The organism is Wenzhouxiangella sp. AB-CW3 (assembly GCF_014725735.1).
In the GTDB taxonomy this organism is placed as follows: Bacteria; Pseudomonadota; Gammaproteobacteria; order Xanthomonadales; family Wenzhouxiangellaceae; genus Wenzhouxiangella.
This window is the reverse complement of sequence record NZ_CP061368.1, coordinates 777,079-834,749: the sequence shown is the minus strand read 5'-3', so window position 1 is coordinate 834,749 and position 57,671 is coordinate 777,079. Positions and strand designations below refer to the sequence as shown.

Below are 57,671 nucleotides of genomic sequence, written 5' to 3'. Positions count from 1 at the left end.
ATACCAATGTCAGCCCGATTCCCGTGGAAATCGATTTTGGTGAAACGGTTCTGGGCTTTACCGAATCAATGGCGGAGGGTGCGATAAGCGCTGACAACGGTACCGGGTTTTCCATTGAAGAGTTCGAAGCCGACAGCGAAGATGAAGTGTTCTCTTTCAATCTGGTTCCTGATGCGGACGACACCTTCACCATTGAACTGGCAGCCGACCTGGTCGCCGATCTCGCGGGAAACGACAACGAAGCATCGAACGCGCTCGAGGTCACGCTCAATACCAGTCAGCCCCAGATTGCTTTCCTCGCCGTGGGAGAAGGCGGCAGTATCAATGATGATCCACTCGAAAGCCCCATCAATGACGATTTCTTCAAGCTGTTCATCGATTTTGGTGAGCAACTGGCAGACTTCAGTCAATCAAATATCACTGCCGACAATGCACTCGTTGATAATCTCCAGACCGTGGACTTTTCCGGAGGAGTGTATTCCATAAGAATCGAACCGGTGGGTGACGGCGAAGTCACGATCACCATTCCCGAGGGCGAGGTACAGGATCTGGCCGGCAATGATAATGAGGAAGGTCAGTTCCAGATCACTGTCGACCGCACCACACCGACGGTCGTGTCCATCGAGAGAGCCAGTGGCGTGAATGACCCGACCAATCAGTCGCCTTTCGATGTCTTGATTACCTTCAGTGAAGAGATCGCGGACTTCGACGAGAGCCTGCTGGCCGTGACCAATGGTGTGGCCACAGAATATTCGACTACGGACAATATCGCCTTTACGGTTTCCATGCTGCCCGATGAAGTCACCACGGCATCGATCACCCTGGAAATTGGCGTGCCGGCTGGCGTGTTCACCGACCTGGCCGGTAATGAGAACGAGGCCGATACCGAAAACTTCACCATCGAGTTCGGTGATACGCGTCCGACCGCGCAGTTGACGAGCAGTGAGAGCGATCCCACCAATGCCGGCGATTTCGAGATCACCCTGGCGGTGACGGATATTTTTGGCCAGTTGGTCAGTAGTATAGGTGTTTCAGACTTTACGATCACGGGAGCGAATATCGTCGACATCGATGATGTTTCAAACCCTGATTTCGCGCTTACTATCGAACCGCAGGAAGAGGGAGAAATATCGATACAGCTTAACGAGAATGTGCTCTCTGACGTGGCCGGTAACCTGAATGAAGCCTCCAATGAGTTCACGATCACCTACGACATCAGCCCGCCGACTGTGGCCATCACAAGCGATGAAGGTAGTGCGACCAATGCGGATGACTTTGAGGTGACCTTTACGTTTGATGAGCCAGTATTCGGCTTCGAGCTGAGCGATATAGTCGTCGGTAATGCCCAACTTTCCAGCTTTTCCGGAAATGACGGGGATACCGAATACAGCGTCACGGTCAGCCCGGAAGAGGAAGGGCCGGTGACCATCGATGTGCCCGAGGGCGTCGCCCAGGACGAGGCAGGCAACGATAACGCTGCCGCCGATCAGTTCAGCATCGACTACGATGTGACTGCCCCCACGGTGACACTTTCTGCAGATGTCGAGACGACCAATCTTGAGTCCATCCCCATCGAGATCCAGTTCTCCGAACCGGTGACCGGGTTTGGTGCGGGCGATATCGATGTGGAGAATGGATCGGTGGATGAGGGCTCGTTCGTCGATGCCGGCGACGGCGCATTTACGGTCGATATCGTTCCTGATGATACCGACGCGGATACGAGCTACGAGATCGTCGTCAGCATTCCGGCCGAAGTGGCCGAGGATCTGGCGGGCAATCCGAGCGAGGCGAGCGAGGAAGGTCTCACCATTACCTTCAACAGCGAGACTCTGACTATCAGTTTCCACGCTGTCGAGGATGGCGGAGCATTCGATGACGATCCGATCGAAGGTCCGCTCAGCGATGAGTTCTTTACCTTGTTCATCTCGTTCAGCCAGCCGGTTGTCGGATTTTCCGACAGCATGCTCGAGGCGAGCAACGCGACGTTGAGCGATTTTGCCGAGGTGGATGCGGACGAAGGCCTGTACTCGGTGCGGGTGGCTGCCACTGGCGACGGCGAGATCAGTGTGTTCATTGCCGAGGGTGCGGTACAGGATGAAGCGGGCAACGAGAACCAGGAAGGCGAATTCACCATCGCCGTGGATTTCGGACCGGAGCCGCTACCGGTGCCGGTTGCCGGACCGCTGGGGCTGGTGTTGCTGGCGATGCTGTTGCTGGTGGTCGGTATGGGCTACCGCAGAAGCCGGGTGGTTCGCCCATAGTAGGGCGACGCCGGCGACGCAGCGCCGGCCTACCCCATTCTCGTCGCCCCGGAAATCCCGAAGGGACTATCCGGGGCCTCGCACGGCGCGGATAGCGCGGCCGTGCTATTGGATAGGTGCGGGGTCCCGGATATTGCCGTTGGCGATTCCGGGACGACGGTGGAGTGGGCTGATGCTAGTGCGCCGGGGGTGCAACCCCGGCCTACTGACTCGTCGCCCCGGAAATCCCGAAGGGATTATCCGGGGCCTCGCACGGCGGGGATAGCGCGGCCGTGCTATTGGATAGGTGCGGGGTCCCGGATATTTGCCTTCGGCAATTCCGGGACGACGGTGTGGGGGGGTGGAGTGACGCTAGTGCGCCGGGGGTGCAACCCCGGCCTACTGACTCGTCGCCCCGGAAATCCCGAAGGGATTATCCGGGGCCTCGCACGGCGGGGATAGCGCGGCCGTGCTATTGGATAGGTGCGGGGTCCCGGATATTTGCCTTCGGCAATTCCGGGACGACGGTGTGGGGGGGTGGAGTGACGCTAGTGCGCCGGGGGTGCAACCCCGGCCTACTGACTCGTCGCCCCGGAAATCCCGAAGGGATTATCCGGGGCCTCGCACGGCGCGGATAGCGCGGCCGTGCTATTGGATAGGTGCGGGGTCCCGGATATTGCCGCTGGCGATTCCGGGACGACGGTGGAGTGGGCTGATGCTAGTGCGCCGGGGATGCAACCCCGGCCTACTGACTCGTCGCCCCGGAAATCCCGAAGGGATTATCCGGGGCCTCGCACGGCGCAGATAGCATGGCCGTGCTTTTGGATAGGTGCGGGGTCCCGGATATTGCCTTCGGCAATTCCGGGACGACGGTGTGGGGGGGGGTGGAGTGACGCTAGTGCGCCCGGGGGTGCAACCCCGGCCTACTGACTCGTCGCCCCGGAAATCCCGAAGGGATTATCCGGGGCCTCGCAACTTGTCGTTGGCAGTCCCGTTCGATTTACAACCGGGTGACGTTTTCGTCCGAGAAGCGGTTGATCATCTTTACGTACGGGTCCACTCCAGCATGACTTGGGTGCTCATCGACCGTGATGCGGATGATGTTTTCACCATCGGTCAGTCGGTGACGCTGGAAGTACAGCACGTCGCTGTCGCTTTCGATGTCGTCGGGGTGAGCGGTGAACAAGCCGATATCAAACCATTCGTCCAGTGGTTGTTCAGTTTCTTCACCCTGCCCGTCGGCTTCGAGTTTGCGGGCCTGGATGGTCAGTGTCACGTCGAACCGGCCATCCTCGCGTTCCTCGACCTCGCCTGATTCGGTTCTGAGCTCGAACAGCACGATGCGCTCGAACAGGTCCGTGATCAGCTGCTGGGCGTCTTCGTCTGCTTCGGCCCGCAGGGCTGCGATCAGGTCGCGGGTGGTCGGGTAGAGGTCACTACGGAAAGCGTAGTCGTCAATCAGCTGCCGCAAAGCCCGATTGACCGCTTCTTCGCCCATGCGGTCGCGCAAGGCATACATGACCAGGGAGCCCTTCTGATAGTGAATGTAGGGCTGGCTTTCACTGCGCTTGAGTGGCTGCTCTTCCAGTGCTTCTCCGGCACGACCGCGAAGGTAGTTGTCCAGTTCATACTTCAGGAACCGCCGTAGATGGGCGGGGCCATAGTTTTCCTCCAGCACCATCAGGGCCGAGTACTGGGACAGCGATTCCGAAAGCACTTCGGCGCCCTGAACATTGGCCCCGACCACCTGGTGTGCCCACCACTGGTGTGCAACTTCATGCGCGGTGACGTAGTAGACGTAGTCGATGTCATCCGGGTCGCGCAGGTCGGCAATGAAGCCGATATCCTCGGAGTATGGAATGGTGTTGGGAAAGGCCTGTGCAAACCGGCTGTAGCCCGGGAATTCGATGATACGCACCTGGCGATGCTGGTATGGGCTGAACTCACGACTGAAATAGTCCAGGGAGTCGCGGACCGACTCAATCATGCGTTCGACATTGAAGGCATGGTCCGGATGGTGGTAGATCTTGATCGCCACACCGTCATGCTCGTCTTCGGTCAAGGCCAGATCGGCCGACATGATATTGAAGAAACTGAGTATGGGCGCATCCATCTTGTAGTGGAAGTATCGACGGCCATTCTCCGTCCATTCGCGCTCGATGTACCCGGGAGCCAGTGCAACCTGGTCGGGATGTGTCGAGATGATGGCCTCGAAGTCGATGAAGTCGGTATGCGGCGTGAGGTAATTGCCTGCATGGTGACGATCGTCGTCCAGGTCATTCATGCGCCGTGGCGGCGGCAGGTCGCGCTTGCGTCTTTCGTGACGGTCGCTGATTTCCATGCTGGACTGGTAGCCAGGCATGGGCAGCAATTCAAAATTGTTGATAAATGTGCCGTTGCGCACCACTCTGAGATCACGGCCACGATCAGCAAAACCCTGGTTGATTCGATCGACATTGAACTCAAGCCGCCGTTGCTCCCCTGGCGCCATGGGTGAATCGAACTCGACCCAGACCGCGCCATGGGTTTCGTCACGATCTGATTCTCGACCCTGCTCCACTTCCAGACTGACCGCGCTGGCCCGCGAAACATGCGGTGGAAGCATCAGCAGAAAACGATCGATGGGTTCATCACCCCGGTTCTTGAGCTGGTAATGACCACTGGCGCTCAAGCGACGGGTTTCCGGCTCGATATCCACCTCCAGGAACACCGAGGCGATTGCCGGCACCGGCAATTCTTCATGCGGACGATAGGTCTGCTCGTAGTCAGCCTGAAGGTCAAGCTGCGCCCTGCTGGTGACTGATTCATTGAGCATGGCAGTGTTATAGGCTATCCAAGCCCCGCTGGCGGCAAACACCAGCAGCCCAGTGCCCGCCAGGCCCTTGCTGTATGGACCAAGACGGCTGGGCAGGTGACGCAGCCGATAGCGGAGGGCGCTTTCCGGGCCTCGTTGCCACAAACCATGACTGAGCACGGCAAGCACCAGGGTCAATGCGGCCCAGTAGAGCATGTACCAGAACTGTGTCTGCGCAAAAGGCCCGTACTGATTGATGTCCGAATAGGTGGCCATCGGCGAACTGCCGAAGTTGAATGCGCTGTGTTCCAGCCCGATGCCATGGAAGATCAGGGTGGTGATGATGAAGAGCACAAACAGGCCGATGCCGACGAACTTGTTGGGGCTGACAACCTGCAGCAGAACCGCGAGCACGGCGATCAACATGAACGGAAGGGCCGTATACGCGCTGATACGCACCAAATACTGGGCCATTTCGAATTCAAAAAAGCCCTGGCTGGCCTGGTATAGCGAGGCAAGAACCACACCCAGAGCCAGCAGGGCAAAGATAACCAGATACAAGCCCATGAGCTTGGAAACAAAGAGCACCCAGTCGGGTGTAGGCAGACTGTCGACAATGTCACCCATACCCGACTGCCGTTCGCGCCAGACCACCTCGGCCGTGTAGTAGGCAATGATGATCAGCATGATCAGGTCGAACGACCAGCCGATATAGTCAACCATGTAGCGCGTGATCGGCCATGGGTTGGTGCCATACCAGCTATTGGGGTCGTACATGAGCAGGTTGCTGAACTGGAATACGGTCAGCAACAGCAGGATGATAAATGGCCAGGATCTGACGATCTGGCTCATCTCGAAGCGACTTCTGAGCCACAACTGCCAGAGACTGGTAGACATGCCCGGGTTCGGATTGGGCCGTATTCGGGCATTGAGTGGATCTATGGTCGGCGCTGTCTCGCGGCGCGCGGGCTTGCCGCGACTCTTCCGCGGGCGGCGCAGGTCGATCAGCCAGTGGGTCAGGCCAATCAATACCGCGGTCACACCCAGCCACAGCAGGCGATTGTGCAGCAGCACGCCTTCCATGGCCGGCATCATGGTATTGAGCTCTATGGTGGTCCAGTAGCGGGTGACCGATGCAAATGCACCAATCCCGAACGGATCCAGCAAGGCGGCCACATCGCGATACTGGGGGTCGGACAGCAAGCCCTGTGAGCTCAGGTACAAAATGAAGAAGCCGACCACTCCCAGGTACATGGCCATCATCGATCGGGTGGCAATGGCCAGCGCATAGAACAGAGCGGCACAAAACAGCAGGGACGGCATAACCAGGTAGACGTATGGCCACAGGTAGTAGCTCAGTACGGTTGGCCCGAAGCGCTCGCTGTCGACCCAGGGCATAAGGCTGCCGAACCAGATAGCCAGGGGTACGGTGGCGAACACGAGCATGACCACGGCCCACGACCCGGCAAAGCGACCCCACAGATAGGCTGCCGGCTTGAGCGGTGTGCTGAAAACAATGCCTTCCATCTGGCTCGACCAGTCGCGCGTGGCCGTGTTGCCGATGAAGTTGGCAACCAGGAACATCGCAAAAAGACTCAGAATGAGCTGGGTCATAGCGATATTCCAGGGGCCGTTGATCAATACATTCGGGCCGGGGCCTCCGATCTGCACCTGATCGACCACGGTGGCCAGAAAGGTCAGCAGGAAGAACACCAGCAATGTGACGAAGAACGATGGCTGACGGCGCAGATAGCGCCATTCGGTGCGGGCCAGTTTGATGAACATGTCAGCTCCTTCAGGCTGCCAGCTTGACGCGGAACAGGGTTGAGAAGTAGACATCTTCGAGATCCGGTGGCACGGCTTCGAACTCGGGCCCAGGCGCATGCTCGGACAGCACGTGGATCACCGTTTTTCCCGCCTGCAATCGCGTGGATATGACGGGCATGTCCTCACTGGCCGATTCGACATCGGCACGATCGACACGACGGCACCAGATCCTTCCTTCCAGGGAATGAATCAGCTCGGAGGGCGCGCCGGTCAGTTGAATCCGACCATCGGCGATGACCGCCATCTGCGGGCACAGATCAGCAACGTCATCGACAATATGGGTCGAGAGCAGTATGACCTTGTCGGAGCCGATTTCGGCGAGCAGGTTGTGAAAGCGGTTGCGCTCTTCCGGATCCAGGCCGGCCGTGGGCTCATCCACGATCAGCAGGCTGGGGTCGCCAATCAGTGCCTGGGCAATGCCGAAGCGCTGACGCATGCCACCGGAGAAGCTGGCTACATGCTTCTTGCGATGTTCGTGGAGATTGGTCTGAACCAGCAGGGTTTCGACCACCTGGCGTCGCTGACTTCGGTCGTCCATGCCCTTGAGCAATGCAAGATGGTCCAGCAGGTCTTCTGCACTGATACGTGGATAGACATTGAAATCCTGGGGCAGATAGCCCAGTTGTGATCGGATCCGATCCGGCTCCTTGCTGACATCAATGCCATCAAAATGAATAGAGCCGCGATCTGCCGGCTGCAGTGTTGCGATGGTCCGCATCAGCGTGGACTTGCCGGCACCATTGGGACCCAGAAGCCCGAACATGCCTGGCGGAATGGTCAGGCTTACATCATCCAGTGCCTGTACGCCGTTGTCGTAGGTCTTGCTCAAATTGTCGATGACCAGCACGGTCTTCCCTCGGTAGTGAATGGAACTGGTCGGTAAGTTATCCGCTTTCCGGGCCTGCCACATGCGCCAGAAGTCACGATCATTGCAGTCGTCTTCTGAGTGCGCGCAGCGACAAGGGCATGAAGACCAGGGTCAAACCAATCGCCCAGGCCAGGATGATCAGGGCCGACTGTACCCAGGGCCCACCCAGCAGCAGGCCACGACAGGCATCGGTCAGTATCGATACCGGATTGGCCATGACAATGCCCTGTAACCAGGGCGGCAGGGTCTCTACGGGCACAAATACGTTGCTGACGAAGGTAATCGGAAACAAGGCGGTAAAACCGAACAGATGCACATGCTCCGGATCACGGGCGATGACCCCGACCAGCACAGACACCCAGGAGAAGGCCAGCGCGAAGATCAATACCAGCACGACCATGACTGCCAGCCCCCAGGCCGGATTCTCCATGCGAAAACCCATCAGCCAGCCCAGACCCAACAGCAGCGCAATTGACCAACCCTGCTTGACCAGGTCGGCAGTGATGCGGCCGGCCAGCGGTGCCCAGCGAGCTACCGGCAGTGCACGCAGGCGATCGAAGTAGCCACCGGTCAGATCGGTATTGAGGCCGTGCCCGACATACACGGTCACGAACATCATGTTCATGACAATGATGCCGGGTAGCATCCAGGTCAGTGCCTCGTCGATGGACCCGGAAATGGCGCCACCGAAAATATAGACAAACAGCAAAAGAAACAGCACGGGCTGGAAACTGTAGTCGCCCAACTCCCAGGGATTGCGGCGCAGTTGAACGATGGCGCGCCAGGCCAGACTGAAGGTCTGTTCCAGCCCGCGCACCAGCCCGGGTCCGCCGGATGGCATCATGGTGATTTCTCCTGCTGTTGATCGTCTCCAGAGTCGGCCTGCTCGCCAGTGAGCGCCAGAAAGACCTCGTCGAGGCTGGCTGATCGCAATTGCAGTTCGGCAGGCTCGATGCCCCGGGCTTCCAGGTTGCGAACGAGCTCGGGCAACAGGCTACGGTCGGTCGCCGGGACGCTCAGCCGCCCACCCTGCCGCTTGGGTTCGACCCCGGTCAGTTCCGTGAGAATGCCAGCCACGGCATCCAGGTCGGCCCTTTGCGCCGGCCGGATGTCCAGTGTGCGAGCACCAATCTCCTGCTTGAGTTCATCGGGACTGCCGCGCGCAATGACCCGACCATGGTCGATCACCAGGATCTCGTCGGCCAAGGCATCGGCTTCTTCAAGATACTGGGTAGTGAGCAACACGGTGGTGCCATCGCCCACCCTCTGACCGATCAACTCCCAGAGCTGTCGACGCGCCCTGGGATCAAGACCCGTGGTCGGTTCATCCAGAAACAGGATGCGCGGATTGCCGACCAAGCTGGCAGCCAGATCGAGCCGACGACGCATGCCCCCGGAATATCCCCCTACCGGCCGGGCGGCCGCTTCGGTCAGTTCGAACTGGTCGAGTAGCTTGTTGGATACCTGCCGTGCATCGGCGCGTGTCTGCCCCAGAAGACGGGCAATCAGAAACAGGTTCTCGAAACCCGTCAATCGATGATCGACCGAAGCAAACTGCCCGGTCAGCCCGATGCGCCCCCGCACTTCATGCGCCTGACTGAAGATATCGCAGCCACCCACGGTGGCCTGCCCGGCATCAGGACGGGTCAGAGTGGCCAACATGCGCACCGTGGTGGTTTTGCCGGCCCCGTTCGGCCCCAACAGGCCCAGGACCTGACCGGGCGCCACGGCAAGGTCGACACCATCAACAGCCAGCGTTTCACCGAAACGCTTGACCAGACCGCTGGCTTCAATGGCATAGTCCATCAGTTTAGGAACCTAGTGTGGAATCAACTACGGTAGAGCGTACTCTAACCGAGCAGGCTTTCAGGAGTGACAGAAGTCATCACCCTGAGCCTGCCCGGCATACCCTGACTTCTGGCAGATGAGATACCGCCAGCGTCGATGGTATGGTGGCTGCGAGTTCGAAGGAGTGGCGTCATGAAAGCAAAGATCACTTTGGGAATAGTCCTGCTTTGCATGGGCTCTGCTGCATTTCCCGCATACGCCGATCAGCATCCCGCCGTTGGACACTGGCTGGGCATGACCGAGGGTGACATCGCGTCGATGCGCTACGATGTAGAGATATCGGCTGACGGCGATTCCCTGCAAGCGGTCTTTGTGCTGATCGATGAAGGCGGAGTCCGGGTTCCGGCCGAATCGGCCCAATACAAGGACGGAACCATCAGGGTCACGGCGATGCAGGATGCTGTTGTACTCAAGGGGGAAGTCGGCGACAACGAAATCCATGGCAGCCTGCGTTTGCCAGCCGGCCAGACAGCAACAACGCGTCTGGCCCGTGATGGCAGCGCCCAGGCCGAAAGCATGATCGGCAAACTGGACGAGCGGATTGCAAAGCTACGCGGTGAGCGTCTTGAGCTGGTGCGTACCGGACCCGCGAAGGAATCGGTCAACCGCGATGCACTTGATCAACTGCTGGCAGCCGCCGATGCAAGCTTCACCACCGCCCTGGCACTGATGCATGATGGCGAGCTGGTCGGTGAATGGTATCGCGGCGAGGAACCGGTGCCCGTGCAAACCATGTCGGTCACCAAGGCGGTCATGCACCTGGTGATCGGTCGTCTGATGCATTTGGGACTGCTGGATTCGGTGGATGTGCCCGTGCATGAGTTCTACCCGCAGTGGCAGGACGACGAGCAGCGCTCGACCATCACCCTGCGCCACCTGCTGGCCCACACCTCCGGACTGCATCGGGGCCAGCCGGCAATACCCATCTACCAGAGCGATGATTTCGTGCAGTTCGCGCTTGATGCGCCACTGGAAACCGAGCCTGGCACCCGGGTGATCTACAGCAACAATGCCACCAATCTGCTCGGCGGCATTGTCGGCCAACTCGTTGACGCCTCCCTGGAGGAGTTTCTGGCCGATGATCTGTTCGGGAAACTCGGCATCGAAGACTTCAGTTGGGACACCGACCCGGCCGGCAACCCTCAGGGTATGGCCGGATTGCATCTGCGCGCCGGCGACCTGGCCCGTCTTGGCCAGCTTGCGTTGGACCGGGGACAGTGGCAGGGCGAAGTACTGATCGATGCCGATTTCCTGGATCGAAGCTTTCAGCCGGCCAGCGAACTGTCGCAGCATATGGGGCTGATCTGGTTTCTGGAGCACGAGGACGAGGAAGTTGTCGGCATCTCCCACGCCGGGCACCGCGGCCAATGGCTGGGAGTTCGCCTCGATGAACGCATCGTTGGTGCCCGCCTGATTGCCGACTCTGAGGCCTACAACCCCGAGACCGACCCCTTTCCCGAGTTTATCGAACTGCTGGGGAATCTGGCCGAGGAGAGATAGTCAACTGGGTGGTCGTGACCTGTCGCTCACGGCGCCGGGAAGTTATCGCGAAGCTGCCGGGCAGCATGATACTCGGGAACGAGATGCAGGGCCCGATCCAGATCATCGCGAACCGCCTCCGGCCGGCCCCTCTCAAGATGGACGCGGGCACGAAAGTAAAGGGCTATCGGCAAACCCCAACGGTCGACAGGTGCTCCCGCATCCGCCTCGTACAGCTCGATGGCACGATCCAGACGTTGAAGCGCGGGCTCGGTGCCACCGCCGAACATGCTCGGCTTGAACAACGTGCCCATTGCATCCAGTAGCCAGTTGGCGGGATTGTCGGGATCGATTTCCATTGCGCGCTCCATGCTTCTGTTCGCGCGCGGCCCCATGCGCATGCCCATGATCATTCCGGTGCCGGCGAGTTGACCCTTTATGGCTGCCTGAATGGCCAGCCCCCTGGCATCGTCAGGATGCCGGTCCAGCCAGTCCGTGATTTGCTCCAGGCCACGATCCAGGGCCTCACGGGCGTCGTCGTCACGACCCTGCTCCATATACAGGGAGGCCAGACGATAATCGGCCAGAGCCTGCTGGTCGGCCTTCACATCGGGCAGCCGGGTACGAATTTCTCGGGCATCGCTGAGCCGGTTCTCCAGGCAGGCGAGATGGAACTGATCCATGATGTCACTGTAGTTTCCCGCCGCCGCCAACAGCAAGACCGTCACGACGACACGTATGGTCTGACGCGAAGATTCGGAGAGCATTTCGAATGCCATGGTTTACCTATCGAGCTACAAGTTTCAATGACACACGATACTCCGGTGAACTTTCCAGGTTCAGTATCGACAGTCATTGATTGGATATGACACTTGTCATACCAACTGCCTGATCCTTGTGACTGTCGGCGTTAACCGAAATGGCTCAGAATGGTTACACAATAGCTGGAAGTTAGCCCCGATATTTCGGATACTACTCCAGCAAATGCAACAGTTTGATACGGATAATGACCGGCAGGAAGTGGCCCTCTCGCTTGATGACTTCGACGGGGTCGACGTCGATGCTGTCACCGGCATAGCCTTCGCCTTCGTTACCGGCCCGCAAGCCGGTTCCTTTGCCTTTGATCTGGCTGATGTGCGACTGGAATAGTCAATGACCCGACGCCTGAAAGCGATACTGCTGCGAATCGATCGGCTGCTGCTGCCCGATGATGACGAAGTCGGGCGTCTTCCCTATGCCTGGCTGATCTATCTCGGGTTCCTGTTCTTCCCGCTCACACTGGGTGAGGTCGAACCGGGTTTCTGGTGGGCCACCCTGATCAGCATGGCCTTGTTCATACCCCTGTATTTCTGGTCCTTCCGGCTGACCGGGTGGAAGCTGTTATGCGGGGTGGTTCCGATGGTCGGGCTGTGCGCGGTGGTCACGCCGTTCAACCCGTCGGCGTTCACCTATGCGATTTATGCAGCCGCCTATTCTCCCGGATATGGCTCACCAAGGGCCGGCCTGATCAGTGTAGTGGGCGTTGTGGCGGCGGTGCTTGTGGTGTTCTGGGTTCACTCCCTGCCCCTGCCCTTCTTTCTCATGGGCCTGCTGATTCCGCTGATGGTGGGAGTGAGCAATATCTATTTCAATGAACTCAATCGCAAGAATGCCGAGATCAAGCTCAGCCAGCAGGAGGTCCGGCGGCTGGCCGGCAAGGCCGAACGCGAGCGCATTGCCCGCGATCTGCATGATTTGCTGGGTCACACGCTTTCGGTGATGGTGCGCAAGACCGAACTGGCCAGGCGCCTGGTGTCCACCGACCCGGAACGCGCCGGCACCGAAATGGCCGAAGTGGAGTCGGTCGGACGACAGGCGCTTTCCCAGGTGCGCGAGGCGGTTTCGGGCTGGCGCGCGCCGGAATTGGCTGCCGAACTTGCAGCCACACGCCTGACGCTGGAATCCGCCGACATTTCCGCCCAGATCGACGAGCCACCGGAAATACCCGGTCACGCCGGCCGGGTTCTGGCCATGGTGTTGCGCGAGGCCGTCACCAACATCATTCGCCATTCCGGCGCCGAGCACGGGCGGGTCGAGTTCGAGCAAGAGCAGGCGGGCTGGACCATGCGCGTGTGCGACGACGGCCGTGGCTGCACGCCCGAGGAGGGCAACGGCATACAGGGCATGCGCGAGCGCCTGGCCGACATCGGCGGGCGCCTGGAGCTGAACAGCGACCCAGGTTGCACCCTGGTCGCCTGGGTGCCCGATGAATGCGAGGAACAGGCAGCATGATTCGTGTGCTGGTGGCCGAAGACCAGGCCATGGTGCTGGGTGCCCTGGCCGCACTACTCGACATGGAGCCCGATCTTCAGGTCACCGGGCGTGCCGCCAACGGCCTGGAAGCACGCCGACTGATCGAGTCCGACCCGCCCGATGTCGTCCTTACCGACATCGAAATGCCCGAAATGAGTGGACTGGACCTCGCCGAGTGGGTCCGCGGCCGTCAGCCGGACGTGCACGTGATTATCGTGACCACCTTTGCCCGGCCGGGCTACCTCAGGCGGGCACTGGAAGCGGGAGTGCGGGGATACCTGCTCAAGGATACGCCCGCCGAGGATCTGGCGCGCGCCATTCGCAATGTCTACCGCGGCGGTCGCGAAATTGCCCCGGAACTGGCCGCCGAAGCATGGGCCGCCGAAAGCCCCCTGACCAGCCGCGAACGCGACACCCTGCGCCTGGCCGCCGAGGGCCTGAGCAGTTCAGCCATTGCCGGAAAACTGCATCTATCCGAGGGGACCGTGCGCAACTATCTTTCAGAAGCCATCGGCAAGCTGCAGGCAAGCAATCGCGTAGAGGCCGCCAGGATTGCCCGGCAGAACGGCTGGCTGTAGGGGGGAAGTTGGCTGTGCTGTGACAGGGAGTGAGTCCCGCCCGCGCAGGCTCAAGCGGGCGGGACTTTTTCCGTTGGCTATCAGGCCTTGACGCGGGCGCGCAACATCACGACACCCAGCATGAAGGTCAATGCAATCAGCAACCACAAGAACCCGTTTCGGCCCAGCACAGGCACCGCCACAGGCTCGATCTCCTGCATTGGGGCAAAGGTGAATTCAACGCTGCAAGGCTCGGTCACCTCGGCGGTGGTGTAGGTATTTCCAACCAGGCTTCCCGTTCCACAGGTCGAGCTGATATCGGAAACCTCGGATCCGGATGCCGGGAAAACACCAAACGTCGTGGTTTCATTCTCAGCCACGGCACGCGTCTGCGGCGTGACCGTGCCCGAGGCATCGTCCACTGTCACCACCGATGTAGTAACCTCGAAGCCTTCATCCATACTTCCAACCGTGAAGCTCAGGGGATTGGCATCGACTCGACCGGCTTCATTGATGGCTACAGCGCGAACCCAATACTGCACGCCGTCATCAAGATCCTCAAGAGTCGCGCCAAACGGCACGTCGGTCTGCGGCCCGGTCACCGTGAACGGCTGTGCCGGCACCAGGGTGGCGTTATCGAACGAATCGTTATCGGCAAATTCGAAGTACAGGGTCAATTCTTCATCTGGATCCTGTAACCCGCTGTCGCTGAGGTTACCGCTGACCACCACGTTGTTGGAGCCGGCGAGCTGGAAAGCGGTTGTCTGCACGTCCGTCAGGTCAGCCGCGACCGAATCGGTCTCGTAACGAAAGCCGACCAGTATTCGGATGTTATCGGTAAAGCCGACGGTCTGGCCAACCCGACCTTCGGGCTCTCCGGTGCCCCCGATGTTGTACTGAGCATCTTCTTGCGGGAACCACTCAGCAAGGATGGGGCTACCAATCAAGAGGTTCTGGAAATCCAGCGAATCGGTATTGAAATGGCAGCCGGAGCCACCTGCAATACGACCCTGGGCAATCACGTAGTAGCTGTCATCACTCAGCGTGGCCGATGAGTCGAACTCTCTGAATTCCGGTGTGTTGCCGACCCCATCCTCGAAGCGAACCTCGCGCACGACGTCACCAATCTCGAACTCGGGCACATCACTTGTACCGCCGCCCGTCAGGGTAGCCTCGAAAATAGCACCACCGAATTCCGAGCAATTTGGACCAAACCCACCCCACATTCCAGTAACGACCACATCACGTGAAGGCCGGAACAGGTAACCTCGGTAGACAAAATTCCCATTGCCGGTGCCGGTCGCATAATTCTGGACCCTGAAGTCGCCTTCACCGGGCCCCGGCGCTGGTGCACCTTGCGCCACGGCACCGCTGGCAAGCAACAGCGAACAAAGTAATACGACCAATGCCACCGGGGTAGCCAGCCTTTTGGTTCCAAATCCTGACCGAGTCTTACAGCACATTCTTGCTTTCACGGAACTAACCTCCCAAATTTCGCTTGACCGCAGATGATTCAAGGCAGTAGCCGATACGGAATCTTCACCACTGCACAGGTTCTTGCAATGACAGGCGACCTAATCCTTCGGATTTTTGCCGGTCGCCCTCAAAGGAAGAAAAACGCTATGCTGATCACAGTTTAGCACTCACTATCCATACTGTACAGCAACCGCTGACACGGACGCTTGGCTCCTGAATACGCTCGTTACCGGCGCATCGAGACGTATGGAAGTGACGGAAAAAAAACAGGCACTTGGAGTCACCTCCTGACGAATGTCACATGCACGCCCTGGACAGGCCGGCTATCATTCGCGACTGATCCCTTAATCTGACCGACCATGATCCGTTTTCACGACGTCTGCAAACAATTTGCCACGGTTCAGGCCGTCGACGCCCTGTCGTTTGCCATTGAGCCGGGCGAAATATTCGCCCTGCTCGGCCCCAACGGGGCCGGCAAGACCACCAGCGTGCGCATGATCATGCAACTGATGGTGCCTGACAGCGGCCGCATCGAGTATCACCCGGAGCTGCGGGAGAACGACCAGGTCGAGCGCAGCCAGCTCGGCTACCTGCCCGAGGAACGCGGCCTGTACCAGGATGCCACGGTGCTCAAGTCCCTGTTGTACCTGGCCGCATTGCGGGGCTGCCCGGCGGATCAGGCCAGGGCGCGTGCCCTGGAATGGCTGGAGCGCACCGATCTGGCCGACCGCGCCGAGGAGAAGGTCTCGGCGCTTTCCAAGGGCAATCAACAGAAGGTACAGTTCATTGCCGCCGTTCTGCACCGGCCGCGATTTGCCGTACTGGACGAGCCTTTCAGCGGACTGGATCCGATCAACCAGGAGCGCATGTGCGCCTGGATTCGCGAGCTGCGCGACCAGGGCACCACCCTGCTGCTCAGTGCGCATCAACTGCAACTGATCGAGCGCATTGCCGACCGGATCCTGCTGATCGACCATGGGCGTGAACGAGTCAGTGGCACGCTCTCCGAGATTCGGGCCGCCACGGTTTCGAGCCGCAAGCTGGTGGTCGAATACGGCGCCGAAGTGGACCCCGAAACACTGGAAGACACTCCCGGCATCAGTGCCTGCCACCGCAATGAATCAGGCCAGTGGGAAGTATTTCTGGACCCGGACGCCCAGCTCAACGATGCCCTGCAGGGGCTTTGCCAGGCCGGCGAAGTCACCCACCTGGCCACGGCCACACCCAGCCTGCACGAGATTTTCGTGGAGAGCTTCGACCGGCAGGAGAACAGAGGATGAATCGCACCGTAAATCTGACCTGGTTGGTCACGCACTGGGAGTTCAATCGCTTCTTCAAGCTTTCCGATCTGATCAAGGGCACTCTGTTCTTTCTGATCATGGGCGTGATCGGCGGTCTGGTCGGGCTGGTCATGGGACGCGATGCCGTATCCGTGCCCGACATTGCCGTGCAAGACTACGGCGAGTTCGCACCGGCTGCCCTGGTCAGCGAGCGGCTAAGCTTCATCGACGCCTCGGATCAGGACATTGACACGCTCCAGCAGCAACTGGAGGCTGGCGATATTGACGGGGTACTTATCGTTGATTCAGCCGACCAGGGGCAGTTGATGACCACCGGCGAGCGTCCATGGCAAGTGGTGCTCAACGAGTTCCTGGCCCAGGTACGCACCGACTTCCTTCTCGAACAGTTGGATATCTCGGATGAAACCTACGCCCTGCTCAACCGCGGCTTCGAAGTGGAATCCCGCTACCTGGTCGAAAGCAGGGCAAGCCGGGTGGACAAGGTGGTGGCCGGTATTGCCGTATTGCTGGTGGTCATGGCGGTGTTCATGGGCTTTGCCTACCAGTTCACGGCGATTACTGCCGAGAAGCAGCAGCGCATTACCGAACAGGTAATCTCGGCCATATCGCCGCAAACCTGGATGGACGGCAAGATACTGGGTATCAGCGGCATTGGCCTGGCGTACGTCGTCTATTACGGACTGCTGGGCCTGGTCGTCACCGCGGTACTGACCTGGCTGGGCATGCCGCTGGGCGAAGTGCTGGCCCTGATCGACCTGCCCATGCTGGCCGTATTCATTGTCATGGCCTTGCTCGGCATACTGATGTGGAATGCCTTCCTGGCCGCCATCGCCGCGGTCATCGACGACCCCAATACGTCACAGAAGTCCGGCTGGATGATGCTGCCCATGGTGCCGGTGGGCTTTGCCTTTTTTGCGCTGGTCAACCCGGACAACCTGCTGATGAAGATCCTGGGGATTTTCCCGCTGACTTCGTCCGCGGTGCTGCCGGCGCGCATGGTGTTGACCGAAGTGGCCTGGTGGGAGATTCTGCTTGCGGTGGTGACACTGGCCGGGGCCGCCTGGCTGCTGCGAATTGCCGCCGGCCGCATATTCGCCGCTGGCATGATGATGTATGGAAAGGAACCGGGGCTTCGTGAGATGCTGTACTGGGTCCGGCGCGGCAGGCCATGAACCCGCGCCCTGCATCTTGCCCCTCAGTGCATACCCGGCCATCTGGGGACATGCTGGAACGCGCATCCGGCATCCAGCATCCGGCCCGCCTGCAAATGAAAGTGACTTCAACAGACCTGAGGAACAATCGCTCATGAACACCCGATTCACAACAAGAAACCTGACCGCCTGGCTGCTTTATGGCCTCTTTTCCACGGCCGTTGCGGTACCCGCCCTCGCACAGGATGCCTCACTGCTTTGGAAAATAGAAGGCGAGAACCTGGCCGGGACATCCTGGCTGTACGGCACCCATCACCTGATGTGCGGGGAAGACTTCCTGGTGCCCGACGAGGCCGTGGAAAGCCTGCAGGCCAGCGACGCCCTGGCACTGGAAATCGACATGTCCGACAGTGCCGTGCAACAGCAGATGATGCAACTGGCCCAGCTGCCGGAAGGCAAGAACATCGCCGACTATATCGATAGCGAGGAAGCCAGGGAAACCGTGGACGATTTCCTGAGCAGCCATTTTGGGGCCGGACTGGATCATTTCGGCAACATGCAACCCATCCTGCTGGCCACCATGGCCATTACCGCCATTGCCGAGTGCGAACAGGCCCTGCAATCCCATGACCTTCACCTGATGCAGAAGGCCATGGCGCAGGGGATCAACATCAAGGCCCTGGAAACCGTCGAGTTTCAGTTCGGCCTGTTCGATGACATCCCCCTTGATCAGCAAGTCGAGGAGCTGGTTTCGGTCATTCTCGACCCGGAAGCCGGCCGCGAAGAGTTCCGTCACATGAGCCGGCTTTACGTGGATCAGGATATCGAAGGGATCTACCAGTTGATCAACGACGATGAGTTCTGGCAGGAGTACGGCGATGTACTGCTGGACAAAAGAAACCAGGCCTGGATTCCCGTCATGGAAGAAAAGTCGGGCGCTGGCAGCGTGTTCTATGCCGTGGGTGCAGGACACCTGTCCGGAGAGAAAGGCGTGATCAATCTGCTGCGCGAAGCCGGCTACACGGTGACTCCGGTCACCACGACCGGGCAGTAGTACGCCTGCATGATTCCAGCCATGCGGGCCGGTCCAGTCAGGCCGGCCCGCACTGGCTTCAGGGATTGATCAGTACTTCCAGAACCTGTTCCAGCTTGCTATTGAAGGCATCCGGCCGGCCCATGTGCAGAAAGTGATCGACCTCTTCCATCACCTTGATCTCGAAACTGTGCATGTATTGCCGGTTGGTCTCAACGTCGGTCGGCCAGAAATCCGCATTGATCGCCCACACGGGCAACTCCAGTTGCTCGAAAAGCGCCTTGACCTCACCTTGCAGGTAGGCTTCCATCATGTTTTCCATGGCGCTGATTGCTACTGACGGCGGCGCCGCGGACATATCGGCCACCACCCAGTCCCGCAAGCGGGTGTCGGTACCCGGGCCGAACATGCCAGCCACAAACTCCCGCGCGCCCGACACGAAATCGGCGTGCAGCGGCGCCAGCATCTGCTCGATTTCCTCCCGGCTGCCGAATCCGGCCACGCTCTGGAAGGTATCAACACCGACAATGCCCAGAACGCTTTCAGGCATCAGGCGGGCAGCATTTGCGCTGACCGGGCCACCCATGGAGTGACCGATCAGAATCACTTCATCGGCACCTATGGCTTCGACCACGGAGTAAACATCCTGGCCGAATGCCTCCATGGTGTAGTCCTCACGAGCCGTTCCTGAATGTCCATGACCGGCCAGATCGACCAGTACCAGGCGATGGTTGGCGGCGAAATGCTCAACCTGTTCGCGCCAGTATCGTCCATCGCAACTCCAGCCATGCACGAAGACCAACGTTGGCTCTCCCTCACCGATGACTTCGAAAGAAATGGGCACGCCATCGGCCGACTCGGTGATCTTTGGCCACGAGGCCATACTCTGGCCAGCCAGGGCCGTCAACACAAAAGCCAGCAATACGGTGATCAGGCCTGAAATCAGGGTTTTCATCAGCTACTCCCGTTAGTCGCCAAGTCTATCCACTTTACACGAATTCCACGGCTGCCAGTATAGGCGCCGCTTTTGACCCATCGTGGGCTAGTGTAGTATTCGGAGCATCAGGCATCCACCGTATATCGGGAGAGAGAAATGAAAGCCATCCGAGTTCCAGCCTTTTTGCTGGCCCTGCTGCTGTCGACCTGGTGTGCCGCCGAGGATGGGCCGGACGAGTTTGTCATGGTGCCGGCCGAGTTTGTCGGTAAAACACCGCCAGTCGACGATTTCCTCGATACCGCCGTGCTCGAAGACTATATTCGCGGCGTGATCGCATCCATCGAGCGCGACAAGGCATTGCCGGCCCTGACCATGTCGGTCGTTCACAACGACCAGCCGGTGCTGCAAAAGGGATACGGACTGGCCGATATCGACTCGGGCCGTCCGGTGGTACCCGACGAAACGCTGTTTCGAATCGGCTCGGTGTCGAAGACTTTCACCTGGACAGCGGTCATGATGCTGTTCGAGCGCGGCCTGCTCGACCTGGATACCGACGTCAACCAGTACCTGGTCGATATCGAGGTCGACGAGGCCTTCGATGCTCCGGTCACGCTGCGCGACCTGATGCATCACCGCGCCGGGTTCGAAGACAGCATGCAGTTGTTTGCCGTAAGCGACGATGACCCCCGCAGTCTGGCCGAACTGCTTGAGACCCACCACCCCAAGCGGGTCTTCGCCCCCGGTACGCGCACCATCTATTCCAACTGGGGGTCGGCACTGGCCGCCCAGATCGTGGAGGATGTCAGCGGCATGCCCTACGGGGAGTTTTTGCGCGCCGAGATACTCGACCCCCTGGGCATGCACGATACGCACTGGCAGCCACCCGAGAAAATGGACGCCGCCACCCGGGATCGACTGGCCATCGCCTATCGTCACAGGCAGGGGGCATTCGACCTGCAGCATTACATGCAGATCGGCGCCTACTGGCCGGCCGGCGGCATGGTATCCACCGCCACCGACATGGCGCGCTGGATGCGCCTTCATCTCAATGCCGGGGAGCTCGACGGCACCCGTCTGCTCGACAGCGATACCCACCAGCGCATGTGGACACGTGGTTTTGACGACCGCCCCCAGGCGGCCGATCTGGCGCACGGCTTTCAGGACCGCCCTTACCGCTCGGTGCGCGCCCTGGGCCATGGCGGAGGCACGGCCGGATATCTGACCCAGATGGTGCTGGTGCCCGAACTGGGACTGGGCATCTTCTACTCCTACAACAGTGCGCACACCCCCGCGCCGTTCATGCACCTTGCCGACCTGATCATCGACCGGGTCATCGATCATCATTGGCGGCCGGTCAAGGCCAGCGCCGACGAAGAGGAAGCCGGAGAACTGGCCGAACTGGCGGGCACCTACCTGAACAACCGACGTGTATTCTCCAGCTTTGCCGCGGTCTTCGGGCTGATGAACAGCATGCAGGTCACACCGCTCACGGCCGACACCATCCGGATTGATGCGGCCGGCGAATCCAGTGTCCTGAGGCGTGTGACCGATGACGTCTTCGAGTCGGCTCGCGGGCAGCGCGTGGCTTTCGTGCGCGATGAACGGGGCCGGGTTGCGGCCCTGGCCGATGACATGGGTGTGCACACGGCCGAGCGCGTCGGCTGGCTGGGCAACCCGAACACGTTTTTTCTGGCGCTGGGCCTGGCCGGCATTCTCACCCTGACATCAGCGTTGGGCGCTTGGCGAAACTTCGGTCGAGGTGTGAACAGCGGCTTTGCCGCACGGATCGCCGGTGCCGGCGTGCTGGTGGGCGTGGTGACGGTGACGGTGTTTATTGGCTCTGTCGTGGCCCTGATCATCACCCTGGGTGACTTCGATATCGGCCGCATGCCCGATTTCTATCCGTCGCCGGCGATGTTTGTCACTCACTACGCCGGCTGGGCAGTGGCGGGGGCTGCTCTGTTGATGATGCTGGCCCAATGGCCGGCCTGGTCGGGTTCAAACTGGGGCTTGCTGCGGCGATTGCATTTCGGGCTGTTTATGCTGGCCACGGCGTTTCTGGCCTTCATGCTGTGGCAATGGAGAATCATTGGCGGGCCGGTGATCTGAGCACCTTGGGGTTGCCGGTGACGCAGCACCGGCCTACCTCAGGTGATCGTCGGTGACGCAGCACCGGCCTACGCCTGGGGGTTGGCAATTCGTCTGGGTGTTGGCGCCGATGACTTGGCACCGACCATCACCCGGGCGGATCAGTCTGTGCCACACTTGTCGCTGGCTTGCCGATGCATCGCTTGGGCCGGTTTTTTGAGTCGGCGGCACATGATCCACAGCATGGCGAGCATCAGCAGCAGCAGTCCGACCGGGCTCATGACCGGCACCGGAAGCGCGGAAACGTATCGTGCTGTCAGGGAAATCACCATTGGGCTGTTCTCGGCACTACTGATGATCTCGATCTGACTTTCGTAGTTTCCGGTCTGTTCCGGATCGAAACGAACATCCAGGGTGCAGGACTCACCCGTCTCCAGTGAGGGCAGATCAAGGCAGGTACCGCCACTGAGGCTGAAAGGAGGCTCAGGCTCAACGATCTCTTCGATGACCAATACCTGCTCGCCATCATTGGTGAACTCCAGTGTGGTCTCGCCCCCGGTGCCATCGGCTGCCAGATCCAGGTTCACATCCTGCGTGTCGGTCACCAGCTCCGGCGGCGACAGGGCGTCCACGACCAGCGTCCAGGCCTGCTCGTTGTAGCCACCACGATCGTCTTCGGCACGCAAGACAACCTCATGTTCGCCCGCATCGTCCTCGCCGGGTGTGCCCGTGAGTTCGCCGGTGCCGTCGCCGTGATCATCCAGTGTCAGCCAGTCAGGCAGCGTGGGTGCCGTCAGGGTGATGGGGTCATCCTCCGGATCGCTGGCGACAATCGCGTAGCTGTAGGCATCACCCTCGCGCGCACTGGTCTCCGGGCTGCTGTCAAACTGCGGCGGCTGGTTGGCGCTGACCTCGATTTCGAAGGTCTGCTCGGTCTCGCCGCCCCGGTCGTCCTCGGCGACCAGCACCACCGGATGAGTTCCGACATCGTCACTGCCGGGGGTGCCGGTCAGTTCACCGCTGCCGCCACCCTGGTCAACAAAGCTTAACCAGTCCGGCAGCGTGGTGGCCGAAAGATCGACAGGGTCGCCATCCGGATCGGACACCACCACTGCGTAGAGATAGTCGTCGCCCTCACGCACCTCGGTCTCCGGGCTGGAGTCGAAGACGGGAGGCTGATTGGCTGCCACCTCGATAGTGAAACTCTGCTGGTCCACACCGCCGCGGCCATCACTGGCTTCAATCACCACTGGATGATTTCCGCCATCCTCGCTACCGGGCGTGCCGGACAGAATCGCGGTATCGTCGCCCTGGTCCACCAGGGTCAGCCATCCGGGCAGCGTGGGTGCCGAGAAACTGACGGCATCACCATCCGGGTCGGTGGCGACCACGGTATAGCTGTACTCCACGGCTTCATCGGCCGTGGTTGGCGGCGTGCTGGTGATACTGGGCGGCTGATTGGCTGCAACCGTTACGGTGAAGTCCTGGGTATCCACGCCACCGCGACCATCGGACACTTCCAGGGTGACATCATTGCTGCCAACATCATCCGGACCGGGCACGCCCGACAGGGTCGCCAGCCAACTCTCGCTGCCTGGCTCCAATGACAACCAGTCCGGGCCGGTGGTCATGGAGAAACTCAGTTCGTCATCGTCTGGATCGCTCGCTTCCACCTCATAGACATATTCAATGCCCTCGTCGGCATCAGTCACGGGCGCACTCAAAAACGCCGGCGGGTAATTGGTTTCAATCTCAAGGGTAAAGCTCTGCAGTGTTGTCGCACCGCGCTCGTCCTCGGCCGTGAGCACGATATTGTAGTTCCCGGCATGCCCCATCTCGGGCGAAGCACTGAGAACGCCCCTGGCTTCACCTGCGTCATTGACGGTCTGGTTGAATTCCATCCAGGGCAGCCCCTTCGGATCCTTGCTGAGTGAGATTTCCTCGTCATCGGCATCCGTAACCACCACCTCGTACTCATAGCTCAGGCCTTCGCCACCCTCTTCAACAGGCGAGGACTCGAATACGGGCGGATTATTGGGCAGAACTTCCAGGTTGAAACTCTGGAGCACATCCTGGCCACGACCATCGTTGGCAATGACGTTGATGTTGTAACTGCCATCATCGGCCGCTCCGGGCGTGCCGCTGAGCACGGCTTCTGCATAGCCCGGGTTGTCAACCGTCTGATTGATCGACAACCAGGCCGGCTCGTTGTCCACACTCAAGCTGATTGAGTCATCATCGGCATCGGTCACGGTGATGGTATAGCTGTACTCATGAAGCACACCCACTTCAGTGACTGGAGTGCTGGTGAACACCGGCAGATTGTTCTCTTCCACGGTCACCGTAAAGCTTTGGTCGGTGATACCACCTTGACCATCATCGGCACGAATCACCACCGAGTGGTTGCCAACATCGCCGGTACCGGGTGTACCTGTCAGGTCTGCGGTGTTGTCGCCGTTGTCAGTGATACCCATCCAGCCTGGCAGAGTAGGGGCGGTGATAGCAGCCACATGCTGGTCTTCATCGGTGACCACAATATTGTAGCTGTAGGCCAGGCCTTCCCCTACTGCAGTGACTGGCGTGGTGTCGAAGACTGGCGGTCGATTCACCAGCAAAGAGTCTGTGTCAGCACTGCCCTCAAAGTCCGAGGTCTCCGAGAAACTGGCTTCGATATTCTGATTGCCACCCGCTTCCGGGGTCAGTTCACAACTGCCCTCCCCAACGCTGTTCAACACGGCGACACAGTCATCGCCGGCACCGGTGACGGTAACCGACTCACCCGCCGGCAGAGGCCCACCCGGGGGAACGGTTTCCACGGCCACTTCCACATCCACCGATTCGCCCAGTTGTATGGTTCCCACGGACGATCCGGCCTGGCTGAAACCTTCTATACCCAGATCAGTCACCACTTTGGCCACGGGAACCGTGGTGGTCGCCGTTGCATCAGAAAAGTTGTCTCCCGAGACGGTGACATTGCGCACAACTTCGTGGGTGTCGGCAGGCAGATCATTCGATACCGTGGCACGAAACTGCACGGTGACGGATTTGCCGGCCTCCAGCTCTCCCACGTCCACCTCAACGGATTCAGGACTGGCCACGGCTGATGGGACCCAAAGCAGGCATAGCAGGGCAAAGGCAAGCGCAATAATACCCACACCAGAACGGCGGATTCGGGTTTCAATGCAGTGGCTATAACACTTCATCATTTCATGATCCTTTCGAGGCCAACGACTGACGCCGCCTCTATTCCATGTCTTCTGGCGTCAGGCAGGTGCCAGCCGAAAAACTGCCTGACGCGGCTGGAAAGGTGGTGCCGAAATCGTCGGAAGTCAAAACCCTCACGACTGAAGGCGGATTCAGCTCGCGGAGCTGGATATGGTTTCTCACCGTGTCATCATCGTCCCCGCCCAAGTCCTGAATTTGCATAGGGGCAAAATCAAAGGAAGCCAACATCAACAGGTATTCCGAAGCGTCATCCGGGTCCATATTGGTCTCGGAAACTTGCACGTCATTGGTACCGAAGTTAAAGCAACCGTCCAGGAAGTCGACTTGATCAGGCTGGCTGCTGTCAGCAACCATGTAGAAAGTCATTCCATCAATGAAGGGAAGGTCGGCGCCATCACCCCGCGCACGAACCATATTGCCCGCCAAACTCACATGTAGCTGTCCACCTCGGGCCGTCATATAGATTCCGCCAGGAATGTGAGTCGTTGCGTTGCCTCCCATATCGGTATCGATCTGATTATCATCAACTCGCATCACCAGGGTACTCAGTGGGGCGGCCTCCAGATAGATGACTTTAGCCACCCAAGGATCATCAGAACCAACTGATTGGTTGCCTTTCACCTCGCCCCAGACGGTGGCACCATCCCTGACATACACCTGGATCAGTTCACGAAAACTGTTGGGACCACCGGGTTCGCTGGTATCGACCTGAGGGTTATTGGTGATATCTACTCGACCGGCCAGGCCTGACCCGCCAATATCCACATCGATCAGGGGCTCATTGGACTCCAGGACAGCACCGTTGTCTTCAAAACGGTTGTTGTGAATGCGAATATCGATGACATTTTCAGCCATCACGGCGCGCGCTAGATTGGTTCTGATGGTCATACCGCTGACTTCACTGTCAGATGCCATGATCACGGCAGCATCACTGCCGCCACTACCGGTAATCACCGGCCGATCCCCGGCCGGAATAATCTGACTGCCACCAATCTCCAGCCCTTCGCCCTGACCGATCAACTTTTGCCCGGACTGCAAGGTAACGGTTTCGTTATAGGGGTCGGCGGCGCAGACGAAGATAATGCCATCGGCATCGGCCACGGCCGAGCTGATGGTGCCATAGGGAGCTGAATCGCACTGGGAAATACCGGTATCGCTACGATTGCTGACAAACCAGACCGGCTCCACGACCTCCAGAGTGACACTGGCGGTATCGGTCAGGCCGTCGCTGGTTATGACGGTGTAGACGAAACTGTCCGTACCCTGGAAATCCGTTGGCGGGGTGTAGTCGAAGCCACCGTCCGATTGCAGATCAACCGTTCCTCCCTCCGCAGTGGTGGTATCAGAATTGGCTACATCCACCGACAGCGTCGGTGGGCTGCCCCCAACCGGGTACAGTGCCCGGTCATTGCTCAGCAAACCCTGTGCCTCCGGAACGGTGAAGGTGTTGTTGGCCGGGATCTCGTCGTAGTTGTCATCCACGGCCAGCGGCGATACCTGAATGGAGGTCGGGTCCACGTTCAACCCAGCAGGCAATTGATTGTCGACATCGACGGCCAGGGCATTGCCGCTGCCCTGGTTGGTGACGGTCAGCTCGAACTCCACGGTATCGCCACGGCGGACCTGGCCATCGCCGGCCTGGTCGATAACCAGTTCGAAGTCCTCGTCCACCACGATATCGGGCTGGGCATGGACGCCCGTGGTCAGGGCGGTGCCGGCCAGAAAGGCGGCGACGGCCATCAGGCCCGCGCGCTTCTTGCGCCAATGAAGCATAGATCCGGTCATGGTCAGGTCCATTCCGCTCCTTCGGTCGGGTTTCATTCGGTCTGTCCCCTTTGGTGCCCAGGATGATTTGTGGGCGTGATCGTGGGTCCCTCGAAAGCCATGATGGTGGGAATCTTGATTTTGGTCAAGGTTCGGGCTGACGGAGGCTCGCCATTCGGTACCGTATGGTAAGCGTCTGAATGAATTGCAGATTCACTCTGGGCTGGAATACCGGTGACGCAGCACCGGCCTACTTTGAGTAATCGCCGGTGACGCGGCACCGGCCTACCTCGGGTGATCGCCGGTGACGCAGCACCGGCCTACTGTCGGGCGGGGTCAATCACACGCAATGGCCCGGATACTCGCAATACCGGACCCGACCTGTTAGTCGGCCAGGCTCAGGCGGGTGACTTTCTGGAAACCTCTGGGCAGTTTGCGGCCGCGCTGGGCGCGTTCGCCCCAGTAGTTTTCAGTGTCGTTCCAGCTCAGGCGGAGGTAACGCTGGCCAGCCCAGACCAGGCAGTCTTCGCCGTGGGCAATCACGATGGCACCGGCCATCTGCTCTCCGGCCTTGCGTGCCTTGGGCGGTATATTGATGAGCTTGTTGCCCTTGCCGCGGTTGAGCTCCGGCAGGTCGCACACGTAGTAAGCCAGCAGGTAGCCTTCGGTGGTGGCGCAGACGATCACGCCGTCTTCGGCGTCGTTGATCGGCGCAATCGGCAAAACGCCGGCGCCATCGGGCACGGTCAGCACCTGCTTGCCCGCCTTTTGCCGAGTGTGCAGATTATCCAGCCGGGTCACGAAACCATAGCCTGCCGAGGAGGCCAGCAGCACGCGTTCGTCCTCCGCGCCGATGGCTACACTGCGAAAGCCCGCTCCGGCCGGTGGCGCGAAGCGACCGGTGAGCGGTTCGCCCAGGCTGCGCGCGCTGGGCAGTTCATGGGCTACCAGCGAATAACTGCGACCCGTGGAATCCAGGAAGCAGGCCGTCTGGTTGCTGCGGCCACGGGCGGCCGCCAGAAAGTCATCGCCGGCCCGGTAGTTGAGTTCTTCGGGCTTGATGTCGTGGCCCTTGGCCGCACGCACCCAGCCGTTGTCGCTCAAGACCACGGTAACCGGTTCCGACGGCACCAGGTCGGTCTCTTTCAGCGCCCGGGCAGAGCCGCGCTCGACAATGGGCGAGCGGCGATCATCGCCATAGGTTTCGGCATCGGCCAGCAGCTCGTCGCGAATCAGGCGGGTGAGTTTCTTGGGTGAGGCCAGGATGGCTTCGATGCCGCGGCGCTCTTCTTCGAGTTCGTCTTTCTCGCCACGAATCTTCATCTCCTCGAGCCTGGCCAGGTGCCTGAGCTTGAGTTCGAGTATGGCCTCGGCCTGTGTGCCGGTCAGACCGAAGCGCTCCATCAGCACCGGCTTAGGCTCGTCCTCGGTGCGGATGATGTGGATGACCTCGTCGATATTGAGATAGGCAATCAGCAAGCCGTCGAGCACATGCAGCCGGTCGACGACCTGGTCGAGCCGATGCTCGAGGCGCCGGGTGACGGTATGTCGGCGAAAATCCAGCCACTCCAGCAGCAGCGCCTTGAGGTTGCGCACTCCCGGGCGCCCGTCGTTGCCGATGACGTTGAGATTGAAGCGCGCGTTCTTTTCCAGGTCGGTGGTGGCGAACAGATGATCCATGAGCTGTTCGAGATCGACGCGGTTGCTTCTGGGCACAATGACCAGTCGGGTCGGATGCTCATGATCGGATTCGTCGCGCAAATCGGCCACCAGCGGCAGCTTCTTGGCCTGCATCTGACCGGCAATCTGCTCCAGTACCTTTGCCGGCGAGACCTGGTGCGGCAGCGCGGTAATGATGATCTCGCCATTCTCGCGCTCCCATCGCGCCCGCTGGCGCACCGAGCCGTTGCCGGTTTCGTAGACCTGTTGCAACTCCTCGCCGGAGCTGACGATCTCGGCACCCCCCGGAAAGTCGGGTGCCCGAACGTGTTCGCACAGGTCGGCCACGGTGGTTTTTTTCGGCGCTTCGAGCAGGCGAATACAGGCTGAGACCACTTCGCGAAGATTGTGCGGCGGAATGTCGGTGGCCATGCCCACGGCAATGCCCTGCCCGCCGTTCAGAAGCAGGTTGGGCAGACGGGCCGGCAGCAGCTTCGGCTCCTTGAGCGTGCCGTCGAAATTGGGCGCCCAGTCGACCGTGCCCTGCCCCAGCTCGGCCAGCAAGGTCTTGGCATAAGGGGCCAGGCGCGACTCGGTGTAACGCATGGCGGCAAAGGACTTGGGATCGTCGGGCGAGCCGAAGTTGCCCTGACCATCGACCAGCGGATAGCGGTAGGAAAACGGCTGGGCCATCAGCACCATGGCCTCGTAACAGGCCGAATCACCGTGCGGATGGAACTTGCCGATCACATCGCCGACCGTGCGCGCCGATTTCTTGTGTTTGGAGGCGGCCGAGAGGCCCAGCTCACTCATGGCATAGACGATGCGACGCTGCACGGGCTTGAGACCGTCGCCCACGTGCGGCAGGGCGCGGTCGAGCACCACGTACATGGCATAGTCGAGATAGGCGCGCTCGGCGTAGGTGCGCAGGGGTTGTTGTTCGAAATCGCCGGAAATTGTCTTGCTGTCGCTCATGGCCGGAGATTGTCGCCGAAGATGCCCGGCCATGCCAGCATGAATGGCCCCGAAACCGTTCTGGAATGACCCGCTCCGGACCGGAGCGGGCCAGCGCTGATCAGACCCTGTAGCCCCGACGGCGGCTCAGAAAACCCCAGGCCAGGAGCATCATCAAGCCGGCTGCCATCAGCAAGGCCAGCGGCCGATTGACCGGCACGGGTTGTGGTTCGAGCTCGAACAAAGCGGTCACCTCGGTATTGTTGCTGATGGTCAGGGTGAGCGGGTTGCTCATTCCTGCGGCATCGCCACCCCAGCCGGCAAAGCGCCAGCCTTCCTCCGGCACTGCCGTGATTTCGACCTCGTCACCGAAACGATAGTCAGGCTGCTCGGTCCCAATCTCGACACTGCCACCAGCGCTGACGACCAGTGCTGTCAGAGTCAACGGGCAATCCCGCGGCTCGGGCTGCAATTCGGCCTCCATGAACGACAAGGCTTCGGCCTCGGCACTGCCGGGATAGATGGCCGCAGCCGCAGCATATGAACCGGCTGTCAGCTGGACAAAATCGCCAATCTGCGCGATGAAGTAATACTGCTCGCTTGCCGTCTCTTGTTGTCCCGTGAGTATCTCAATGTTGGGGAACTCGGTTTCAATCTGCAGGCTCGTTTCTTCCTGGCCGGACAACAGTGCTGCCGGCGGTGCTCCAGCGCCGACCTGCACCGTTCCGGCATCGGCATCGGCTTCTGCCTCGGCGGTGCCTTCCAGGCCACCGGCGCCCGCGGCGGCCAAGGCGGGCTCACCTTCGACTGACGTTTCCGCCATGGCCTGGTAGTCGACGGCCACGCACACCGGATCGCCAATCTGCTCATCGGTGTCCGGTTCCACCTCGATTTCGAAGGTCCAGGTGGCTTGAGCGATGGCCACCCCTGGTTGATCCTCGCCTGGCGATGTCGGTTCGGCTATCGCACTGGCCACTGTGAGCGCAACCTGCTCGTCATCCGGCAGCGCCCGTGCACCGGCCAGATGATCGACCAGGACGCCGTTTTCGTAGACCCGGTACTCGCCGTCAATCAAACGCAGCTCGGCGGCCGATGCCGTGGCAGCGAGCAACAGGCCGGCGAGACCGGCTGCCAGTGACCGCATTCCTGATAACTGGTGGATCATGGACAATCCTCCCTTTGGTTCGAAACGTTTCAATGACCCTATCACCCCGGCTTCGAAAAAAGAAGCAGCTCGAAAAAAGGCCCGGGAGCGCTGGTGCGATCCCGGGCCATGGAGAGCCGGACGAGTCCCCTTCTTCCGGCATATCAGAAGTTGAATGTTCCAGTCAGCGTAAAGGTCCTTGGCGGGCCATAGAAGGCATTCATCACGCCTTCCAGCCCCAGGGTCGGCTCGGTGCCATCGGGAGTGGCAAACACATAGCCCGAGACCTTGTACTCTTCGTTGGTCAGGTTGCGACCGTGCAGCCCCAGCTCGAATCGGCCGTCGGCACGCATCCAGATCATGCTCAGGTCATAGAGCGAATAGGCCGGCTGATCGAGAAACTGTGAGGGTGTTTCAAACTGGTGGGTCTCGCTGCGATACGACCACGCACCTCGAATGCTGAAGTCTCCCTCTGTACCGAACCATGCCATGGGCACGTCGTAACGCAGGCTCAGGTGTGCCGTGTTCTCCGGCGTATTCTGGAACACGCGCTGGTCGGCCACGTCTTCCAGCGCGGTGTCGCCGGTGGCCGGATCGGTCACCGAGGTGATGAACTCATCGTACCCGGCATCGATGTAACCCAGTGCCAGGGCCGTTGACAGACGATCACCTCCGGTAATCCAGTCATCGGCAAGAATGGCCGACAACTCCAGCTCCGCGCCCTTGACCGTGGCGGCGCCGGCATTGGTCGTGACGCCGGCAAAGGTGTCGGAGACGCCATCTCCGGTGGTGTCCACGCCGATGGAGCCAGGCACCTGGATATTGGTGTAGTCGCTGTGGAACAGCGCCAGGCTGCTGGTCACGCGACCATTGGCCCAGTTGGACTTGGCACCGATTTCCCAGGTGTCGACCTCCTCGGGCTCGAAGCGCATGAACAGGAAGATGTCTTCGTCAGTGACCTCGCCATCGCCGGTCAGGTCAGGTGCGGCGGTGGTCAGGCCGCGCGGGTCGAAGCTGCCCCCCTTGAAGCCCTGGCTGAAGGAAACATAGAGGTTGTGATCCTGCGTCGGCTTCCACGCCAGACTGGCCCGGGGAGTGAACTCGGTGAAGGTTTCCGAGCCCTGGAAGTCGGATGTGGTTTCCAGAACGACCGGATCACCACCGAACCACTCCGAGGGCCCAAGCAAGTTCTGGCGCAACACGCGAGAGCTGCGCTTGTCGCTGGTGTAGCGGCCACCCAGGGTCAGCTCCAGATCGGTTTCCATCCCCAGGTAATCACCAATGTCGAAACTGGCATCGGCAAATACCGCCCAGCTTTCGGTATCGACATCGCCCTTGGTGAAGGCATTCAGCCCCGGCGCACCAATCAGTTCACCGGTTTCGAACAGGCGTACGTCAAAGGGTCCGAAGGCATTCGCATCCAGGTAATAGAAACCACCCACACCACTGACCCGGTCACCGGAAAAGTGCAGCTGAAACTCCTGCGAGAACTGTTCGTTGTCGTAGATGGTGGCGACATCCAGATCGGCCGCCGGCAGCGCCTCGAAATCGATCATCTGGGTATTTTCGTTTTCGCGCCAGGCCGTGATGCTCTTGAACTGCCATTCCGGATTGATATCGTATTCGACGGTCAGGCTCGCACCCCAGGCTTCCGTGAAGTTCGGACCTTCAAGACCACTGCGCGAATCGTAGACGTTGTCGAGCACCGGCGCTCCGGAGAACAGGCCGGGGATCAGCCGATGACCACCAACCGGGTTCGAGTTGTCCTCGAAGTAGTCGCCGGCCAGGCGCACGAACAGCGAATCGCTCGGGCTCCATTCCCAGCGGGCCCGGGCCGCGATCACATCCTTGTCGTAGTTGTCTTCGTCCAGGTACAGGTTGGTCCCGAAACCGCTGCGATTGAAACTGGCAACAGCCCCGCCAACAGCAGAACTGTCGCTGACCGGTGTTTCACCACTGAGCACCAGGTCGCGTTGCGAGAAGCTGCCCAGGCTGGCCCGCACACTGGCCCGCGGCGTGTGGTCAAGACGCCGGGTGACGTACTTGACCGCGCCGCCAATCGTATTGCGACCGTAGAGCGTACCCTGCGGCCCGCGCAGCACCTCGATGCGTTCGATATCGTAGATGTCGAGTACCGCACCCTGCGGCCGGTTGAGATAGACATCATCGATATAGACCCCGACCCCGGCCTCGAAACCGGCGACCGGATCCTGCTGACCGATCCCGCGAATGAAAGCGGTCAGCGTATTGCTGGTACCCCGCGAGACCTCGAGCGTGGTGTTGGGTACCGACTGCTTGAGGTAGGTGATGTCCTGGGCACCCGCATCCGACAATTCCTGGGCCGTCACCGCAGTCAGCGAGCCGGGCACGTCAATGATCTGTTCTTCGCGACGACGAGCCGTCACCTGAATGGTATCGATGGTGCGAGCTTGCTCCGCCGCTTCGGACTCGGCGCGTTCCTCCCCGTCCGGTTCCTGGGCTTGCGCTCCGTGCAAGGCCAGCATGATGGCCAGGCTGAGTGTGGACAGTGCTTTGATCTTCATGGCGAATCCCTTGGGTCCCGTGTTGTTTTTTCGGTGATGACCGACCGGCTGCCGCGGCAGCGGGTGGTCTGACAGCATGAAGGTTATGACGGCCCGCCCATCGCTGTAACTTGTACCTTGGTACAGTTCCCGCGGCACCCTGGCGTTGCCAACATGGATGCGAACCTGAAACCGGAACACCAAGATCATGCTCAGCCTGATCGGCCTGCTCGGTGGCCTTGCGCTGCTTATCGTACTCGTCATGCGTGGCATGAGCCTTTTCGTGGCCACGCCGCTGTGTGCATTGATCGTGGCACTGACCAGCGGCATTGCCCTGCTGCCGCCGCTGGCCGCCGAGGGCCAGGCCGACCTGGTCACGCAGTACATGAACGGCTTTACCGGCTTTATCGCCTCCTGGTTTTTCGTCTTCCTGCTCGGTTCGCTGTTCGGCAAGTTCATGGAGTCCTCCGGCGGCGCCGACAGCGTGGCACGCTGGATCATCACCCGCCTGGGGACGAAACAGGCAGCCCTGGCCGTGGTGCTGGCCTGCGCGGTCCTGACCTACGGGGGTGTCAGCCTGTTCGTGGTCGCCTTTTCGGTCTACCCCATGGCGTTGGCACTGTTTCGCGATGCCGACCTGCCGCGCCGCTTCATCCCGGCCACCCTGGCCTTCGGTTCGGTGACTTTCACCATGACCTCGGCCGGCTCACCCGAGATCCAGAACTGGATTCCGGTCGAGCACCTGGGCACCAGCCCCCTGGCGGCCTGGGAAGCAAGTGCGGTTGTCGCCGTGTTCATGGCGGTGATCGGCTACATCTGGCTGCGCTGGATGCTCAAGCGCGCGGTCGAGCGCGGCGAATGCTTCGAAGACCGCGAAGGCGACCCCAAGAGCGGCCGCGAGAACCTGCCCCATCCGGCGCTGGCTGCGGTGCCCCTGATGCTGGTGCTGGGAATTTCTTTCACCACCCATGACGCCCTCGGCACCTCGGCGCTGATCGTGGCATTGCTGGCCGGCGCCATTGGCGCGGCCATGATCAACCTGCGCCACCTGCACAAGCCCGGAGAAGCAATGACCGAAGGCGGCGTAGGCGCGCTGATCGCCATCGGCAACACCTCCGCTGTGGTCGGATTCGGCACCGTCGCCCAGGTCTCGCCGGCTTTCGATGCAGCCGTCACCTGGGTCACCGGCATGCCGGGCAACGGCCTGGTGAGTGCGGCGATCGCAGTTTCGGCCATTGCCGCCATGACCGGCTCGGCCTCCGGCGGCCAGGCCATCGCCCTGCCCATTCTCGGCCCCCACTACATGGACCAGGGCGTCGACCCCGACCAACTCCATCGCGTGGTCGCCATCTCATCCGGCGCCCTGGACTCCCTGCCCCACAACGGCTACGTGGTCACCACCATCCGCGCCATCTGCAACGAAACCCACGCCGCCGCCTACCCCGCCATGGGCGCCCTGACAGTCGTCGTGCCCCTGGCCGGACTGATCCTGTGTCTCGGGCTGTTTGCGGTTGGGATGTGAGGGCGGCATCAGTGGGGATTGGTGAGAGCTTTTCGCACTCGGTGGCTTGGAGAAGGGGGTGTAGATGGGTGTTAGGTGTTAGGTGTTAGAAACAGTACGCTACCACCCACCCTGACCAACGCCGCCCCTTCACACTTCACACCTAACACATAACACCCAACACTTAACACCCGACACCCCCTCACCTGCAACCATCGCCCCCCAGGCGCCATCATACCTGCCGGGTCAACAAAGTCGGCAAACGCTAATCAAACCAACTGTCATGGCGTGGCGACAAGTGCAGTATTGCGGCTCGCCGGTCGTATAAACCCGACTCTGGGGGATTGCGAAAACTACCGGACAGCAACACCCAGATGTCATCACTACCTTTGGCGACACTGACCGCTGCCATTCTGCTCCAGTTCGTGTCACCCAAATCATTGGCTGCCAGCAGATCGGGCACCACCACAAGCCCGGTGGCTTCCGTCCATATGAAGGCGCGCGTACCGCTCGGCTCATCCCAAGGATTCTCTACGACATAGCTGCCCACAATTACGCTACCATCACTGCTGACATCCCACGCCGTTGCCGGCGCCATCCCCACTAGATGGGCATCGGTCGGCATGCCAAGGTAAACGGCTCCATGTGCTTCAGTCCAGTACCAGGGCTCTCGGTAATTCGGATGGTCAGGGTCGAGATCCACCTGATCGCCGCCAACGATCAGGCTGCAATCCGCGTTGCAGGCCTGGGCAAAGCGCAATCGCGCACCTTCACTGTCATACAGGAGCTCCGGCTCGGCATCCCCAACCCAGCGGATCGCGATATCCTGGCGCCATCCGTTCTCATCCAGCAACTGATTGCCGATAACAATGCGGGCATCGCTGGAACACGCCAGAGGCGTTGCTGTGCCCCCACCCACCCCTTCGTGAGTCGGCAACTCCTGCTGACCATACTCCTCCATCCATCTCCACGGCACAATGGGCTCGCCAAAATCCATCTCGACTCGACCCGTACCCACCAGACATCGGCCATCAGTCGAACCTCCACGCACCAATGCGCGAGAGAAGTTCTGACCCGGCAAGGGCATTACCCCCGATTCCTGAAGCCAAAGCTTGGGTTCGGTACGCCTTGAGCCTTCATCTGTCCATCCGTGATCGTAGTTGAATGCTGCCGTCATACCATCGACCGAAAAGAACAGCAAGGCAGAAAAGCCATTGTCTTCCATTGACTGCCACTCGGACTCACCGGCGGGAAAGAGCCGATAGCTGTTTTGGCTTTTCAATGTATGTCGAGTGACACCTGCCACTGTGCCGCCTTTAGCAATATGCTTGACTTCAGTCGTAGAGGAGTAATCCTCTCCTTCATTGCGAACAGGTATCTCCACATAGGCCAGATCGTAGAGCCTCTCAATCTCAGGCACCTCAGCCGGACAAGCCGCGGGACGCATCAGTCGGGACAGCGGAACGAGCTCCAATTCGCCATTGCCAAACCCTGACCGGTCGGATGAATAGCGGGCCCGGCCGCCACTGCAGCTCAGCTCCAGTTCCAGGTCGCCCCAATGCAATCGCTGCACCTGGTCCGGATCGAAGTCTTCACCGAATCTGCCGCCTCGAGTAGACTCCAGATCAGGAAACACAAGGTGATCGCCTTCGAGTTCGCCCACGCCCAGCATCCACTGTTGCTCGCCATCACCATCATAGGTAAACCAAACCACCACCGCCGTGTCGTCGGGCATCCACTGCAGCGCAACCCCCTGACCGGAACTGTCGGGCTCAAACCACGAGCCACTCTGTCCCGCGTAAGGCTGCAACGGCTCCCCCGGCCGGCCATGTAGCGGAGCACTGCAGTCGGCACCCATAATGCGGGTCAGGCGCTGGATAGGAAAGACCAGCTCCTGTCCCAGCCCCTCGAACTGGAACAGCCCCTTATCGCAACCGGAGAAGCGCATTTTCCCGTCCCCGACCACCTCGATCTGCACAGACGAGGCATCGAAGTCTGGACCGAATGCCGGCCCGCGGGTGAGATACATATCGGGAAAGGCGATATACCAACCCGAATCATCTTCACCGATCTGTCCATCTCCGATCAGCCAGCGCTGGTCGCCATCCTCATCGTAGGTAAACCAGTAGACCAAAGCCCGCTGCTCATCGAAGATCTCCAGCACCCAGCCCTCACCGCTGCGCTCGGGCACAAACCAGTGTCCGCTGTGGCCGGGATGCAGCACACCGGCAGCCGCCAGCGTGCTGGTCAAAATCGTGAGCAGGCCAATAAGGGCTGATTGCAGCGATCTGTAAAAAAGCAAACTCGGATGAAGCATGGTGATTCCCTACGGGATAGGGCCGGCCGGGCATGCGAAAACAACACTCTCATGCGCAGTTCCATAGTCATTGGAGACTTGCAGATCCACGGTCACCCAGCCATGCGGGTTACAGGTACCAAAGAACAACGTCCCAGAACTGGGATTACCTGAACCACCGGTCCACTGCATGCTCGTCTGGCCCTGGGAATTGAAATAATCAATCTCGCAGGAAAAGAACCCGCCGCCGCTGTTGGCGGCATCAGGGCAGTTGAACCCGTAAATGGTCGGCGGATTGGCGCCATGGGGTGTCCGCATCACTTTACCGAAATCGGCTAGCGGGCCGGTTACCGGATCAAAAGTAGCGCCGGCGAAAAGGCTGGCGTCATGAGGGCACGGCCCATGGACACTAGGATCCAGCGCTGAGATCGTGATCCCCTGTGCCATGTTCTCGACTGGTGTGATAAACGGACCACCGGAATCACCGGGGTAGACGCAAGCGCTTGTGCGCGTGAGGCCATCAACTGTGAATGTCTGTCCCGTTACATTGTGCTGCAACTCCTCAATTACATTAGTGTGTGTAATTCCACCACAGTGCGGACCTCCCGACGCTTGGCCGTAACGACAAACAGTCGTGTTGAGGGGCGCCTCCTGTAGTCCCGCCCACTTCGACGAAACAATCAACACTCCCTGGTTGTAACCATTGATCAGTGGTTCCGGATTCCAGTACTGACCTGTATTCACAGAGGCTCTATCATTGTTTCCTTGCCCGCCGACCTCAGACTCATCGAATACGCCTTGAAATAGACCATTGAGGCCAACCACACCATGACCTATATCGCCGCAATGACCCGCAGTGAGGTATCCACCCTCAACGGAAAACCCGATTGAACATCCGAACTCGAACCCCACTTGCTGAGAAAAATTCTCATTGACATACTTGTCGCCGCCACGCACAGGCCAGGAAACCGGAATGGAGCCGCCGCGGCCATGTTTGAATCGAATTGCCGCAGACTCACGCCGAACCATTGGCAAATCCTGCACAACTTGCTCACGATCCGGTTCGACCGATACCACAACCTGATTGCTTGGATAATCAATGTGCAGGCTGTGAACCACATCGGACCATAAACCCTGCCTCTGAATATCCTCACTGAGCTGATCAAGCACATCGAGCAATTGTACTTGGCTGCGCTCGCGACGCACCGATTTGACACCCAAGCGAGTGAGCAAGTCGTCGCTTGAGGAGCTGGTGGCAGCAACCACCAATGTCAGGCGATCAACATCGAACCAGGCACCTGCATACGCGTCCCCGAGCAGATCACGCGCGACACCGTAAGCTCGGGCCGCTTCTGCTTCGGCAGCCAATCGCTCGATAACCACTTCTTCACTGTCGGTCTGATAAAGGCGCAGCAACTCAGCCATCAGACCACGATCGACATCTGCCGTACTCTCAGTCGCTCCAACGACCGGAGCGCAAACCATGAACAGGATAAGAACTAAAGGGAAACAAAGACCAGAGACCAGAGACCAGAGACCAGAGACCAGAGACCAGCATGATTGGAAACCGCCATCGCCATTACTCCTCTAAATTTTGAATGTGCTAAACCCTACCCCTGCTTGTTAAACTACCGGACCTGATAAAGTGAAGTCAAGCTCACTCCTCGTTCAGGTTCAACCACGCCAGCCCGGATTATTCATGACCCAGCCGTAGCGCCGCACTGCAGGCTGGTGCGGTTTGCCCGAAGGGCCGGGACTTCGCACCCCCCAGGATACGCACGGCTGCCGTGCCGGGCATCACCACCCCCCGTGCCCCGCGACACACCGACCTCCGACGCACCCCCTTAACACCTCACACTTAACACCTAACACTTAACACCCGACACCCCCCTCACCTGTAACCATCGCCCCCCATGCGCTATCATGCCGGCTCGGTCGTCCGATGGCGGCCTGGTCCAATAACAACCCGGGGTGAGTTAAGTGAGCGAGCACAGCACGGCCGGCAAGCCGGCGATGGAAAATCGCAACTGGTTTACGCGTTTTCTCGACACGGTGGAGTGGCTGGGGAACTTGTTGCCGCACCCGGTGACGCTGTTTGCCCTGCTGGCCACCGGGATGGTGTTCCTGTCCGGTCTGTTCGGCTGGCTGGGGGTGTCGGTGACCGATCCGCGGCCCGACGTGCCCGACGGGACCACGATCGAGGCGGTCAGCCTGCTCAATGCGGAAGGTCTGCGCATGATCTTCGGCAACCTGGTCTCCAACTTTGTCGGTTTCGCCCCCCTGGGCGTCGTGTTGGTGGCCATGCTCGGTGTGGGCGTGGCCGAGAAATCCGGGCTGCTTTCGGCCATGGTGCGCGGCATTGTGCTCAATGCGCCCAAGCACCTGGTGACCGTGGCGGTGGTCTTTGCCGGCGTGATTTCCAACACCGCCTCGGAGATGGGCTACGTGGTGCTGGTGCCGCTGGCCGGCGCCATTTTCCTGGCCCTGGGACGGCATCCGCTGGCCGGCATGGCGGCCGCCTTTGCCGGGGTCTCGGGCGGCTACTCGGCCAACCTGCTGCTGGGCACCATCGATCCATTGCTGGCCGGTATCACCGAGGAGGCGGCACGGCTGATCGATCCAGACTACGAGGTCTACGCCACCGCCAACTGGTACTTCATGATCATCTCGACGTTCATGATCACCGCGGTCGGCTCCCTGGTCACCATCTTTATTGTCGAGCCCAAGCTGGGCGAGTATGACGATTCGCGCGCCGATCCCACGGTGCTCGACGACTCCCAGATGACCCCGCTGACCGGTGATGAAAAGAAGGGCCTGGGCATGGCCGGCCTGGCCGTCCTGGGTGTCCTCGCGCTCATCGCCATCCTGGTGGTGCCCGAAACCGGGGTGCTGCGCGATCCCGATGCAGTCGGTGAAGGGTTCCTGGCCTCGTCCGGACCGTTCTTCCGCTCCATCGTCGCCTGGATCTTCATCTTCTTCCTGGTCACCGGGTTTGCCTACGGCAAGGTGGTTGGCACCATGAAGAACGACCGCGACGTGATCGACGGCATGGCCTCGGCCATAGCTACTCTTGGTCTGTACGTGGTGCTGGTGTTCTTCGCCGCCCAGTTCGTGGCCTTTTTCGGCTGGACCAACATGGGCCTGATCACCGCAATTGCCGGCGCCGACTTCCTCCAGGCCATCGGCCTGACCGGCCCGCTGGTGTTCCTGTTCTTCATCATCATGTGCGGCATCGTCAACCTGTCGCTGGGTTCGGCCTCGGCGCAGTGGGCGGTGACCGCTCCGATTTTCGTGCCCATGCTGATGATGATCGGCTACTCGCCGGAGGTCATTCAGGGCGCCTACCGGATCGGTGACTCGACCACCAACATCATTACCCCGATGATGAGCTACTTCGGGCTGATCCTGGCCTGGGCCACACGCTACGACAAGAAATTCGGCATCGGCACGCTGATTGCCACCATGCTGCCCTACTCGATCTTCTACTTCCTGTGCTGGGTCGTGCTGTTCTTCGTGTGGGTGTTCGCGCTGGGTCTGCCGGTCGGACCGGGTTCGCCGACCTACTACGGCGGCTGATGAGCGCGCCGCACCCGACCGAACTGCGCCTGGAGAAAAGCCGGCGCATGCTGGTGGTGGAGTTCGACGACGGGCAGTGCTTCGAGCTGCCCTGTGAATACCTGCGCACGCACTCGCCGTCGGCCGAGGTGCGCGGACACGGGCTGTCCGAGCCCAAACTGATGACCGGCAAGGACAAGGTCAATATCGATCGCATCGAGCCGATCGGCAGCTATGCCGTGCAACTGGTTTTCGACGACGGCCACGACAGCGGCATCTACTCGTGGGGATTCCTTTATGATCTTGGCGTTAACATGGAAGCCAACCAGGCTCGTTACGCAGATCGACTGCGTGGCGCCAAATCGAGCTGAAATACTCACCACAGAGACTACTCTGTGCCTCTGTGGTGCAGTTTTCCAGGCCAACCTATTGCACAGGCATCTCAGATGACTGATTTTGGATACCGCGAAGTGGCACCCGAGGAGAAGACCCGGCTGGTTGGTCAGGTTTTTTCCTCCGTGGCGCAGAAGTACGACCTGATGAATGACCTGATGAGCCTGGGCATTCACCGGCTGTGGAAGCGGCATTTCGTGGCAACCTGCGGCATCCGTCGTGGCGAGAAACTGCTGGATCTGGCCGGCGGCACGGGCGATATCGCCTGGCTGGCGCGCCAGCGCGGGGCCGCGGTGAGCGTGGCGGATATCAATCATGAAATGCTGTCTGTCGGGCGTTCGCGCATGGATGCCCGTGGCGCGGTGCAGGGATTCGACTGGCTTCAGGTCAATGCCGAGGCGCTGCCCTTTGCCGATGCCAGCTTCGATCACGTCACGATTGCCTACGGCCTGCGCAACGTGACCTGGCGCGACAAGGCTCTTGGTGAGATGCACCGGGTGCTGCGGCCCGGAGGCCGTGTGCACATTCTCGAGTTCTCCAAGGTCGGACTGCCCGCGCTGGAGAAACTCTACGATGCCTGGTCGTTCCAGGTGCTGCCTCGTCTGGGCGAGCAGATCGCCGGCGATGCCGAAAGCTATCAGTACCTGGCCGAATCCATCCGTCGCTTTCCGGACCAGGAAAGCCTGGCCGAGTCACTGCGCGAGGCCGGATTCGAGCGCGTGTCCTGGACCAACCTGTCGTCGGGCATATCGGCCATTCACCGTGGCGCGCGCACATGAGCGGGGCGGTCGAAACATGAGCCGCTACCTGACTCCCCTGCCCGGCCTGCTGGCCCGCGCCATCGACACGGCGCTGGCCCGGGCCCTACAGCTCGATCCACGCGCGGCCGACAGACTGGCAACGCTGAAAGACCAATCGGTTCGCCTGGAACTGAAGGGACTGGGTATCGACCTGTTCTTCACCGGTAGCGGTGAAGCGCTGTCGGTATCGACCGAAAGCGATGTCGAGCCCGACACCACCATTTCGGGCACGCCGGCCGCCCTTCTGGCCATGGCGGTGCCCGACTGGCGCGCGCCTGGCAGCGGCGTGCAGATTCAGGGAAACGCCGGCACTGCCCAGGCGCTGGAAAAGCTGCTGCGCCAGCTTGATCCAGACTGGGAGTCATTGCTGGTCGAGCACCTGGGACCGGTCTGGGGCCACCAGGTCTGGCGCATGCTGCAAGACAGCATGCAGCGCGGACGGCACATGGCCGGCACCGCTGCCGACCAGACCGCCCGTTTCCTGCGCGAGGAAAGCGGCCTGCTGGTCAGACGCGAGGAAGTCGAGGAATTCACCGTGGGCGTCGACGAATTGCGCGAGGCCGTCGACCGGCTGGAGGCCCGGCTGCGGCGGGAGCGAAGGCCATGATTCGGCGCAGTCTTCGTCTGGCCAGTATTGCCCTGACCCTGGCCCGCTACCGTCTCGACGAGCTGTTGAGCGACATGCCAATGCTGGGCATGGCACGCCTGGTGCGGCTGGTGCCCTGGGGGCGACGCCAGGTCAGGGATTACTCGCGCGGGGCCCGGCTGCGCCTGGCGCTTCAGGAACTCGGGCCGATCTATGTCAAGTTCGGACAGATTCTCTCAACGCGTCGCGACCTGTTGCCGCCCGATATCGCCGATGAGCTGGCGCAGCTCCAGGACGCAGTGCCCCCGTTTTCCAGCACCGAGGCGCGAGGCATTATCGAGGACGAGCTGCACGCCCCGATCAGTGCACTGTTTGCCGAGTTCAACGACGAAGCACTGGCCTCTGCATCCATCGCCCAGGTTCACGCCGCCCGCCTGGAAACGGGCGAGGAAGTGGTGGTCAAGGTGGTCCGACCCGGCATCGACCGCCAGATCCGGCGCGATCTCGAACTGCTCAAGGCCATGGCCCGACTGGTACGGCACCATCACCCGGAAGGCGACCGCATTCGTCCCGATGATATCGTTGCCGAATTCCAGCGCGTCATCACGCGCGAGCTGGACATGCAGGCCGAGGGCGCCAATGCCTCGTTGCTCAGACGCAATTTCGAGCAATCCAGCGAACTCTATATTCCGCAGATCCACTGGACCCACACCGGCCGTAGGGTCCTGACCATGGAAAGGGTCGCAGGGGTTCCGGTCAAGGATATTGCCGAACTCAAGCGCCGCAATGTCGACCTGGAGAAGCTGGCGCGCCGCGGCATCCGCATCTTCTACACCCAGGTCTTTCGCGACAACCTGTTTCATGCCGACCTGCACCCCGGCAACATCCTGATCGACACCAGCGACCCGGCCGACCCGAGCATCATTGCCCTGGATTTCGGCATTGTCGAGACCATGGCGCCCAGGGACCTCTACTACATCGGCGAGAACTTTCTGGCCATCTTCAAGCGCGAGTACCGGCGCGTGGCCGAGCTGCACGTCGAGGCCGGCTGGGTGCCCGCCGACACCCGCATCGAAGAGCTCGAAGCCGCCGCCCGCACGGTCTGCGAGCCCAACTTCACCCGCCCGCTCGAAGAAGTGTCTTTCGCCGAGATGGTGATGGCCCTGTTTGCCGTGGCCCGACGCTTCAAGCTGACCCTGCAGCCCCAACTGATCATGCTGCAGAAAACCCTGCTCAACATCGAGGGCATGGCACGAGAACTCTACCCCGGCCTCAATATCTGGGAAGTGGCGCGGCCGGAACTCGAAGGCATTTTCGCCGAGCGCTACGGACTTTCCCGCACGGCCCGGCGACTGGGCCGGGGGTTGCCCGGCTGGCTGGCACAGTCGCCGGAACTGCCAGGGCTGATTCACGAGACCCTCAAGCGGGCCGCCGCGGGCCAGCTGCACACCCGGCCCGACCCGCAGGAGGTACAGCGGCTATCCGACCTGGCCGAACGACGCCAGCGACGGACGATATCCGGCCTGCTGGCCGCGGGCCTGCTGATTGCCGGCGCAATCCTGATCGGCACCGAGATCGAACCCCTGTTCGGCGGCTACTCGATCCCCGGACTGGCCACGGCAGTCCTCGCGGCACTAGCCACCTGGCGAGCGGGCCCAAGGGGCTGAGCCCGGCCAGAGCGCCCGCGCTACATAGCGCCCGTGCTACATAATGAATCTGAGAAATCCGAACAGGCGGCTGACTAGGCTGGTGCCCATGTGGCGTCTGAGCAGTACGACTTCAGGGGCAAGGCCGACGGGTTCGAGAGCCGGGGGAAGTTCGTCGGCATCGCTGGCATTCATCCTGTAATTCTCGGTCAGGTACCAGGGCCACAGGTCGAGCGTTGGCAGCCGGCGGGACAGACCGGCCATGGTGCGATTGACCGGACCCAGCAGCACCGAACCGTCGGGACGCACTCGCACTACCCAGCTGTTGCCGGGTGCCGCGATGGTCTCGACATACTCACTCAGGGCCGCAGCGAAGCGGCGATCCTCAACGATGACCCCGTTCTCGGTGTTGTATCGTTCCGAGCGCGGATCGAAATTGTGTGAGGTCACCACCGCCACTTCGTCGTCGATGACCACGATCTTGGCGTGGACACTGATGCGAGGCCCCGGCATATCGCGAGTGGCCGAGGGCGGATCGATACGCATCGGGCTGGTGATGCCCAGGGCACGGTCGATGACCAGCTGCTCGTAGCGCTGGTTGAAGCGTTCGATGTCCGCCGGGTAGGGCTTGGCTTCGAACAGTTCAACCCCCAGTCCGTCGACCATGCGAAAACGCTGACGGCGCGAGATGGCATAGACGGGCCAGGCATCGGTGGAGGCCAGGGAATTGGTGGACACCACCACCTCAACCGATGGGTCGAGTTGCGCAAGCGCCTGCTCGAAGGCGGGCGACAACACGAAGTAAGGCGTCTGAATCAGCACCCGTTCGCGCGCCGTGCCGATCAGTTCATGCAATGTGCGGGTGCTGACTTCGGATTCCAGCGACCAGGTTTTTTCCGGCAGGTCGGCGAAATAGCGGACGGTTCCGACCTCGAATCCCGCTCTGCCGATCAATGCCTCCAGCCAGTCCGGGTCTTCAATCATGCTCAGCGCATAGGCCGCGCGACTGTCACGCTCGAGCAGGATCTGGTCGGGTGCACTTCGTTGCAGCGTGGCGGCCACGTCGCGAGTGTGGCGTGCCCGCCGGCTGGCCGAATGCTGCCAGAACTGATCGAAGTTGTCCTGCATCTCCGCCACGGTGTGGCCCGACACCAGCACTTCCATGTCGAGAAAATTCATGCGGGTGTCGAGGTCGAAATAGCGGTCGGCGGTGTTTCTGCCACCGAGGAGCCCATGGCGACCATCGATGGCCAGCAGCTTGTGGTGCAAGCGATGGTTGAGACGCCGGAAACAACAGAACACGGCCGAGGCCAGCGACAGGTCGCCAAGCCGCGCCTGATTGAATACCGGGTTGTAGAGTCGCACCTCAAGATTCGGCTCCAGCAACTCCAGCCCGGCCAGCAGCTCCACATCGTCCAGCGAGAACAGGCTGTCGACCAGGATTCGCACCTCGACACCACGGCGGGCGGCGTCGACAAGTTCGGCCAGCAGCAACTGACCGGACTCGTCGGCATGAAAGATATAGTTCATCAGCTCGATCCGCTCGACGGCCGAACGGATCAGGTGAATGCGCAGGGCCAGTGCGTCACTGCCCTGCTCGACCAGCAGCAGGTGCTGACGCGAGGACGATGTAACAAGCTCATCCAGGGGCGAATCAAGACGCACCGGACTGGCATCGGGCACCAGCTCGACGCTGCCGCGCCGCGCTTCAATCAGCTCATCGATCTCGGCCTGACGCTGGGGCGAGAGGCTGCACGCCCCGAGAGCGAGCGACAGCAGCAGTAGCGCGTACCGCAACATGTCAGGGGGCCTTCGGCATTTCAACGCGCCGCGTCCTGACCTCGAATCCCTCACCGGCAACCGCCACGTGGGCAATCAGGCCGCCGCAGACCAGGGGCATGATCAGGCTCCAGCGGCCGGCGTCAGGCCATTGATCGGGGACGGCACAGACCCGGGGTGGACTGCCCGCAAGCTGGATCTGGTCCATGACACCGGCCAGGCCGCAGCCGCGGGCCTTGACCAGCGCCTCGCGTGCGGTCCAGTACTGCAGGAAGCTGCGTGACCTGAAAGGCTCGTCCCATGCGGCCAGGGCTTCGGCTTCCGCGGCCGGAAAGTAGCGCCGGGCCACGCTTTGGGCTCTTGGCATGCTGCGTTCATACTCGATATCCACCCCGACATCGACACCGACGGCCAGTGCTACCGCCAGCCACTGCCTGCTGTGAGACAGGTTGAAATGCAATGCACTGCCGGCATGGCGCGCCCCCAGGGCCGGCTTGCCGCGCCCGCTTCGCACCACCTCCACATCGCGCCCCGGGCAGTCCAGGTAGCTTCCCAGCAGCAGCCGCAACATGAACTGCTGCCGGAAGCGCAGGGCACGCACATGCGCGCTGGGATCGGACTCCGGTGGCAAAGGCTCCAGCGGCAGGTCGGCCAGCGGCACCAGCCAGAGATCGACCGTGGAAGGGGGCGGCGGCGACTGCCGCGGCAACGGCATGCGAACCGGTGTCGGCGTCATCATCGCGGACCGAATGCTGAAATACCCGCCACACCGAATGCGCCGCACACCCGGGCGGTCGCCAGATCGGCCGGGCCGATGCCACCCAGGGCAAACACCGGAAGCGGGGAGCGCCGGCACAGTGTCTTGAAACCATCCCAGCCCAGGCCGACGGCTTCCGGGTGCGAAGGTGTCGTCGTGACCGGTGAAAGGCAGACCAGGTCGGCATCGATGCCCCCGGCGTGGGCAAGCTCTTCATCATTGTGACAGGAAGCGATGACAAGACGATCATCCGGCAGCGGCCTGCTGTTCAGAGCACGCAGATGAGGGCTGCTCAGATGCACACCGTCGGCACCGGATTGCCTGGCCAGCTCCGGGTCTGCATTGATCAGCCAGCGCCCACCCCGAGCGCGCACCATGCGGTCCACGGCATATCCCAGATCGAGCAGTTCGCTCGACGACAGGCTGTGGGCCCGGAGCTGCAGCAGCTCGATTCCGGCATCGAGCGCGCCGCGCACCCAGTCCAGCAGCGCAGATCGGCCGCCTGCATCGGCCGGGTCCGGCGTGATGGCATAGCGCGGAGACAGGTTAAGCGCCTTGGCAATGGGGCGGTCGGCCGCTGGCATGTCGATCTGGTCAAGCTCTTCCGCTGACACCCAGCGCAGCGCCTGCCCCTCGCGCCCGTAAGCTGTGCCGGTGACCTGCCCGACCTGGTAGAGCATCAGGTGCACGGCACGTTCCGGGTAGTGGTGGGTCAGCGCAAGCAGTGGCGACATATCCGAGCAGGCAACACCCAGTTCTTCGAGCAGCTCGCGCGCAAGAGCGTCTTGGGCGGTTTCGTTCGGGTCGCACTTGCCCCCCGGAAACTCCCATGTTCCGGCCAGATGCTTGCCGGCCGGGCGCTGGCCAAGCAGGATGCGACCGCGCTGATCGCGGATGACCGCGGCGGCCACCCGCAACAACGGCTGCCGCCGGTCGGCACTGCGGCTGTCGGGAGGTGCCTGCTGGCTCACACTCGCGCGCGTGCGGTCAGCTCAGCCTGCCGTGACATTGCTTGTACTTCTTGCCCGAGCCGCAGGGACAGGGTTCATTGCGCCCAACCTTGCGCCCGTCACGCACATAGGTGTCGGGCTTGAGGCTGCCGCCTTGCTGGCCACGCGCGTCCGCCTCGCCCCGGGCACCGCCCGCGGTGGCCGACTGGGCCTCGGCATGCTGAAACTGCATGGGCACTTCACGACGGCGCTGCTGATCGACCGCTTCCACGTCGTCCTCGCTGCGCACGCGTACCCGCGCCAGTGCTTTCATCACCTCATGCTTCATCGTGTCGAGCATGGCGGTGAACATCTCGAAGCCTTCGCGCTTGAACTCCTGCTGCGGCTTCTTCTGGGCGAACGCGCGCAGATTGATGCCACGGCGCAGGTAATCCATGCTCGCCAGGTGCTCCTTCCACTGCTGATCGAGCACACTGAGCATCAGCGCTTTCTCGAACTGGCGCATGACATCCGAGCCGGTCATGTCTTCCTTGGCCTGGTAGTGCGCCTCGACCGCTTCCATGATGCGCTCGCGCAACCCCGCTTCGTCAAGGTCGTCGTCTTCGTCCAGCCACTGGCGAATCGGCACCTCGATGCCGAAGTCGCCCTCCAGCGCACGCTCCAGGCCTTCCGGATCCCACATCTCGTCGATGGATTCAGGCGGAATGAACTGGCTGATGAGATGATCGAAGGTTTCCTCGCGAATGCCATCAATGGTGTCCTTGATGTCATCGGCTTCCATCAGTTCGTTGCGCTGGGTGTAGATGACGCGGCGCTGGTCGTTGGCCACATCATCGAAGTCCAGCAGGTGCTTGCGGATATCGAAGTTGTGGGCCTCGACCTTACGCTGGGCGTTTTCGATGGCCCGGGTCACCCAGGGGTGCTCGATGGCCTCGCCATCCTTCATGCCCAGCTTCTGCATCATGTTGCCCATGCGCTCGGAAGCGAAAATGCGCATGAGGTTGTCATCCAGCGACAGGTAGAAGCGGCTCGAACCCGGATCGCCCTGGCGTCCGGCACGACCCCGCAACTGGTTGTCGATACGCCGCGACTCGTGGCGCTCGGTGCCGATGATATGCAGCCCCCCGGCTTCGATCACGGTCTCGTGGCGCTTCTTCCAGTCTTCACGCACCTTGTTGCGTTGCTCTTCGCTGGCATCCTCGCCCAGCTCGGCCAGTTCGGCATCGAGGTTGCCCCCCAGCACGATGTCGGTACCACGACCGGCCATGTTGGTGGCAATGGTGACCGCACCCGGCCGACCGGCCTGGGCAATGATGGTGGCCTCGCGTTCGTGCTGCTTGGCGTTGAGCACCTCGTGGTGAATCTTGTATTTCTTCAGCTCGTTCGAAATCAACTCGGAGTTCTCGATCGAGGTCGTGCCGACCAGCACGGGCTGGCCATTGGCCACCCGCTCCTTGATGTCGGACACGATGGCATCGAACTTCTCCTGCTTGGTCCGGTAGACCAGGTCGGGTCGGTCGTCGCGAACCATGGGCTTGTGCGTGGGAATGACGACAACTTCCAGCCCGTAGATGGTCTGGAACTCATAGGCCTCGGTATCGGCCGTGCCGGTCATGCCGGCCAATTTCTCGTAGAGGCGGAAAAAGTTCTGGAAGGTGATCGAGGCCAGGGTCTGGTTCTCGCGCTGAATGGGTACGCCTTCCTTGGCCTCAACGGCCTGGTGCAGCCCCTCCGACCAGCGTCGGCCGTGCAGTGTCCGGCCGGTGAACTCGTCAACAATGACGACTTCACCATCCTGCACGATGTAGTCGACATCGCGAGAAAACAGGTGATGAGCTCGCAGCGAGGCGTTCAGGGCGTGCATCAGCCCGAGGTTGTGGGCGTTGTAGAGGCTGTCGTCAGCCTCGATCATGCCGGCCTCGGCCAGCAGGTGCTCGGTCTTGGCCATCCCCTCTTCGGTCAGATAGACCTGCTTGGTCTTCTCATCGATGGTGAAATCGCCCGGGCCGTCCTCGGTTTCCTGCGGCTGCAGACCCGGCACGATCCGGTTCATCTTGACGTAGATATCCGGTCCTTCGTCGGTCGGCCCGGAAATAATCAGCGGCGTTCTCGCCTCGTCGATCAGGATCGAGTCGACCTCGTCGACGATGGCAAAGCTCCGACCGCGCTGCACGCGCTGCTCGAGCGAGAAGGCCATGTTGTCGCGCAGGTAGTCGAAGCCGAACTCATTGTTGGTGCCGTAGGTCACGTCGGCGGCGTAGGCCTCGCGCTTGGCATCCGGCGTCATGCCGGGCACGGACACTCCCACGCTCAGCCCCAGCGCGTCGTAGATTGGCTTCATCCACTCCGCGTCTCGTCGTGCCAGGTAATCATTGACGGTCACCACGTGCACGCCCTGATCGGCGATGGCGTTGAGATAGACTGCCAGGGTAGCGACCAGGGTCTTGCCCTCCCCGGTCTTCATTTCCGCGATCTTGCCCTGGTGCAGCACCATGCCGCCAATGAGCTGGACGTCGTAGTGACGCAGCCCCAGGGTTCTTACGGACGCCTCCCGCACCGCCGCAAACGCTTCGGGCAGAAGCTCATCCAGGCTCTCGCCATCGGCATGGCGTTGGCGCAAGCGCACTGTACATTCGCGCAGGTCGTCGTCGGAAAGGTTCTGGAACTCGGGCTCGAGCGCATTGATCGCCTCTACATCCTTGTGCAGGCGCTTGATCAACCGCTCGTTGCGGCTGCCGACGATCTTGGTGATCAGGGCTTTCAGCATACGGAATCCGTCTTGTTGTGTTTACGCTGGCAGACTGTTGAAGATGGGGACATGCCCCTACGGCTGCAAGGACAGCAGGGCATTGTAGCGTGAATGGCATGGGGCGTGAGCCGGCTTGCGGTTATCATGCCGGCATGGAAGACAAGCCCGAAAGGAACCTGGAACAGGTCGCCAGCGCCGACCGGCGGCTGCAGAAGCTGATCGAGGCCGGCCGGCTGTTCGACCGCCTCGACCGCCTTGTCCAGCCGACCCTTCCGGAACCGGCGCGCGGCCACATTCGCGTGGCCTGCATCGAAGGACGTTGCCTGGTGCTGGCTGCGGGCAGTCCCGCCTGGGCAAGCCGGGCCCGCCTGCTCGCCGACTCCGTGCTCGAGACCGTCAATCGGCAACTCCCGGAGCCACTGGAGCAAACTCGCGTGATTGTGGTCGAGTCCATGGCCCGTTGAGCCGTTGCTGTTCCAAAAAAGACCCCGACACGGAGGCCGGGGTTCAAGCAAGGGTCACTGATGAAGTGATCTTGTTATTGGAGGTGTTCAGACTGCCTGGGCTGGCTGAACATAGGAAATCGGGGCCGGCTCATCCTGCTCGAAGGTCACTTCTTCCCAGGCCGTCTGATCGGCCAGCAGGGTGCGCACGAGCTGGTTATTGAGTTCATGGCCCGACTTGTGGCCGATGAAGGTACCGATGGGGTTGCGGCCGAGCAGGTAGAGATCGCCGATGGCGTCGAGCACCTTGTGCTTGACGAACTCGTCATCGTAGCGAAGCCCATGCTCGTTGAGCACCCGGTAGTCATCGAGCACCACCGCGTTGTCGAGACTGCCGCCGAGCACCAGGTTGCGCTGGCGCAGGTACTCGATGTCGCGCATGAAGCCGAAGGTCCGCGCCCGCGCCACTTCCTTGAGATAAGAGGTGGTGGAGAAGTCCAGATCAGCCTTGCAGGAATGGGACCGGATGACCGGATGATCGAACTCTATGGCAAAGCGAACCCGGAACCCCTCATGCGGATCGAAACGAACCCAGCGATCGCCGTCATGCACTTCCACCGGCTTGAGAATCCGGATGAAACGCTTGGGCGCGTTCTGCTCGGCAATGCCGGCCGACTGGATCAGAAAGGCGAACGGGCCGGCGCTGCCATCCATGATCGGCACCTCGGAGGCGCTGAGATCGACGTAAAGATTGTCGATGCCCAGCCCGGCCAGCGCCGACATCAGGTGCTCGATGGTGGCCACGCGCACGCCATCGGCATTGACCATGGTGGTCGACAGGGCGGTGTCGCCGACACTGTAGGGGTCGGCCTTGAGACTGGCCACCGGATCGAGATCGACACGGCGGAAGACGATACCGGTGTTGGCCGGCGCCGGGCGCAGGGTCATGAGCACCTTCTCCCCGGTATGCATGCCCACGCCGGTGGCTCGTATGACGTTCTTCAGCGTTCGTTGTTTGATCACTTTCTGGTCAATTGCTGGTAGATGCTGCGCAGTCTAGCACAGCAAACCGTGGCAAAAAAGCACTTTTTCGTGTTTTTGACCACACCTGTTGCAACGATGCAACATCTATTGTCATACCAGCGTCACCCACCGGCCGACAACGCCCCGATGGCGAGTACGAGGCGTTGCCGGCCGATGTTCCGACCTGTCATCCGACCTGCCCGTCCGGCCCGGATCAGTCGGCCTGATTCCTGAGAAAGGCCGGGATATCCAGGTAGTCGAGTTCCTTCTGCTCACCAAAGAGCTTGCGGTTGTCGCCGCGATCCTCGACTTCCTTGCCGCTGTCGGACTCGTCTCCGGTGGCCGTGAAGGGCTCGTTATCGGTCCCGGTACGCACCAGCTTGACGGGTTTCTCCTCGCGCTTGGGGCGCTTCTCGCCCAGACCGGTGGCCACCACCGTGACGCGCAGATCGTCGGTCATGTCGGGATCGATCACGGTACCCATGACCACCGTGGCATCGTCACTGGCCAGGTCGGCAACCGTGGTTCCGACCTCCTCGAACTCCTTCATGCTCAGGTTCATGCCGGCAGTGACGTTGACCAGAATGCCGCAGGCACCATTGAGATCGACATCCTCGAGCAGCGGCGAGCCGATGGCCGCCTGCGCCGCCATCAAGGCACGATCCTCGCCGCGGGCCGAGCCGGCGCCCATCATGGCCATGCCCATTTCGCTCATGACCGTGCGTACGTCGGCGAAGTCGACATTGATCAGGCCCGGACGGGTGATCAGTTCGGCAATACCCTGCACCGCGCCCGACAGTACCTGGTTGGCAGATTTGAAGGCATCAAGCAGGGTCACTTCCGAACCCAGCACGCTCAGCAGCTTGGCGTTGGGGATGGTAATGAGCGAATCGACGTGATGGGCCAGTTCGTCCAGACCCTGCTGGGCCACCGCCATGCGGCGCTGCCCCTCGAACGGGAAGGGCCGGGTGACCACGGCCACCGTCAGTATGCCCATTTCCTTGGCGGTCTGGGCGACCACGGGAATGGCACCGGTTCCGGTGCCGCCGCCCATGCCGGCGGTCAGGAACACCATGTCGCAGCCATCGAGCATTTCGCCAATGCGGTCGCGGTCTTCCAGCGCGGCCTGACGGCCGACCTCCGGATTGGCGCCTGCTCCAAGGCCCTTGGTCACGCTCGATCCGATCTGCAGCGTGGTCTTTCCGGAAAAATTCCGCAGCGCCTGTGAATCAGTGTTGACGCAGATGAAGTCCACGCCCTCGATGGCCGACTCGACCATCTGGTTGACGGCATTGCCGCCGCCTCCGCCGATACCCACAACCTTGATGGTTGCACCGGGTGTGTAGTTTTCAATTACTTCAAAAGGCATGTCAGTCTCTCCTTTTCACTCGCCATAACGATCAACTCGTTTGAAAAATCGGGAACACGGCGCGCGCCTTCTTGCGGACGCTTTGCGCCGGCCCCTGCCTTGTCGAGGTACATCGACCTCAAAACTCCCCCTGGAACCAGTTTCTGATTCGGTTCCAGAGACTTTCTCCACCGCGTCCGAAGCCACCATGGCGCGGTGTGTCCATGCGGCTGCCGTAAATCAGCAGCCCGACTCCGGTGGCGTGAATCTGGTTGTTGACAACTTCGCTCAAGCCGGTGACATGCTGTGGAGCGCCAAGGCGCACCGGCATGTGCAGGATTTCCTCGGCCAACTCGACTACGCCCTCCATCTTCGAGCCGCCCCCGGTCAGCACAAGGCCGGCCGGAATCATCGATTCGAAACCGGACTGGCGCAGTTGCTTGTGGACATGGTTGAACAGTTCTCGATAACGCGCCTCGACCACCTGGGCCAGAGTCTGGCGCTCCAGCCGCCGGGGCGGGCGATCACCCACGCTGGGCACCTGGATGGTCTCGTCGGAGCTGGCCAGCTGCTCTAGCGCGCAGGCATACTTGATCTTGATTTCCTCGGCATGCACCGTCGGTGTGCGCAGTGCCACGGCAATATCGTTGGTGACCAGGTCGCCGGCAATCGGGATGCAGGCGGTGTAGCGAATCGCGCCCTCGGTAAACACGGCAATGTCCGTGGTGCCGGCGCCGATATCGACCAGCCCGATGCCCAGGTCCTTTTCGTCGTCGCTCAAAACGGCGTAGCTGGAGGCGAGCTGCTGCAGGATCAGGTCATCGACCTGCAGGCCGCAGCGCGCCACGCACTTAGTCACGTTCTGCACCGCGCTGACCGCGGCGGTGACCAGGTGGACTCGGGCCTCCAGGCGAACGCCCGACATACCCACTGGCTGGCGAATGCCGTCGGTGGAATCGATAACATATTCCTGGGGCAGCACGTGCAGGATGCGCTGGTCGGCCGGTATGGCGACCGCACGGGCCGATTCGAGCACGCGCTCGACATCACCGTCGGTGACCTCCTTGTCGCGAATCGCCACGGCGCCGTGCGAGTTCAGCGAACTGATATGGTTGCCGGCAATGCCGGCAAACACCGAGTGGATTTCGCAGTCGGCCATCAGCTCGGCCTCCTCGACGGCCCGCTGAATGGACTGCTCGGTTGACTCGATATCCACCACCACGCCGCGCTTGAGCCCGCGCGACGGGTGCGTGCCCAGTCCGATCACCTCGACCTGGCCGTCGGGCTGCACCTCGCCGACGATGGCCACGATCTTGCTCGTGCCGATATCCAGCCCGACCACCAGTGATTTTTCCGGCCGCTTAGCCATGATCTGCCTGTTCTCCAGTTGATTCGCCAGCCCAGCGCACTGCCAGGCCGTTGGTGTAGCGCAAGTCGACCACGCGCGCGCGCCGCTCCCTGCCGCTGAGCGCGGGATGAACTCCGATATAACGTTCCAGCCGCTCGTGCATGGACTCTCGACCCAATACCAGTGTCACGCCGTTGCCGAGTTCTGCTTGCCAGGCACCGCGTTCATCGACGGCCAGCCGTTCGATGTCCTGGCCGATGTCGGCCAGCGCACGACGCATCTCGAGCCAGGTGTCGAGCACTTCCCGGCGCCGGTTTTCCGGGCCATGCAGCCGAGCCAGCCCCTGCATGCCGTCGCTGCCATCGACCCGGAAGACCTCGCCACGATCACTGAACAGCCCGCTGTCGTTCCAGCGCGCCAGGGGCCGGTGCTCGACGACCCGGATGCTGAGCGCGTCCGGCCATTGCCGCGAGACCTCGGCCTGCGCCACCCAGGGCAGTGCCTCGACCGCAGCCCGCACCTGTTGCAGGTCGGCGGCGAAAAATCCCTTGCCGGCCTCCCCGATCACCGCTGCGCGGACCTGGTCGCTGCTGGTGCGGCTCAGGTCCCCTTCCACATCCAGCCAGTCAATCGACCACTGCTGACCGCCCACCACGCCGGCGCGCAGCCACAAGGCAAGCAGGGCAATCAGGCCGGCCAGTACCGCGGTGGCTATCCAGGTCGGTCGCATCAGCGGCTCCTGCTCGTGTCGAGAATGCGCCAGACCAGCTCGTCGAAACCGATGCCTGCCGCCTGCGCGGCCATTGGCATCAGCGAGTGGTCGGTCATGCCCGGTGTGGTATTGACTTCCAGCAGCCACGGCTGGCCGCTGCGGTCGACCATCAGATCGACCCGGCCCCAGCCGGTCGTTCCCAGCACCTCGAATGCCTGCAGGCACAGTTTGGCCAGCTCGGTTTCGGTAGTCGACGGCAAGCCGCTGGGACAGCGATAGCGGGTGTCGCCAGACTCGTATTTGGCCTCGTAGTCGTAGAACTCGCGCGGGGTCTCAAGCTCGATCAGGGGCAGCACCGTGGCATCAAGAATCGCCGCGGTGTACTCGGCGCCCTGGATCAACTGTTCGACCAGCACGAGATCGTCGAACGACAGTGCCTGCTCTATGGCCGGGCCCAGCGCGTCGACTGTATCGACCCGACTCATGCCGATGCTCGAGCCCTCGCGCGCCGGCTTGACAAACCAGGGGGGTGGCAGTGCCGCGGCTATGGCACTGGCCTCGTCAGCCGAACGGGCTTCCTGCCAGGGCGGGGTCGGCAGGCCACAGGCTTTCCAGACCCGCTTGCTTTGCAGCTTGTCCATGGTCAGGGCCGAGGCGAGCACGCCCGAGCCGGTCACCGGTACGCCGTAGATGCGCAGCGCGCCCTGCAGGGCGCCATCTTCGCCATCCCGTCCGTGCAGCAGATTGAATACCCGGTCATAGTGGCCGGCAGCCACCTGCTCCAGCAGGCGACGGGCTCCGTCGACCACGCTGAACTGGATACCCAGGCGCTCCAGCGCGGCGGTCACGGCACGCCCCCCACGCAGGGAAACTTCGCGCTCGGCGCTGTCGCCGCCGATGACCAGGGCCACGTGCCCGAACTTCCGGGGATCGCGATCGCCGCTCATGAGGCCTCCCTTGTGTAACGCTCACGCAACAACGCGCCCAGCCGGCCGACATCGCCGGCGCCCATGACCAGCAGCAGGTCGCCATCTTCCAGCACCTCGGCCAGGGCATCGGGTGCTTCGGCAACACCGCCGATTCGTTCCAATGGCAACTCTCCGCGCCGCTTCACGGCGCGGGCGAGACTGTCGGCATCAATACCGGCCAGGGGCTGTTCTCCGGCCGGATAGATATCGCCGAGCACCAGCACATCGACCTCGGCCAGCACGCGCGCGAACTCTTCGAACTGATCGCGTGTGCGGGTGTAGCGGTGGGGCTGGAAAAACAGCACCAGCCGGCGTTGCGGCCAGCCGCTGCGGGCAGCACGAATGACGGCATCGAGTTCGGTCGGGTGGTGACCGTAGTCCTCGAAGGCCTGCACCTGCTTGCCCTGAATATCGAGCGTTCCGATTTCGGCGAACCGACGACCGATGCCGCCAAAACCGTCGAGGCCGCGCGCGATCGACTGCGGGTCCAGGCCCAGCTCCCAGGCCACTGCGGCCGCGCCGATGGCATTGAGCACATTGTGCCGGCCCGGTTGCGACAGGCCGACGGGCAAGGCGGCCCCGGCGCCGGGCAGCCAAAGATCAAAGGACATGCGACGGCCTTCCTGGCGCAGGTCGCTGGCATGCACGTCGGCTTCCTCGTCGAGGCCGTAGGTCACCACGGTCCGCCCGACTTCCGGCACCAGCTCGGCGACGTGGGCGTCGTCCGTGCACAACACGGCCACGCCAAAGAACGGCAGGTGATGGAGAAACTCCAGAAAGGCGCGCTGCAACTGATCGAAACTGCCCTGATAGGCATCGAGATGATCGCGGTCGATGTTGGTCACCACCGAAATGACCGGCTGCAGCTTGAGGAAAGAGCCATCGGACTCATCGGCTTCGGCGACCAGGTAACGGCCCTGCCCCAGGCGTGCGCTGGATCCGAATGCATTGACCAGGCCACCGACAATAAAGGTCGGATCCAGGCCGCCTTCGGCCAGCAGGCTGGCCACCAGTGAAGTGGTCGTGGTTTTGCCATGCGTGCCGGCCACGGCAATGCCGTGCCGGAAACGCATCAACTCACCCAGCATTTCGGCCCGGGCCACGACCGGCAAGCGGCGTTCGCGTGCCGCCAGCACCTCCGGATTGTCCTCAGGCACCGCGCCGGAAACCACCACCACGTCGGCCGCGCCCAGATGCTGACCGGCATGGCCTGTGTGAATGGTTGCGCCCAGCCGGGCCAGCCGGCGGGTTGCGTCGGACGCCTGCAGATCGGAACCGCTGACGGCAAAGCCGAGATTGATGAGCACCTCGGCAATACCGCTCATGCCGGCACCACCAATGCCGACGAAATGAATCTGGCGCACTCGGTGCATCAGGCTGCGCATGGGCTCGTTGACCTTCATCGCGCCACCTCCAGGCAGGCCCGGGCAACCTGCTCGGCTGCATCCGTGCGGGCTTTATTACGGGCCCGGGCGGCCATTGCCATGAGCCTCTCGCGGCTCATCTCGCTCAGCAAGCCCGACAGCTTCCCGGCATCCAGTTCCGCCTGCGGCAACAGCCAGGCGGCATCGGCATCGGACAGGAAGCGGGCATTGGCCGTCTGATGATCGTCGACGGCATGAGGAAACGGCACCAGGATGGATGCCACCCCGGCAGCC

The 57,671-nt window shown here is 61.3% G+C and carries 41 protein-coding genes (2 of these 41 only partly in view); 16 read left to right on the top strand and 25 right to left on the bottom strand.

The genetic code is table 11. From position 1 onward, the window contains the following. Positions 1-2,261: the 3' portion of an Ig-like domain-containing protein gene (locus tag IC757_RS03525; protein ID WP_190976013.1), read on the top strand. The gene continues 1,165 nt to the left of window position 1, outside the view; 2,261 of the gene's 3,426 nt are visible here — the last part of the coding sequence; the start codon falls outside the window, past its left edge; its stop codon occupies positions 2,259-2,261. 979 nt (positions 2,262-3,240) lie between these two features. Here the strand turns inward: IC757_RS03525 and IC757_RS03520 are convergent. The 4 genes from IC757_RS03520 to IC757_RS03505 form a co-directional block, all read right to left on the bottom strand. Then, positions 3,241-6,819 (bottom strand): ABC transporter permease/M1 family aminopeptidase, encoded by a 3,579-nt coding sequence (locus IC757_RS03520; protein ID WP_190976012.1) that lies wholly within the window; start codon positions 6,817-6,819, stop codon positions 3,241-3,243. A 10-nt stretch (positions 6,820-6,829) separates the two neighbouring features. After that, positions 6,830-7,708, bottom strand: a complete 879-nt coding sequence (locus IC757_RS03515) for an ABC transporter ATP-binding protein (protein ID WP_190976011.1) — start codon at positions 7,706-7,708, stop codon at positions 6,830-6,832. 79 nt (positions 7,709-7,787) lie between these two features. Continuing rightward, on the bottom strand, positions 7,788-8,546 hold the full coding sequence (locus IC757_RS03510) for an ABC transporter permease (protein ID WP_190976924.1): 759 nt from the start codon (positions 8,544-8,546) through the stop codon (positions 7,788-7,790). Positions 8,547-8,569: 23 nt separating this feature from the next. Next, positions 8,570-9,535: an ATP-binding cassette domain-containing protein gene (locus IC757_RS03505; protein ID WP_190976010.1), complete on the bottom strand. Its 966-nt coding sequence runs from the start codon at positions 9,533-9,535 to the stop codon at positions 8,570-8,572. A 174-nt stretch (positions 9,536-9,709) separates the two neighbouring features. Here IC757_RS03505 and IC757_RS03500 point away from each other — a divergent pair, with 174 nt between their 5' ends. Further along, positions 9,710-11,077, top strand: a complete 1,368-nt coding sequence (locus tag IC757_RS03500) for a serine hydrolase domain-containing protein (RefSeq protein ID WP_190976009.1) — start codon at positions 9,710-9,712, stop codon at positions 11,075-11,077. Between the two features lie 26 nt (positions 11,078-11,103). Here the strand turns inward: IC757_RS03500 and IC757_RS03495 are convergent, their stop codons facing one another. Continuing rightward, positions 11,104-11,835: a tetratricopeptide repeat protein gene (locus tag IC757_RS03495; protein WP_190976008.1), complete on the bottom strand. Its 732-nt coding sequence runs from the start codon at positions 11,833-11,835 to the stop codon at positions 11,104-11,106. Positions 11,836-12,040: 205 nt separating this feature from the next. Here IC757_RS03495 and IC757_RS03490 point away from each other — a divergent pair, with 205 nt between their 5' ends. From IC757_RS03490 to IC757_RS03480, 3 genes are read left to right on the top strand one after another with little or no spacing between them, the layout of a single operon-like run. Further along, the gene (locus tag IC757_RS03490) at positions 12,041-12,205 is read left to right on the top strand and encodes a hypothetical protein (RefSeq protein ID WP_190976007.1); all 165 of its coding nucleotides are present in this window, start codon (positions 12,041-12,043) and stop codon (positions 12,203-12,205) included. 3 nt (positions 12,206-12,208) lie between these two features. Then, entirely contained in the window at positions 12,209-13,327 is a 1,119-nt protein-coding gene (locus tag IC757_RS03485) for a sensor histidine kinase (RefSeq protein WP_190976006.1), read from the top strand. Then, the gene (locus IC757_RS03480; protein ID WP_190976005.1) at positions 13,324-13,926 is read left to right on the top strand and encodes a response regulator transcription factor; all 603 of its coding nucleotides are present in this window, start codon (positions 13,324-13,326) and stop codon (positions 13,924-13,926) included. Before IC757_RS03485 ends, IC757_RS03480 begins: the two co-directional genes overlap by 4 nt. An 80-nt stretch (positions 13,927-14,006) precedes the next feature. On the opposite strand, the gene IC757_RS03475 is transcribed toward IC757_RS03480, so the two are convergent. Then, complete coding sequence (locus IC757_RS03475) at positions 14,007-15,317, bottom strand: hypothetical protein (protein ID WP_223846237.1); 1,311 nt, start codon at positions 15,315-15,317, stop codon at positions 14,007-14,009. Between the two features lie 423 nt (positions 15,318-15,740). Here IC757_RS03475 and IC757_RS03470 point away from each other — a divergent pair, with 423 nt between their 5' ends. The 3 genes from IC757_RS03470 (at position 15,741) to IC757_RS03460 (ending at position 18,887) form a co-directional block, all read left to right on the top strand. Next, positions 15,741-16,661 carry an ABC transporter ATP-binding protein gene (locus IC757_RS03470; RefSeq protein WP_190976003.1) on the top strand — a complete coding sequence of 307 codons (921 nt, stop codon included), beginning with the start codon at positions 15,741-15,743 and terminating at the stop codon, positions 16,659-16,661. After that, positions 16,658-17,854, top strand: coding sequence for an ABC transporter permease (locus tag IC757_RS03465; RefSeq protein ID WP_190976002.1), 1,197 nt, complete (start codon positions 16,658-16,660; stop codon positions 17,852-17,854). Before IC757_RS03470 ends, IC757_RS03465 begins: the two co-directional genes overlap by 4 nt. Before the next feature lie 133 nt (positions 17,855-17,987). Next, positions 17,988-18,887 (top strand): TraB/GumN family protein, encoded by a 900-nt coding sequence (locus IC757_RS03460; RefSeq protein WP_190976001.1) that lies wholly within the window; start codon positions 17,988-17,990, stop codon positions 18,885-18,887. Positions 18,888-18,945: 58 nt separating this feature from the next. Here the strand turns inward: IC757_RS03460 and IC757_RS03455 are convergent, their stop codons facing one another. After that, positions 18,946-19,821 (bottom strand): alpha/beta fold hydrolase, encoded by an 876-nt coding sequence (locus IC757_RS03455; protein ID WP_190976000.1) that lies wholly within the window; start codon positions 19,819-19,821, stop codon positions 18,946-18,948. A 138-nt stretch (positions 19,822-19,959) separates the two neighbouring features. Between IC757_RS03455 and IC757_RS03450 the strand changes: the two genes are divergently transcribed. Then, a complete protein-coding gene (locus IC757_RS03450) occupies positions 19,960-21,912 on the top strand; it encodes a serine hydrolase domain-containing protein (protein ID WP_190975999.1) in 1,953 nt (650 codons plus the stop codon). A gap of 140 nt (positions 21,913-22,052) precedes the next feature. Here IC757_RS03450 and IC757_RS03445 read toward each other — a convergent pair whose 3' ends face one another. The 5 genes from IC757_RS03445 to IC757_RS03425 all read right to left on the bottom strand — a co-directional run bounded on the left by IC757_RS03445 (position 22,053) and on the right by IC757_RS03425 (position 33,180). Next, positions 22,053-25,097 carry a putative Ig domain-containing protein gene (locus IC757_RS03445; RefSeq protein ID WP_190975998.1) on the bottom strand — a complete coding sequence of 1,015 codons (3,045 nt, stop codon included), beginning with the start codon at positions 25,095-25,097 and terminating at the stop codon, positions 22,053-22,055. A 37-nt stretch (positions 25,098-25,134) separates the two neighbouring features. Next, positions 25,135-26,787, bottom strand: coding sequence for an Ig-like domain-containing protein (locus IC757_RS03440; protein ID WP_190975997.1), 1,653 nt, complete (start codon positions 26,785-26,787; stop codon positions 25,135-25,137). Positions 26,788-27,264: 477 nt separating this feature from the next. Further along, positions 27,265-29,514 carry a DNA topoisomerase IV subunit A gene (parC, locus tag IC757_RS03435; protein WP_190975996.1) on the bottom strand — a complete coding sequence of 750 codons (2,250 nt, stop codon included), beginning with the start codon at positions 29,512-29,514 and terminating at the stop codon, positions 27,265-27,267. A gap of 100 nt (positions 29,515-29,614) precedes the next feature. Then, the gene (locus IC757_RS03430; protein ID WP_190975995.1) at positions 29,615-30,637 is read right to left on the bottom strand and encodes an InlB B-repeat-containing protein; all 1,023 of its coding nucleotides are present in this window, start codon (positions 30,635-30,637) and stop codon (positions 29,615-29,617) included. A gap of 164 nt (positions 30,638-30,801) precedes the next feature. Then, positions 30,802-33,180, bottom strand: a complete 2,379-nt coding sequence (locus IC757_RS03425) for a TonB-dependent receptor (protein ID WP_190975994.1) — start codon at positions 33,178-33,180, stop codon at positions 30,802-30,804. Between the two features lie 187 nt (positions 33,181-33,367). Between IC757_RS03425 and IC757_RS03420 the strand changes: the two genes are divergently transcribed. Beyond that, the gene (locus IC757_RS03420) at positions 33,368-34,681 is read left to right on the top strand and encodes a GntP family permease (RefSeq protein WP_190975993.1); all 1,314 of its coding nucleotides are present in this window, start codon (positions 33,368-33,370) and stop codon (positions 34,679-34,681) included. Between the two features lie 244 nt (positions 34,682-34,925). On the opposite strand, the gene IC757_RS03415 is transcribed toward IC757_RS03420, so the two are convergent. Together IC757_RS03415 and IC757_RS03410 are read right to left on the bottom strand one after the other, a co-directional pair. Further along, on the bottom strand, positions 34,926-36,824 hold the full coding sequence (locus IC757_RS03415; protein WP_190975992.1) for a hypothetical protein: 1,899 nt from the start codon (positions 36,822-36,824) through the stop codon (positions 34,926-34,928). Between the two features lie 162 nt (positions 36,825-36,986). Then, a complete protein-coding gene (locus IC757_RS03410; protein WP_190975991.1) occupies positions 36,987-38,381 on the bottom strand; it encodes a S1 family peptidase in 1,395 nt (464 codons plus the stop codon). Between the two features lie 555 nt (positions 38,382-38,936). Between IC757_RS03410 and IC757_RS03405 the strand changes: the two genes are divergently transcribed. The 5 genes from IC757_RS03405 (at position 38,937) to ubiB (ending at position 43,957) form a co-directional block, all read left to right on the top strand. Next, on the top strand, positions 38,937-40,532 hold the full coding sequence (locus IC757_RS03405) for an AbgT family transporter (protein WP_317976901.1): 1,596 nt from the start codon (positions 38,937-38,939) through the stop codon (positions 40,530-40,532). Continuing rightward, positions 40,532-40,882 (top strand): gamma-butyrobetaine hydroxylase-like domain-containing protein, encoded by a 351-nt coding sequence (locus IC757_RS03400; RefSeq protein WP_190975990.1) that lies wholly within the window; start codon positions 40,532-40,534, stop codon positions 40,880-40,882. The genes IC757_RS03405 and IC757_RS03400 overlap by 1 nt, the downstream gene beginning before the upstream one ends. Before the next feature lie 75 nt (positions 40,883-40,957). Further along, positions 40,958-41,683, top strand: a complete 726-nt coding sequence (gene ubiE / locus IC757_RS03395; RefSeq protein WP_190975989.1) for a bifunctional demethylmenaquinone methyltransferase/2-methoxy-6-polyprenyl-1,4-benzoquinol methylase UbiE — start codon at positions 40,958-40,960, stop codon at positions 41,681-41,683. Positions 41,684-41,699: 16 nt separating this feature from the next. Further along, the gene (locus tag IC757_RS03390; protein WP_190975988.1) at positions 41,700-42,311 is read left to right on the top strand and encodes an SCP2 domain-containing protein; all 612 of its coding nucleotides are present in this window, start codon (positions 41,700-41,702) and stop codon (positions 42,309-42,311) included. Beyond that, on the top strand, positions 42,308-43,957 hold the full coding sequence (gene ubiB, locus IC757_RS03385; protein WP_190975987.1) for a ubiquinone biosynthesis regulatory protein kinase UbiB: 1,650 nt from the start codon (positions 42,308-42,310) through the stop codon (positions 43,955-43,957). Before IC757_RS03390 ends, ubiB begins: the two co-directional genes overlap by 4 nt. A gap of 36 nt (positions 43,958-43,993) precedes the next feature. Here ubiB and IC757_RS03380 read toward each other — a convergent pair whose 3' ends face one another. Genes IC757_RS03380 through secA form a run of 4 tightly spaced genes read right to left on the bottom strand, consistent with a single transcriptional unit; the run spans position 43,994 to position 50,189 of the window. Further along, the gene (locus IC757_RS03380) at positions 43,994-45,736 is read right to left on the bottom strand and encodes a phospholipase D-like domain-containing protein (protein ID WP_190975986.1); all 1,743 of its coding nucleotides are present in this window, start codon (positions 45,734-45,736) and stop codon (positions 43,994-43,996) included. Between the two features lies 1 nt (position 45,737). Further along, on the bottom strand, positions 45,738-46,454 hold the full coding sequence (locus IC757_RS03375; protein WP_190975985.1) for a 4'-phosphopantetheinyl transferase family protein: 717 nt from the start codon (positions 46,452-46,454) through the stop codon (positions 45,738-45,740). Beyond that, positions 46,451-47,443 (bottom strand): Nudix family hydrolase, encoded by a 993-nt coding sequence (locus tag IC757_RS03370; protein ID WP_190975984.1) that lies wholly within the window; start codon positions 47,441-47,443, stop codon positions 46,451-46,453. Before IC757_RS03370 ends, IC757_RS03375 begins: the two co-directional genes overlap by 4 nt. A gap of 16 nt (positions 47,444-47,459) precedes the next feature. Then, positions 47,460-50,189: a preprotein translocase subunit SecA gene (secA, locus tag IC757_RS03365; protein ID WP_190975983.1), complete on the bottom strand. Its 2,730-nt coding sequence runs from the start codon at positions 50,187-50,189 to the stop codon at positions 47,460-47,462. 134 nt (positions 50,190-50,323) lie between these two features. Between secA and IC757_RS03360 the strand changes: the two genes are divergently transcribed. After that, positions 50,324-50,635 carry a DciA family protein gene (locus tag IC757_RS03360; protein WP_190975982.1) on the top strand — a complete coding sequence of 104 codons (312 nt, stop codon included), beginning with the start codon at positions 50,324-50,326 and terminating at the stop codon, positions 50,633-50,635. An 87-nt stretch (positions 50,636-50,722) separates the two neighbouring features. On the opposite strand, the gene lpxC is transcribed toward IC757_RS03360, so the two are convergent. The 7 genes from lpxC to murG all read right to left on the bottom strand — a co-directional run. Continuing rightward, a complete protein-coding gene (gene lpxC / locus IC757_RS03355) occupies positions 50,723-51,637 on the bottom strand; it encodes a UDP-3-O-acyl-N-acetylglucosamine deacetylase (protein WP_190975981.1) in 915 nt (304 codons plus the stop codon). A gap of 214 nt (positions 51,638-51,851) precedes the next feature. After that, positions 51,852-53,006 carry a cell division protein FtsZ gene (ftsZ, locus tag IC757_RS03350; protein WP_190975980.1) on the bottom strand — a complete coding sequence of 385 codons (1,155 nt, stop codon included), beginning with the start codon at positions 53,004-53,006 and terminating at the stop codon, positions 51,852-51,854. Between the two features lie 118 nt (positions 53,007-53,124). Beyond that, positions 53,125-54,354 carry a cell division protein FtsA gene (gene ftsA, locus IC757_RS03345; RefSeq protein ID WP_190975979.1) on the bottom strand — a complete coding sequence of 410 codons (1,230 nt, stop codon included), beginning with the start codon at positions 54,352-54,354 and terminating at the stop codon, positions 53,125-53,127. Then, positions 54,347-55,063, bottom strand: a complete 717-nt coding sequence (locus IC757_RS03340) for a cell division protein FtsQ/DivIB (protein WP_190975978.1) — start codon at positions 55,061-55,063, stop codon at positions 54,347-54,349. The genes ftsA and IC757_RS03340 overlap by 8 nt, the downstream gene beginning before the upstream one ends. After that, positions 55,063-55,992 (bottom strand): D-alanine--D-alanine ligase, encoded by a 930-nt coding sequence (locus tag IC757_RS03335; RefSeq protein ID WP_190975977.1) that lies wholly within the window; start codon positions 55,990-55,992, stop codon positions 55,063-55,065. The genes IC757_RS03340 and IC757_RS03335 overlap by 1 nt, the downstream gene beginning before the upstream one ends. Beyond that, the gene (gene murC / locus IC757_RS03330; protein WP_223846236.1) at positions 55,989-57,416 is read right to left on the bottom strand and encodes a UDP-N-acetylmuramate--L-alanine ligase; all 1,428 of its coding nucleotides are present in this window, start codon (positions 57,414-57,416) and stop codon (positions 55,989-55,991) included. Before murC ends, IC757_RS03335 begins: the two co-directional genes overlap by 4 nt. Continuing rightward, on the bottom strand, positions 57,413-57,671 hold the 3' end of the coding sequence (murG, locus tag IC757_RS03325; RefSeq protein WP_223846235.1) for an undecaprenyldiphospho-muramoylpentapeptide beta-N-acetylglucosaminyltransferase. Its footprint extends 803 nt past the window's final position; only the last 259 of its 1,062 coding nucleotides appear in the window; the start codon falls outside the window, past its right edge — the gene reads right to left on this strand; its stop codon occupies positions 57,413-57,415. The genes murC and murG overlap by 4 nt, the downstream gene beginning before the upstream one ends.

Coding starts and splice junctions, on each gene's coding strand:
- murC (WP_223846236.1), bottom strand. CDS start 57,416: ATGAAGGTCAACGAGCCCATGCGCAGCCTGATGCACCGAGTGCGCCAG.
- IC757_RS03410 (WP_190975991.1), bottom strand. CDS start 38,381: ATGGCTGAGTTGCTGCGCCTTTATCAGACCGACAGTGAAGAAGTGGTT.
- IC757_RS03430 (WP_190975995.1), bottom strand. CDS start 30,637: ATGCGGTCACTGGCAGCCGGTCTCGCCGGCCTGTTGCTCGCTGCCACG.
- IC757_RS03335 (WP_190975977.1), bottom strand. CDS start 55,992: ATGAGCGGCGATCGCGATCCCCGGAAGTTCGGGCACGTGGCCCTGGTC.
- secA (WP_190975983.1), bottom strand. CDS start 50,189: ATGCTGAAAGCCCTGATCACCAAGATCGTCGGCAGCCGCAACGAGCGG.
- ftsZ (WP_190975980.1), bottom strand. CDS start 53,006: ATGCCTTTTGAAGTAATTGAAAACTACACACCCGGTGCAACCATCAAG.
- parC (WP_190975996.1), bottom strand. CDS start 29,514: ATGAGCGACAGCAAGACAATTTCCGGCGATTTCGAACAACAACCCCTG.
- IC757_RS03445 (WP_190975998.1), bottom strand. CDS start 25,097: ATGATGAAGTGTTATAGCCACTGCATTGAAACCCGAATCCGCCGTTCT.
- IC757_RS03400 (WP_190975990.1), top strand. CDS start 40,532: ATGAGCGCGCCGCACCCGACCGAACTGCGCCTGGAGAAAAGCCGGCGC.
- IC757_RS03505 (WP_190976010.1), bottom strand. CDS start 9,535: ATGGACTATGCCATTGAAGCCAGCGGTCTGGTCAAGCGTTTCGGTGAA.
- ubiE (WP_190975989.1), top strand. CDS start 40,958: ATGACTGATTTTGGATACCGCGAAGTGGCACCCGAGGAGAAGACCCGG.
- IC757_RS03500 (WP_190976009.1), top strand. CDS start 9,710: ATGAAAGCAAAGATCACTTTGGGAATAGTCCTGCTTTGCATGGGCTCT.
- IC757_RS03490 (WP_190976007.1), top strand. CDS start 12,041: ATGCAACAGTTTGATACGGATAATGACCGGCAGGAAGTGGCCCTCTCG.
- IC757_RS03340 (WP_190975978.1), bottom strand. CDS start 55,063: ATGCGACCGACCTGGATAGCCACCGCGGTACTGGCCGGCCTGATTGCC.
- IC757_RS03380 (WP_190975986.1), bottom strand. CDS start 45,736: ATGTTGCGGTACGCGCTACTGCTGCTGTCGCTCGCTCTCGGGGCGTGC.
- IC757_RS03470 (WP_190976003.1), top strand. CDS start 15,741: ATGATCCGTTTTCACGACGTCTGCAAACAATTTGCCACGGTTCAGGCC.
- IC757_RS03495 (WP_190976008.1), bottom strand. CDS start 11,835: ATGGCATTCGAAATGCTCTCCGAATCTTCGCGTCAGACCATACGTGTC.
- ubiB (WP_190975987.1), top strand. CDS start 42,308: ATGATTCGGCGCAGTCTTCGTCTGGCCAGTATTGCCCTGACCCTGGCC.
- IC757_RS03520 (WP_190976012.1), bottom strand. CDS start 6,819: ATGTTCATCAAACTGGCCCGCACCGAATGGCGCTATCTGCGCCGTCAG.
- IC757_RS03450 (WP_190975999.1), top strand. CDS start 19,960: ATGAAAGCCATCCGAGTTCCAGCCTTTTTGCTGGCCCTGCTGCTGTCG.
- ftsA (WP_190975979.1), bottom strand. CDS start 54,354: ATGGCTAAGCGGCCGGAAAAATCACTGGTGGTCGGGCTGGATATCGGC.
- IC757_RS03375 (WP_190975985.1), bottom strand. CDS start 46,454: ATGATGACGCCGACACCGGTTCGCATGCCGTTGCCGCGGCAGTCGCCG.
- IC757_RS03420 (WP_190975993.1), top strand. CDS start 33,368: ATGCTCAGCCTGATCGGCCTGCTCGGTGGCCTTGCGCTGCTTATCGTA.
- IC757_RS03455 (WP_190976000.1), bottom strand. CDS start 19,821: ATGAAAACCCTGATTTCAGGCCTGATCACCGTATTGCTGGCTTTTGTG.
- IC757_RS03425 (WP_190975994.1), bottom strand. CDS start 33,180: ATGAAGATCAAAGCACTGTCCACACTCAGCCTGGCCATCATGCTGGCC.
- IC757_RS03360 (WP_190975982.1), top strand. CDS start 50,324: ATGGAAGACAAGCCCGAAAGGAACCTGGAACAGGTCGCCAGCGCCGAC.
- IC757_RS03390 (WP_190975988.1), top strand. CDS start 41,700: ATGAGCCGCTACCTGACTCCCCTGCCCGGCCTGCTGGCCCGCGCCATC.
- IC757_RS03465 (WP_190976002.1), top strand. CDS start 16,658: ATGAATCGCACCGTAAATCTGACCTGGTTGGTCACGCACTGGGAGTTC.
- IC757_RS03480 (WP_190976005.1), top strand. CDS start 13,324: ATGATTCGTGTGCTGGTGGCCGAAGACCAGGCCATGGTGCTGGGTGCC.
- IC757_RS03485 (WP_190976006.1), top strand. CDS start 12,209: ATGACCCGACGCCTGAAAGCGATACTGCTGCGAATCGATCGGCTGCTG.
- IC757_RS03460 (WP_190976001.1), top strand. CDS start 17,988: ATGAACACCCGATTCACAACAAGAAACCTGACCGCCTGGCTGCTTTAT.